General features: G+C 65.5%; 58 protein-coding genes and 1 riboswitch (1 of these 59 cut by a window edge). Of the genes, 36 read left to right on the top strand and 22 right to left on the bottom strand.

Annotated elements, in window-relative coordinates:
* Positions 1–1,394, top strand: partial view of a diguanylate cyclase gene (locus GKC28_RS17555; protein ID WP_174148295.1) — the 3' portion only. 1 nt of this gene lie to the left of the window's left edge; the window shows 1,394 of its 1,395 coding nt (coding positions 2–1,395); the start codon is cut by the window's left edge — 2 of its three bases fall inside, at positions 1–2; its stop codon occupies positions 1,392–1,394.
* Here GKC28_RS17555 and GKC28_RS17550 read toward each other — a convergent pair.
* The 5 genes from GKC28_RS17550 to GKC28_RS17530 all read right to left on the bottom strand — a co-directional run bounded on the left by GKC28_RS17550 (position 1,355) and on the right by GKC28_RS17530 (position 4,144).
* Positions 1,355–1,873, bottom strand: coding sequence for a GAF domain-containing protein (locus GKC28_RS17550; protein WP_174148294.1), 519 nt, complete (start codon positions 1,871–1,873; stop codon positions 1,355–1,357). The two genes, GKC28_RS17555 and GKC28_RS17550, sit on opposite strands and share 40 nt — an antisense overlap.
* A gap of 296 nt (positions 1,874–2,169) precedes the next feature.
* Complete coding sequence (locus GKC28_RS17545; RefSeq protein ID WP_254604291.1) at positions 2,170–2,637, bottom strand: periplasmic heavy metal sensor; 468 nt, start codon at positions 2,635–2,637, stop codon at positions 2,170–2,172.
* A gap of 20 nt (positions 2,638–2,657) precedes the next feature.
* Positions 2,658–3,032, bottom strand: coding sequence for a hypothetical protein (locus GKC28_RS17540; protein WP_174148292.1), 375 nt, complete (start codon positions 3,030–3,032; stop codon positions 2,658–2,660).
* A complete protein-coding gene (locus tag GKC28_RS17535; RefSeq protein ID WP_174148291.1) occupies positions 3,025–3,606 on the bottom strand; it encodes an RNA polymerase sigma factor in 582 nt (193 codons plus the stop codon). Before GKC28_RS17535 ends, GKC28_RS17540 begins: the two co-directional genes overlap by 8 nt.
* A gap of 67 nt (positions 3,607–3,673) precedes the next feature.
* Positions 3,674–4,144 carry an EF-hand domain-containing protein gene (locus GKC28_RS17530; RefSeq protein ID WP_174148290.1) on the bottom strand — a complete coding sequence of 157 codons (471 nt, stop codon included), beginning with the start codon at positions 4,142–4,144 and terminating at the stop codon, positions 3,674–3,676.
* 197 nt (positions 4,145–4,341) lie between these two features.
* Between GKC28_RS17530 and GKC28_RS17525 the strand changes: the two genes are divergently transcribed.
* The gene (locus tag GKC28_RS17525) at positions 4,342–4,764 is read left to right on the top strand and encodes a DUF983 domain-containing protein (RefSeq protein WP_174148289.1); all 423 of its coding nucleotides are present in this window, start codon (positions 4,342–4,344) and stop codon (positions 4,762–4,764) included.
* Positions 4,765–4,768: 4 nt separating this feature from the next.
* Entirely contained in the window at positions 4,769–5,500 is a 732-nt protein-coding gene (locus GKC28_RS17520; RefSeq protein ID WP_174148288.1) for an NUDIX hydrolase, read from the top strand.
* A 48-nt stretch (positions 5,501–5,548) separates the two neighbouring features.
* Here the strand turns inward: GKC28_RS17520 and GKC28_RS17515 are convergent, their stop codons facing one another.
* Genes GKC28_RS17515 through GKC28_RS17505 form a run of 3 tightly spaced genes read right to left on the bottom strand, consistent with a single transcriptional unit; the run spans position 5,549 to position 7,583 of the window.
* The gene (locus GKC28_RS17515; RefSeq protein WP_174148287.1) at positions 5,549–6,451 is read right to left on the bottom strand and encodes an EamA family transporter; all 903 of its coding nucleotides are present in this window, start codon (positions 6,449–6,451) and stop codon (positions 5,549–5,551) included.
* Positions 6,452–6,469: 18 nt separating this feature from the next.
* On the bottom strand, positions 6,470–7,384 hold the full coding sequence (locus GKC28_RS17510; protein WP_174148286.1) for a fatty acid desaturase: 915 nt from the start codon (positions 7,382–7,384) through the stop codon (positions 6,470–6,472).
* The gene (locus GKC28_RS17505) at positions 7,377–7,583 is read right to left on the bottom strand and encodes a DUF2061 domain-containing protein (RefSeq protein ID WP_174148285.1); all 207 of its coding nucleotides are present in this window, start codon (positions 7,581–7,583) and stop codon (positions 7,377–7,379) included. The genes GKC28_RS17510 and GKC28_RS17505 overlap by 8 nt, the downstream gene beginning before the upstream one ends.
* 114 nt (positions 7,584–7,697) lie before the next feature.
* Between GKC28_RS17505 and GKC28_RS17500 the strand changes: the two genes are divergently transcribed.
* Complete coding sequence (locus GKC28_RS17500) at positions 7,698–8,558, top strand: helix-turn-helix domain-containing protein (RefSeq protein ID WP_174148284.1); 861 nt, start codon at positions 7,698–7,700, stop codon at positions 8,556–8,558.
* A gap of 129 nt (positions 8,559–8,687) precedes the next feature.
* Here GKC28_RS17500 and GKC28_RS17495 read toward each other — a convergent pair whose 3' ends face one another.
* From GKC28_RS17495 to GKC28_RS17485, 3 genes are all read right to left on the bottom strand, one after another.
* The gene (locus GKC28_RS17495; protein ID WP_174148283.1) at positions 8,688–9,446 is read right to left on the bottom strand and encodes an SDR family oxidoreductase; all 759 of its coding nucleotides are present in this window, start codon (positions 9,444–9,446) and stop codon (positions 8,688–8,690) included.
* Positions 9,443–10,918: a carnitine 3-dehydrogenase gene (locus GKC28_RS17490; protein WP_174148309.1), complete on the bottom strand. Its 1,476-nt coding sequence runs from the start codon at positions 10,916–10,918 to the stop codon at positions 9,443–9,445. Before GKC28_RS17490 ends, GKC28_RS17495 begins: the two co-directional genes overlap by 4 nt.
* A gap of 107 nt (positions 10,919–11,025) precedes the next feature.
* Positions 11,026–11,943, bottom strand: a complete 918-nt coding sequence (locus GKC28_RS17485) for a 3-keto-5-aminohexanoate cleavage protein (protein ID WP_174148282.1) — start codon at positions 11,941–11,943, stop codon at positions 11,026–11,028.
* 133 nt (positions 11,944–12,076) lie between these two features.
* Here GKC28_RS17485 and GKC28_RS17480 point away from each other — a divergent pair, with 133 nt between their 5' ends.
* Complete coding sequence (locus GKC28_RS17480; RefSeq protein WP_174148281.1) at positions 12,077–13,060, top strand: GlxA family transcriptional regulator; 984 nt, start codon at positions 12,077–12,079, stop codon at positions 13,058–13,060.
* A gap of 213 nt (positions 13,061–13,273) precedes the next feature.
* On the opposite strand, the gene GKC28_RS17475 is transcribed toward GKC28_RS17480, so the two are convergent.
* Positions 13,274–14,317 carry an aldo/keto reductase gene (locus GKC28_RS17475; RefSeq protein WP_174148280.1) on the bottom strand — a complete coding sequence of 348 codons (1,044 nt, stop codon included), beginning with the start codon at positions 14,315–14,317 and terminating at the stop codon, positions 13,274–13,276.
* A 174-nt stretch (positions 14,318–14,491) separates the two neighbouring features.
* On the opposite strand from GKC28_RS17475, the gene GKC28_RS17470 reads away from it, so the two are divergent.
* From GKC28_RS17470 to GKC28_RS17450, 5 genes are all read left to right on the top strand, one after another.
* Positions 14,492–14,905: a rhodanese-like domain-containing protein gene (locus tag GKC28_RS17470; protein ID WP_174148279.1), complete on the top strand. Its 414-nt coding sequence runs from the start codon at positions 14,492–14,494 to the stop codon at positions 14,903–14,905.
* A 74-nt stretch (positions 14,906–14,979) separates the two neighbouring features.
* Positions 14,980–15,381, top strand: coding sequence for a rhodanese-like domain-containing protein (locus GKC28_RS17465; RefSeq protein WP_174148278.1), 402 nt, complete (start codon positions 14,980–14,982; stop codon positions 15,379–15,381).
* Between the two features lie 84 nt (positions 15,382–15,465).
* Complete coding sequence (locus tag GKC28_RS17460) at positions 15,466–16,203, top strand: ImuA family protein (RefSeq protein WP_254604290.1); 738 nt, start codon at positions 15,466–15,468, stop codon at positions 16,201–16,203.
* A 191-nt stretch (positions 16,204–16,394) separates the two neighbouring features.
* Complete coding sequence (locus GKC28_RS17455; RefSeq protein WP_368041141.1) at positions 16,395–17,000, top strand: YceI family protein; 606 nt, start codon at positions 16,395–16,397, stop codon at positions 16,998–17,000.
* A 108-nt stretch (positions 17,001–17,108) separates the two neighbouring features.
* A complete protein-coding gene (locus GKC28_RS17450; protein WP_174148277.1) occupies positions 17,109–18,329 on the top strand; it encodes an MFS transporter in 1,221 nt (406 codons plus the stop codon).
* Between the two features lie 163 nt (positions 18,330–18,492).
* Here GKC28_RS17450 and GKC28_RS17445 read toward each other — a convergent pair whose 3' ends face one another.
* The gene (locus GKC28_RS17445) at positions 18,493–20,253 is read right to left on the bottom strand and encodes a flotillin family protein (protein ID WP_174148276.1); all 1,761 of its coding nucleotides are present in this window, start codon (positions 20,251–20,253) and stop codon (positions 18,493–18,495) included.
* Positions 20,254–20,337: 84 nt separating this feature from the next.
* Entirely contained in the window at positions 20,338–21,090 is a 753-nt protein-coding gene (locus GKC28_RS17440; RefSeq protein ID WP_174148275.1) for an OB-fold-containig protein, read from the bottom strand.
* A 234-nt stretch (positions 21,091–21,324) separates the two neighbouring features.
* On the opposite strand from GKC28_RS17440, the gene metG reads away from it, so the two are divergent.
* From metG to glpD, 12 genes are all read left to right on the top strand, one after another.
* Complete coding sequence (metG, locus tag GKC28_RS17435; RefSeq protein ID WP_174148274.1) at positions 21,325–23,043, top strand: methionine--tRNA ligase; 1,719 nt, start codon at positions 21,325–21,327, stop codon at positions 23,041–23,043.
* 204 nt (positions 23,044–23,247) lie between these two features.
* Entirely contained in the window at positions 23,248–23,415 is a 168-nt protein-coding gene (locus GKC28_RS17430; RefSeq protein WP_174148273.1) for a hypothetical protein, read from the top strand.
* Positions 23,412–23,582: a hemin uptake protein HemP gene (hemP, locus tag GKC28_RS17425; RefSeq protein WP_019297511.1), complete on the top strand. Its 171-nt coding sequence runs from the start codon at positions 23,412–23,414 to the stop codon at positions 23,580–23,582. Before GKC28_RS17430 ends, hemP begins: the two co-directional genes overlap by 4 nt.
* Positions 23,579–24,058 (top strand): hypothetical protein, encoded by a 480-nt coding sequence (locus GKC28_RS17420; RefSeq protein ID WP_174148272.1) that lies wholly within the window; start codon positions 23,579–23,581, stop codon positions 24,056–24,058. The genes hemP and GKC28_RS17420 overlap by 4 nt, the downstream gene beginning before the upstream one ends.
* 28 nt (positions 24,059–24,086) lie before the next feature.
* Positions 24,087–25,355: an imelysin family protein gene (locus GKC28_RS17415; RefSeq protein WP_174148271.1), complete on the top strand. Its 1,269-nt coding sequence runs from the start codon at positions 24,087–24,089 to the stop codon at positions 25,353–25,355.
* Positions 25,356–25,547: 192 nt separating this feature from the next.
* Positions 25,548–25,841 (top strand): bacterioferritin-associated ferredoxin, encoded by a 294-nt coding sequence (locus GKC28_RS17410; RefSeq protein WP_174148270.1) that lies wholly within the window; start codon positions 25,548–25,550, stop codon positions 25,839–25,841.
* Positions 25,789–26,277, top strand: a complete 489-nt coding sequence (gene bfr / locus GKC28_RS17405) for a bacterioferritin (RefSeq protein WP_174148269.1) — start codon at positions 25,789–25,791, stop codon at positions 26,275–26,277. The genes GKC28_RS17410 and bfr overlap by 53 nt, the downstream gene beginning before the upstream one ends.
* A complete protein-coding gene (locus GKC28_RS17400) occupies positions 26,234–27,796 on the top strand; it encodes a di-heme oxidoredictase family protein (RefSeq protein ID WP_174148268.1) in 1,563 nt (520 codons plus the stop codon). The genes bfr and GKC28_RS17400 overlap by 44 nt, the downstream gene beginning before the upstream one ends.
* Positions 27,796–28,791, top strand: a complete 996-nt coding sequence (locus GKC28_RS17395; RefSeq protein ID WP_174148267.1) for an imelysin family protein — start codon at positions 27,796–27,798, stop codon at positions 28,789–28,791. Before GKC28_RS17400 ends, GKC28_RS17395 begins: the two co-directional genes overlap by 1 nt.
* Before the next feature lie 15 nt (positions 28,792–28,806).
* Complete coding sequence (locus GKC28_RS17390) at positions 28,807–29,886, top strand: DUF1513 domain-containing protein (RefSeq protein WP_174148266.1); 1,080 nt, start codon at positions 28,807–28,809, stop codon at positions 29,884–29,886.
* 138 nt (positions 29,887–30,024) lie between these two features.
* Complete coding sequence (locus GKC28_RS17385; RefSeq protein ID WP_174148265.1) at positions 30,025–30,810, top strand: DeoR/GlpR family DNA-binding transcription regulator; 786 nt, start codon at positions 30,025–30,027, stop codon at positions 30,808–30,810.
* Positions 30,803–32,380, top strand: coding sequence for a glycerol-3-phosphate dehydrogenase (gene glpD, locus GKC28_RS17380; protein WP_174148264.1), 1,578 nt, complete (start codon positions 30,803–30,805; stop codon positions 32,378–32,380). The genes GKC28_RS17385 and glpD overlap by 8 nt, the downstream gene beginning before the upstream one ends.
* Positions 32,381–32,473: 93 nt before the next feature.
* Here glpD and cobO read toward each other — a convergent pair whose 3' ends face one another.
* Complete coding sequence (cobO, locus tag GKC28_RS17375; RefSeq protein WP_174148263.1) at positions 32,474–33,109, bottom strand: cob(I)yrinic acid a,c-diamide adenosyltransferase; 636 nt, start codon at positions 33,107–33,109, stop codon at positions 32,474–32,476.
* 51 nt (positions 33,110–33,160) lie between these two features.
* A riboswitch (cobalamin riboswitch) is annotated at positions 33,161–33,369 on the top strand.
* Positions 33,370–33,465: 96 nt separating this feature from the next.
* Between cobO and GKC28_RS17370 the strand changes: the two genes are divergently transcribed.
* The 7 genes from GKC28_RS17370 (at position 33,466) to cobJ (ending at position 41,597) form a co-directional block, all read left to right on the top strand.
* Positions 33,466–33,876, top strand: coding sequence for a DUF1636 domain-containing protein (locus tag GKC28_RS17370; protein WP_174148262.1), 411 nt, complete (start codon positions 33,466–33,468; stop codon positions 33,874–33,876).
* Positions 33,877–33,878: 2 nt separating this feature from the next.
* The gene (gene cobW / locus GKC28_RS17365) at positions 33,879–34,913 is read left to right on the top strand and encodes a cobalamin biosynthesis protein CobW (RefSeq protein WP_174148261.1); all 1,035 of its coding nucleotides are present in this window, start codon (positions 33,879–33,881) and stop codon (positions 34,911–34,913) included.
* A gap of 163 nt (positions 34,914–35,076) precedes the next feature.
* The gene (gene cobN / locus GKC28_RS17360; protein WP_174148260.1) at positions 35,077–38,322 is read left to right on the top strand and encodes a cobaltochelatase subunit CobN; all 3,246 of its coding nucleotides are present in this window, start codon (positions 35,077–35,079) and stop codon (positions 38,320–38,322) included.
* Positions 38,319–39,485, top strand: a complete 1,167-nt coding sequence (cobG, locus tag GKC28_RS17355; protein WP_174148259.1) for a precorrin-3B synthase — start codon at positions 38,319–38,321, stop codon at positions 39,483–39,485. The genes cobN and cobG overlap by 4 nt, the downstream gene beginning before the upstream one ends.
* A gap of 1 nt (position 39,486) precedes the next feature.
* Positions 39,487–40,116 carry a precorrin-8X methylmutase gene (locus tag GKC28_RS17350; RefSeq protein ID WP_174148258.1) on the top strand — a complete coding sequence of 210 codons (630 nt, stop codon included), beginning with the start codon at positions 39,487–39,489 and terminating at the stop codon, positions 40,114–40,116.
* 3 nt (positions 40,117–40,119) lie between these two features.
* A complete protein-coding gene (cobI, locus tag GKC28_RS17345) occupies positions 40,120–40,836 on the top strand; it encodes a precorrin-2 C(20)-methyltransferase (RefSeq protein ID WP_174148257.1) in 717 nt (238 codons plus the stop codon).
* The gene (cobJ, locus tag GKC28_RS17340; RefSeq protein WP_174148256.1) at positions 40,833–41,597 is read left to right on the top strand and encodes a precorrin-3B C(17)-methyltransferase; all 765 of its coding nucleotides are present in this window, start codon (positions 40,833–40,835) and stop codon (positions 41,595–41,597) included. Before cobI ends, cobJ begins: the two co-directional genes overlap by 4 nt.
* On the opposite strand, the gene GKC28_RS17335 is transcribed toward cobJ, so the two are convergent.
* Positions 41,594–42,334, bottom strand: coding sequence for a cobalt-precorrin-6A reductase (locus GKC28_RS17335; RefSeq protein WP_174148255.1), 741 nt, complete (start codon positions 42,332–42,334; stop codon positions 41,594–41,596). The genes cobJ and GKC28_RS17335 overlap by 4 nt on opposite strands.
* On the opposite strand from GKC28_RS17335, the gene cbiE reads away from it, so the two are divergent.
* From cbiE to GKC28_RS17300, 7 genes are all read left to right on the top strand, one after another.
* Positions 42,333–43,520: a precorrin-6y C5,15-methyltransferase (decarboxylating) subunit CbiE gene (gene cbiE, locus GKC28_RS17330; RefSeq protein WP_174148254.1), complete on the top strand. Its 1,188-nt coding sequence runs from the start codon at positions 42,333–42,335 to the stop codon at positions 43,518–43,520. The two genes, GKC28_RS17335 and cbiE, sit on opposite strands and share 2 nt — an antisense overlap.
* Complete coding sequence (locus GKC28_RS17325; RefSeq protein ID WP_174148253.1) at positions 43,517–43,894, top strand: cobalamin biosynthesis protein; 378 nt, start codon at positions 43,517–43,519, stop codon at positions 43,892–43,894. The genes cbiE and GKC28_RS17325 overlap by 4 nt, the downstream gene beginning before the upstream one ends.
* Positions 43,891–44,685 (top strand): precorrin-4 C(11)-methyltransferase, encoded by a 795-nt coding sequence (cobM, locus tag GKC28_RS17320; RefSeq protein ID WP_174148252.1) that lies wholly within the window; start codon positions 43,891–43,893, stop codon positions 44,683–44,685. The genes GKC28_RS17325 and cobM overlap by 4 nt, the downstream gene beginning before the upstream one ends.
* A gap of 4 nt (positions 44,686–44,689) precedes the next feature.
* Positions 44,690–46,009: a cobyrinate a,c-diamide synthase gene (locus GKC28_RS17315; protein WP_174148251.1), complete on the top strand. Its 1,320-nt coding sequence runs from the start codon at positions 44,690–44,692 to the stop codon at positions 46,007–46,009.
* Positions 46,006–46,740 carry a uroporphyrinogen-III C-methyltransferase gene (gene cobA, locus GKC28_RS17310; protein WP_174148250.1) on the top strand — a complete coding sequence of 245 codons (735 nt, stop codon included), beginning with the start codon at positions 46,006–46,008 and terminating at the stop codon, positions 46,738–46,740. Before GKC28_RS17315 ends, cobA begins: the two co-directional genes overlap by 4 nt.
* A 25-nt stretch (positions 46,741–46,765) precedes the next feature.
* Entirely contained in the window at positions 46,766–47,518 is a 753-nt protein-coding gene (gene cobF, locus GKC28_RS17305) for a precorrin-6A synthase (deacetylating) (protein ID WP_174148249.1), read from the top strand.
* Positions 47,519–47,688: 170 nt separating this feature from the next.
* Complete coding sequence (locus tag GKC28_RS17300; protein ID WP_174148248.1) at positions 47,689–47,910, top strand: hypothetical protein; 222 nt, start codon at positions 47,689–47,691, stop codon at positions 47,908–47,910.
* A gap of 110 nt (positions 47,911–48,020) precedes the next feature.
* Here the strand turns inward: GKC28_RS17300 and GKC28_RS17295 are convergent, their stop codons facing one another.
* The 6 genes from GKC28_RS17295 to GKC28_RS17270 form a co-directional block, all read right to left on the bottom strand.
* A complete protein-coding gene (locus GKC28_RS17295; protein ID WP_174148247.1) occupies positions 48,021–48,314 on the bottom strand; it encodes a DUF1330 domain-containing protein in 294 nt (97 codons plus the stop codon).
* Between the two features lie 67 nt (positions 48,315–48,381).
* Positions 48,382–49,872, bottom strand: coding sequence for an NCS1 family nucleobase:cation symporter-1 (locus tag GKC28_RS17290; RefSeq protein ID WP_174148246.1), 1,491 nt, complete (start codon positions 49,870–49,872; stop codon positions 48,382–48,384).
* Between the two features lie 99 nt (positions 49,873–49,971).
* Positions 49,972–51,432 carry a dihydropyrimidinase gene (hydA, locus tag GKC28_RS17285; RefSeq protein ID WP_174148245.1) on the bottom strand — a complete coding sequence of 487 codons (1,461 nt, stop codon included), beginning with the start codon at positions 51,430–51,432 and terminating at the stop codon, positions 49,972–49,974.
* Between the two features lie 5 nt (positions 51,433–51,437).
* Positions 51,438–52,688 (bottom strand): Zn-dependent hydrolase, encoded by a 1,251-nt coding sequence (locus GKC28_RS17280; RefSeq protein WP_174148244.1) that lies wholly within the window; start codon positions 52,686–52,688, stop codon positions 51,438–51,440.
* A 61-nt stretch (positions 52,689–52,749) separates the two neighbouring features.
* On the bottom strand, positions 52,750–54,069 hold the full coding sequence (locus GKC28_RS17275) for an aspartate aminotransferase family protein (RefSeq protein ID WP_174148243.1): 1,320 nt from the start codon (positions 54,067–54,069) through the stop codon (positions 52,750–52,752).
* A 27-nt stretch (positions 54,070–54,096) separates the two neighbouring features.
* Positions 54,097–54,391: NAD(P)(+) transhydrogenase (Re/Si-specific) subunit beta (locus tag GKC28_RS17270; RefSeq protein WP_174148242.1), on the bottom strand; the 295-nt coding region annotated here is incomplete at its 5' end.

The raw sequence follows: 54,391 nt of genomic DNA, 5'->3' as shown, positions 1-54,391 counted from the left end.
TGCAAGGCACCATCCTGGTCATCGACGGCGTCTCCACCAACCGCATCATGCTGAAGGTGCAGCTGGCGGCTGCCTATTACGATGCCGTGCAGGCCGGCAGCCTGGCAGAGGTGCTGCAGACCGCGCGCCAATGCCGCCCCGATCTGGTGCTGACCGCGATGTCGCTGCCCGACGGCACCGCCGCCGATGTCAAACGTGTGCTGGCGGCGGATGAGGCGCTGGCCGACCTGCCGGTGATCGCAGTCTCCGACTGGGAGGGCCATCAGGCGCGGCTGCAGGCGCTGGCTGCAGGCATCGACGACGTGCTGCAACAGCCGGTGGACGATGTGATCCTGCAGGCCCGCATCCGCAGCCTGCTGCGCGCCCGCAGCGCCAGCGAAGAGCTGAACCTGCAGCGCGACGCCTCGCAGGGCTTTATTCTGCCGCTGTGCGACCACGCCGGCACCGAGGAGCTGCGCAATGCCACCGTCGCCCTGGTGGCCGAGGATCCGCGCACAGCCATGGCCCGGCGTGACCATCTTTCGCCCCGCCTGCCCTATGCGCTTCGCACCCATGCCATTAGCGACATTCAGGGCCTGATGCAGGCGCCGGTGGCCGACGCCATCATCATTGAGCTGAACGAGGCTTCGGCCGGCCCCGGCCTGCGCCTGCTGGCCGACCTGCGCGCCCGCGCCGCCACCCGCAAGTCAGTGGTGATTGCAGTGCCCAACCCCGCCGATCCGCAGATCGCGGCAGAGGCGCTGGACCGCGGCGCCCATGACGTGATGCAAACCGGGTTCGATGTCGAGGAGCTTGCCCTGCGCCTGAACGCGCAGCTGCTGCAGAAGGCCCGCAACGACCTGATGCGCGACAGTGTCCGCAACGGTCTGCGCGCCGCCAACCTGGATCCGATGACCGGCCTCTATAACCGCCGCTACGCCAAACCCTTCCTGGACCGGGTGGCGCATTCGGCCTCTGAGACCGGCGGCAAATTCGCCGTCATGCTGGCCGATCTCGACCACTTCAAGCGGATCAACGATGTTTATGGCCACCCGGCCGGCGATGCCGTGCTGATCGAGGCTGCCCGCCGCATGCAGGCAGTACTGGGACCGGCGGACCTGCTGGCCCGCGTCGGCGGCGAGGAATTCATGGCGGTGCTGCCCGGCGCCACCGAGGCGGAGGCCAGCCTGGCGGCCACTGCGCTGTGCAATGCGATCAACAGCACCCCGTTCCAGGTGCCGGGGGCCGCCGGACCGGTCAAGGTCACGATCAGCGTCGGCGCGGTCATGGGCGGCGCAGGCCACAGCGGCAGCACTGCGGCATTGGTCGAAAAGGCGGACCAGGCGCTCTATGATGCCAAGAACGCGGGCCGCAATCAGGTGACGCTGTCTCCGGAGCGCATCGAGGCCGCCTGACCGGCAGCAATCAGCTCCCTGCCGACCGCCTCGCTCAGCGCCGCCATCAACTCCAGTTCCGGCGGCGCAAACGGTTCACGCGCTTCAATGGCGGTGAAGTTGACCGTTCCCCAAGGCGTGCCGCCGATTTTGATCGGCGCGCCGATGTAGGTCTCCAGCCGGAACATTTCGTAACAGGGGTGCCCGGCGATCTCAGAACTGCCCGCCTTGTGAAACGCCAGAGGCGCCTCTGCGTTCAGGGTGTGGACACAATAGGTGTCCCCCAAACCGAATTCGGTGCCGGGATCGACTTCAACTTCGTCCGACACGCAGTACACGACAACATACCTGCTGCCCTGAACATTACTCACCAGGGCCGACGCTGTTTTGAACAGTGCGTTCCCGCAGGCAAGCAGACGTGCTATCTTGTCCTTCGGCCTAAGATCCTGACGCTCCGAAATCGCCAGAACATCCGCTGCTGCCTCTTCAATTCCTTCCATTCTGGACCGTTCCCCTCTTCTTTGGGACTTAAACGGGGCCTGGAGCCACTGGTCCTACCCGGTTCGCCAGCCCCGGGGCGCACGTATGCCGCGCCTCCCCTAGGCCGATCCTTTTGCAGAAGATCCATCAAAGCAACGAGGGATGGGCTGCACAGCACTCAAACCGGCAATTTGCAATCTGAGGGTGCTGCCCGCTTCAACCCTAAGACGCTACAGTCACCTGAAAGGTGAAAAGCTGCCGAAATCCTCGTGCAGCCTGCCGCGGCCAGCGCAGGCGCTCATGTGATTCTGCCAGCCTATTCCGCTGGCCGCCAGCCGTGCCCTTTGCCCATGCCGCGGCGCTGCATCCGTTCTTCCATGCGGCCGGCGAACTCCATCCGCTCCTGCGGCGTCATCGCTTCCAGCTTGCGCACCCAGGCCTCCTGCACCTTGGTGTGGAACTCATGGCGCGCCTCAGCCTGCGCCCGCATCAGCGCCAGCAGGGCCGCGCCATCAAACGCCTCGCTGCGCAGCGCCGCAATCACCGCTTCGCTTTCTGCATGGCGCCGTTTCATGAAGCTGCCGTGATCCCCGCCCGCCTGCTGCCGCAGCGCCTTGCGGGTATCGCGGTCCAGCTCGCGGAAGATCATCGCCCCCACCGACGGCGGCCGCTGCCAGTGCCTGTCCTTGCCGCCGAACCGCCAGGCCGCCCCGGCGGCGATGCCGATCACCGCCAGGTTCAGCGCCAGCGATCCCGCCAGCAGCAGCTTCAACCACAGCTTCATTCCGGGTTTTCCCTCCGCACTCATTGCAGGTCCTCGCTCAGCATCAGCGCCATGTCATAGCTGCCGTCCGCAAACACGGTGCTGCTGTCCTCATAGCCTGCCAGCGCCACCGGGTCGGGCACAAAGGAAGGCGGTGCCAGGCCGATCCACAGGCCCGCCGCGCTGGCCGCCGCCAGCCCGCCCAGCGCCGGCCAGCCGCCCAGCGCCTCCGTCAATTGCCGCCACAGCGGCTGCCGCGCCGCCTGTGCAGGTGCCGCGGGCTGGTATCCCGGCTGCACGCGCGCCGCATCCGCCAGGATGGCCGCGTTCAGATGCTCCGGCACCGCGGGCCGCCCGCTGCGTGCCGCGGCAAACAGATCCTCCAGCTCCTGCAGTGCTTTATCCGTGTCAGCCATCGCTATACCCCAATTCTTCGCGCCGCCCGGCCAGGGCCGCGGCCAGCGCCCGTTTGCCCCGGGCGGTCAGACTTTCCACCGCCTCGGTGCTGATGTCCATGATCCCGGCAATCTCCGGGTTCGAAAGCTCTTCCAGGTGCCGCAGCACCACCGCCTGCCGCTGCCGCTCCGGCAATTGCATCAGCGCCGCCTGCAGCGCATCCTGCCGCGCGCCCTCCTGCAGCTGCTCCGCGGCTGAGCGGCCCGGGTCCGGCGGCTCCGGCACCGCATCCAGATCCACATACCCGCCGCGGGCGCGCCGCTTGCGGTCGATGCACAGGTTCATCGCCACCCGGTACAGCCAGGTTGAGACCTGCGCCTCCCCCGGCCGCCACTCCGGCGCCATCTTCCACAGGCGCAGCATCGCCTCCTGAGTCACATCCTCGGCCTCGGCACGGATCCCCATCACCCGCATCGCCACGCCAAAGACCCGCGGCCCCAGCCGCGCGGTCAGCACCGCCGCGGCCCGGCTGTCGCCATTGGCGTAGAGCACCAGGAGCGCATCGTCGGAGGTCTCCTCCGCCGTTGCGCTCATGGCTGCCGGACCCGCATCAGGGGTCCGGCGCCGCGGTATCTCCAACTGTTGCAGCACCCGTCAGCGATCAGTTCTGCTCCGTGTCGTCCCCATGGCCATGCCACTGCTTGCCGCCGTGCCGCGCCCGGGCCTCTTCAAACTCTCCCTTGGAGATGCCGCCGCTGCCGTCGGCATCCATCCGGTCGAACATTTTGCCTGCCCGGCGCGGCTGCGGCATCTCGTCCTTACTCAACGCGCCATCGCCGTCCTTGTCAAAGCGTTCCAGCATCCGGGCGGCGCGTTCACCAGCCCGCTCCCGCGCCTGCGCCTGCATCTCCTCCAGCGACAGCTTGCCGTCGCCATTGGCATCCGCTTTGGCGAAATGGGCGTCCTTCATCGCCTGGATCTCAGCCTTGGTGACCTCGCCGTTGCCGTCGGTGTCGATCTCCTCAAAGGACATCTTCGGCCCGTGATGCCCGAACCCTTTGGCCAATGCCGCGCTGCCTGCCGTCATGCCTGCTGCAGCCACGATCGCGGCGATGAACTTGACGTGTTTCATATCGTCTTTCCTTTGTCCTGCGGCAGCCTCTTGCTGCCCGATGCACAGGAAAAACGCGCCGCCCCCGCGCTTCCGTCGCAGAAATCCAAATAAATTTTCCCCTGGCACGTTGCGGCAAACCGGCACAGAAACCGGGCTTTCCCCTTTCACCCCCTTCTGAAGCGCGCAAAGATGTGCCCAGCACACAGGAAATTGCCATGACCGAGTCCCCTGCCGCGACCGCCCCCGGAACCGAGCCCGACCGCCCCACCATGCCCGCCCTGGCCAAGGGCTGGCGCTGCAGATGCCCGGAATGCGGGGAAGGAAAGCTGTTGCATTCCTATCTCAAGGTGAACGACCGCTGCAGCCACTGCGGCCTCGACCTGACCCATGCCCGCGCCGATGACGGGCCCGCTTACCTGACGATTCTGATCGTCGGCCACATCATGGCGCCCATGATGCATGTGGTCTATTTCTCCTGGCGGCCGGAACCTTTGGTGATGTTTACGGTTTTCACGATTGGCTGCCTCGCCTCTTCCCTCTATCTTCTGCCGCGGATGAAGGGGATCGTCATCGCCTACCAATGGGCGCGGCGGATGCACGGCTTCGGCAAGAGCACCCCGGCAGGACAAGGGCAGTAACACCATGAGCGAGACATATCTCAGCGGCGAGACCACCAACGACAAGACCGCAATCCGTAACGCGGCAACGGTGATCGCAATGCGCGGCCGGATGTCGGCGGACCCGCAGGTGCTGATGGGCCAGCGCGGCGCCAAGGCGGCATTTATGCCCAACAAGTTCGTCTTCCCGGGCGGCGCAGTGGATTTGGCGGATGCGGACATTCCGCTGGCTTCGCCGATTTCCCCTGTCTGCCAGGACCGCCTCGCCGACAAAGCTCCGGATGGCCTTCACCACGCCCTCGCCGTCGCCGCGGTGCGCGAGCTGTGGGAGGAAACCGGCCTGATCCTTGGCGAGCCCGGCAACTGGAACGGAGACATCCCCGAAGACTGGCAGAGCTTTGCGGCCACCGGCCATTTGCCGTCGGCCAAGGATATGCAGTTCGTGTTCCGCGCCCTGACCCCGCCGGGCCGCCCGCGCCGGTTCGATGCGCGCTTCTTCCTGGTGGATGCAGATCAGATAACCGGCAATCTGGATGATTTCTCCCGCGCTGCGGATGAGCTGTCGCACCTGCAATGGATCCCGCTCAGCCAGGTGCGCAGCTTTGATCTGCCCTTCATCACTGAGGTGGTTCTGGCCGAAGTCACCGCCCGTGTCCGTGACGCCGAGCCGCCGCAAAGCGTGCCCTATTTCCACAACAACGACGAAGCCAGCCTGTTCCTGCGCCTCAAGGGCTATCCGATGCCCGCCGACGGGTAACGTTTCCCGGCGCGGCAATTCCGGCCGCTCTGCCGCGGACGCCGTGCCTCAAAGGGTCAGAACCAGCACCAGGATCGACACCACCAGCAGGCCCATGCCTGCCAGCTCGCGCGCCGTGACTTTCTCCTTGAAGAACAGCACCGAGGCCAGCAGCGACAACAGCAGCTCCACCTGCCCCACCGCCTTCACATAGGCCGCGTTCTGCAGCGTGAAGGCCCAGAACCAGCAGAACGAGCCGCCCATGCTGGTCAGCCCCACCCAGACCGCCACTTTGCGCGCCTCCCAGACCCGGGCGATCTCGCCCGTGTCGCGCAGGCCGAGCCAGACCAGCATGAACAGGGTTTGCAGACTGACAACCGCCGCCAGCGTCACCGCCGCGCGGAATGCGGGCTCCAGCTCGCTGAGCTGCAGGGAGGCACCCCGGTAGCTGACCGCCGAGAAGGCAAACAGCACCCCCGACCCCAGCCCCAGCTGTGACGCCCGGTTTGTCAGATGCCGCCACCAGGGGCCTGCCGTGTCCGGCGTCTTGGACAGGACCAGCACCGCCGTCAGCCCGATCAGGATCGCCGCCCAGCCGCCAAGGCTGACCGGATCGCCCAGCACCGCCAGCCCGACGATGGCGGTCTGGATCACTTCGGTCTTCTTGAAGGTGATCCCAACCGCAAAGTTGCGCTGCTTGAACAGGGCGACCACGCAGACGGTGGCCAGGATCTGCGCGGTGCCGCCGATGGCTGCAAACATCCAGAACTTCGGCCCCAGTTCCGGCAGGCTCCGCCCCGACACCATCAGGTAGGCGGCCAGCCCGGCCAGGATGAACGGTGCGGAATAGACAAACCGGGCGAAGGTGGCTCCGCCCGGCGACAGCGTCACGCTGCTGAGGACCTTCTGCAGCATGAAGCGCACGGTCTGAAAGCTGGCAGCGGCAATGGAAACGGGGATCCAGGCAAACATGCCCCCGCTTATGCGGGTTTATTCCCCCTGCTGCCAGAGCGGATGCGGCACCGGGTCCTTGGCGCGCAGCAGGTAGTTGCGGAAAATCTGCAGGTAGTTGCGATAGATATAGCCGTCATTGGCCGCCAGGAACTCTGCCTTGCGGGTGTTGTACAGCCGCGGCAGCGCATACCAGGGCACTCCCGGATGCATGTGATGCACGACATGCAGATTGTTGTTCAGAAACAGGAAGGCCAGCGGCCCCTTGTCCTCGATCACCACGGTGCGGCCGCGGGCGGTCTCATGCGCGCGGTGCTCCAGGAAGGTGCGGATCTTCAGCAGCCCAAGCCCCAGGTAGGCCCCGGCAACCGCCGCCCACAGCGGCGCCGGCGACTGCAGCACCACCCAGACCACCGCCGCCAGGCCAACCCCGTGCAGCGCCCAGTCGCGGACAATGCCCCGCTGCCCCTTGCGTGCCAGCCGCCAATCGCCCGCCATAAAGCAGATCTGCCCCATCAGCGGCCCCAGCACCACCCGGCCCAAGAGCGTGTTGTTCACCCGCAAGAGCATCCTGCGCCAGCCTGGCAGCCGCGCCCAGACCGCCGGATCCTGGAAATTGCTCTCCGGGTCGTCATACGGGTCGGTCAGCGCCTCATCCTCGTGATGCGCCAGATGGGTGTCGCGGAACCGGCCGTAAGGAATTGCCAGGCTCAGCGGAAAGAACATCAGCGCTTCATTCAGCCAGCGGCTTCGGAACGGGTGCCCGTGCAGCGCCTCATGGGTCAGCGAGGAATGCAGCGCTGCCATCAGACCCACCGCCAGCACCGTCAGCCCCAGGCTGATACCGGGCAGCAGCCACAGCGCCGCCAGCCAGCCGCCATGGCAGGCAAGGATCAGCGCCAATGTGCCCCATTCCACGCCCCGCGGCATATATTCGCTGCACCGCTCAGACATGGCTGCGCCCCCAGCTGATTTTTGCCCAGACGCGCTCGTAGAACAGATACACGGTGAACCCGATGCCGGTGTTGACCAGCGCCATCATGCCGCCTGCCTTGACCGAACCGGTGGCGATCAGCCCCACCAGCGTCATCGAGACCAGCCCGAGAACGTTCCAAATCACCGCCTTTACAATGGAGCGCCTGCGCGTTTCCATCTTTCCTCCTGAAATTCTTCGATAAGTGCTTGTTTCCAAACTACCGCGTCAGGCACCTGTGCAGAATTCCGAATGCAGTTAACAAAATCCATCAATCATGATAATTCTAAACGCATGATAGAAAATATCGACAAACGGGTGCGGGCAGAGCAGTTCCGGCAAAGATTGAACCGGGCGCTGCGCGACAGCGGCCTCAGCCAAAGCGCCCTGGCCCGCGCTGTCGGCGTCGACCGCTCCACCATCTCGCAGCTCCTGACGGATGAGGGCGCCCGGCTGCCGAACGCCCATGTGGTCGGCGCTTGCGCCGGCGCGCTGGGGGTGTCCGCCGACTGGCTCCTCAGCCTCTCCGACCGGCCCGAAAGCGCCGCCGAACTGCTGGCCTCCAGCCTCACCCTCACGGAGGCCCCCCGCGCGCTGGTCGATGAACGGATCTTCGACTGGCACCAGGAGGCCGAGGGCTACAAGATCCGCCACGTGCCAGCCGCCCTGCCCGACATGCTGAAAACCCGGGCGCTGCTGGAATGGGAGTACTCCCCCCATCTGGGCCGCACTGCCGGCCAGGCCATCGGCGCGTCGGAGGACCGCCTGACCTGGATGCGCCAGTCGCCGTCCGATTACGAAATCGCCCTGCCGCTTTATGAGCTCGACAGCTTTGCCCATGCGGTTGGCTATTACGAAGGCCTGCCGCTGGCGATCCGGCTGGAACAGCTTCAGCAGTTCGAACGGCTCTGCGAGCAGCTCTACCCCCGCCTGCGCATCTATCTGTTCGATGCCAAGCGGCTCTACTCCTCACCGATCACCATTTTCGGCCCGCTTCTGTGCGTGTTCTACGCCGGCACCCATTACCTCGCCTTCCGCGACAAGGAGCGGATCGCCACCTTCACCAATCATTTCGACAATCTGGTGCGCGAGGCCGACATCACCGCGCGGCAATTGCCGGGACGGCTGCGGGCTCTGCGGGCGGCGATTTCCTGATACGCCCGGCCAGTGGGCAGATTGTCCACCCTACGCAGCACTTTCACTAGGGGCAGCGCCCGGCCCGAGGGGGCGGGACGGGCGGAACACTTAACCGTTGGGTGGGCGATTCCGCCCACCACCCAGACCTCACACCTTCGGATCCGGGTTCACCGTATGGCCGTCGACGGCAATCACCTGCCCCGACACCAGCCTTGCCGCGTCCGAGCCCAGGAACACTGCCATATTGGCAATGTCGCGGGCCTCGACAAAGCTGCCCATAGAGGTGCCGGAGGCATAGCCCGCATAGACCTCGTCCCGGGTCATCCCCTTGGCCGCCGCTTCACGCTCCAGCACGCCCTCCATCCGCGGGCCTTCGACAGCACCGGGACAGATCGCATTGGCACGGATGCCAAAGGGGCCAAGCTCCATCGCCAGCGTCTTCATCAACCCGATGACGGCCCATTTCGCCGACGCATAGGGCGCCCGGTTCGGATAGCCGTACTGCCCCGCGGTCGAGGACGTCACGATGATCGACCCGGCCTTCGCTGCCTTCATCACCGGCGCCGCGTATTTGGCGGCCAGAAAGCAGCCCTCCAGGTTGACGCTCACACATTTGCGCCAGTCCTCCAGCGCAATATCCTCTATCAGCGCGGTGGGCCCGGCAATGCCTGCATTGGCGCACAGCACGTCCAGCCCGCCCCAGACCTCGGCGATCTCAGCAAACAGCGCCTTCATGCCCGCCTCGTCGGTGGCGTCCACCGCCGTGGCCCGCCAGCCCTCCGGCACGTCTGCCAGCGCCACCGCGCTGACATCCGTGACCCAGACCTGATGGCCGGCGGCGGCAAAGCCCTCGGCCATCGCCCGTCCGATGCCGGACCCGCCGGCGGTGATCAGAACCCGGCTCAACGCGGCGCTCCAATCGCACGGCCCAGCCCCTCCGGCGCCGGCAGCGCCGCATGGGCCTCTGCCAGCTTTACCAGATTGGCCTCGATGTGCGCCGCGGGCGGCGCCGAGCGGCGGGTCGCAAGGTCCACGTGCAGCAGCATATGCTCGCCCGTCGCCAGCAGCCGCTCGCCCGAGTACATCTCATGCCACAGGTGCATCTTCTTGCCCGCGCCCATGATCACCCGGGTTTTCACCTGGATCGGGTCGCCCGCATGCACTTCGTCGATGTGGCGGATGTGGGTCTCAGCGGTGAAGTAGCTGCCGCCATTGGCGATATAGTCCGCATCGCAGCCGATGATCATCATCAGCCGGTCGGTGGACTGGGCAAAGGCATCCAGGTACCGGCTCTCGGTCATGTGGCCGTTGTAGTCGGTCCAATCCAGCGGCACCACGCGGCTCTGGGTCAGCACCGGCCGGCTCAGGTCCTCGAGGCCGTCCATCGAGCGTACCAGACCGGCTTCGCCCTCGCGGTTCAGGTCATGGGCGTTCTGCAGTGCACCGGCGCCCCAGTTGTTGTTGCCCAATGCCCGCATCATGCCGACCAGGTTGTCGTCCCGGTGCCGTTCCAGCTCGCGGATCGAATACTGGCCGGACTGTTCATCCGACTGGCCCGCGATCAAGTCGACCAGCTCATCGGTGAACTCCGGCACATCCATCAGCTTGGTCCAGGGCCAGCTGAGGCAGGGGCCGAACTGCGCCATGAAATGCTTCATGCCCGCCTCGCCGCCGGCCACCCGGTAGGTCTCGAACAGGCCCATCTGCGCCCAGCGGATGCCAAAGCCGTAACGGATCGCGTTGTCGATCTCCTCGGTGGTGGCGATGCCGTCCTTGACCAGCCACAGCGCCTCGCGCCAGACCGCCTCCAGGAAACGATCGGCCACATGGGCGTCGATTTCCTTCTTCAGGTGCAGGGGATACATGCCGATGGCACTGATGATCTCCCTGGCCCGGTCGATGACACCGGCCGGGTTGGCCTCCGTGGTGACCAGCTCCACCAGCGGCAGCAGGTAGACCGGGTTGAACGGATGCGTCACCACGATCTGCCCCGGGTTCTCCCGCCCGTCCTGCAGCTGCGACGGCTTGAAGCCGGAGGTGGAGGAGCCGATCACCGCATCCGGCGCACAATAGGCCTGCAGCTCGGCATAGACCTTCTGCTTCAGGTCCAGCCGCTCCGGCACGCTCTCCTGCACCCATTCGGCGCCGTCCACGGCCTCCGCAATGGTCTCATGGAACGACAGCTGCCCTTCTGCAGGCAGCGCCACATTGCCAAGGCCCGGCAAGGAGCGGCGCGCATTGCCCAGCACCTCGCCGATCTTGCGTTCCGCGTCTGGGTCCGGGTCGAACACCCGCACGTTCCAGCCATTCAGGAGGAACCGCGCGGCCCAGCCGCCGCCGATAACCCCGCCGCCGATGATTGCTGCTGTTTTCATGATCTATCCTTTGAGAACGCTAAACGGTCCTGAATGGGCCGTCCCCGTGCGCCGCCCGCTGCACAGGGGGTGTACAGGGGGGGCACGCATGTCACCCCCCGCATTTCCGCTTACTTCGCCACCGGCGCGCGCTTGGTCAGGCCCAGCTTCTCACGCACTTCCTGCGGCCCGATCACCCGCGCGCCCATGTTCGACACGATGGTATTGGCCCGCTCGACCAGCTGCCAGTTTTCCGCCAGCACCCCCTTGTCGAGCCACAGGTTGTCTTCCAGCCCGACCCGCACATTGCCGCCCGCCAGCACCGAGGCCGAGGCATAGGCCATCTGGTTGCGGCCCAGGGAGAACGCCGAGAAGGTCCAGTCGTCCGGCACGTTGTTGACCATCGCCATGAAGGTGTTGAGATCATCCGGCGCGCCCCACGGCACCCCCATGCACAGCTGCACCAGCGCGTTCGGCTCCAGGATTCCCTCTTTTACCAGTTGCTTGGCAAACCACAGATGGCCGGTGTCGAAGGCCTCGATCTCCGGCTTCACGCCCAGGTCGGTCATCATCTGCCCCATCGCCCGCAGCATGCCGGGCGTGTTGGTCATCACGTAATCGGCCTCGGCAAAGTTCATGGTGCCGCAATCGAGGGTGCAGATCTCGGGCAGGCATTCCGCCACATGCGCCACCCGCTCGGTAGCCCCCACCATATCGGTGCCCGCTTCTTTCAGCGGCAGCGGGTTTTCGGTGTCGCCGAACACCATGTCGCCGCCCATGCCCGCGGTCAGGTTCAGCACCACATCCACCTCCGCGTCGCGGATCCGGTCGGTCACCTCGCGGTACAGGTCCAGCCGGCGGCTCGGCACGCCGGTCTCCGGGTCGCGCACATGGCAATGCACGACAGCCGCGCCGGCCTTGGCCGCCGCGATGGCGCTGTCGGCGATTTGCTTGGGCGAGCGCGGCACATGCGGGCTGCGGTCCTGGGTGCCGCCGGAGCCGGTTACGGCACAGGTGATGAAGACTTCCCGGTTCATTTCCAGAGGCATTTTTCTTTTCCCTTCGATGTACAGGGTTTTGCCTCGGGTTATCCCCAGGCTCCTCCCCAGATTCTGATTTGCGCTGACAGCGACTCTGCCGCAGCCTTTTACGGCACAGTTTACACTAGGCGAATCGAAGTTGATGAAATCCGCAAAAAACATCCTGCAGCCCGAAAACCGGCCGCTGAAAACGGCGGTGCTGGTTCTGGACGAATGCAACACGCTGTCCTTTGCGGCCGCGGTCGACCCCATGCGCGCCGCCAACCGGCTGGCCGGGCGGGCGGCGTTCGACTGGGACTACGTCAGTGCGACGGCAGAGCCGCCGATGCTGACCAGCGGCCTCACCGTGCCCAGTTTCCCGCTGGCCCGGCTGCAGGGCTGCGAGCTGCTGATCGTCGTCGCAGGCTTCCAGCTTGCGCGCCATGCCACCCCCAGCCTGCTGGCAGGCCTGCGCCGCATCGCGGCCACCGGCGCCACGATTGCCGGCATCGACGGCGGCCCCTGGCTGATGGCCGAGGCCGGGCTTCTGGACGGCCATCCCGCCACCACCCATTGGGAAGACCTGGAGAACTTCTCCGCCCGTTTCCCGGATGTGGATGCCCGCAATGACCGCTTCACCGTGTCCGACGCCCGCCTCACCTCCGGCGGCGCCACCCCGGCGATCGAAATGATGCTGCACATCATCGGCGCCCGCCACGGCGCTGGCTTCGCCTCCCGCGTGGCCGGGCTGTTCCTGTTCGACGGGCCCGCCGCCCTGCCGCGCCCGCAAAGCCGTCTTGGCGGCCGCGCCCACAGTGCGCTGACCGCCAAGGCCAACGCGCTGATGGAGGCCTCGCTGGATGAGCCGCTGCCGCTGGCGCAGATCGCCGAGACCCTCGGCACCAGCCCGCGCAGCCTGCAGCAGCAGTTCCGGCTCAAGCTCAACACCACGCCGCAGGACCACTACTTGCAGCTGCGCCTGGCCGAGGCCCGCCGCCTGGTCACCGATACCGCGATGCCGCTGATGGAGGTGGCACTGGCCACCGGCTTCACCTCGCAGTCGAGCTTTGCCCGCGCCTTCCGCACCGCGCACGGTACCTCTGCCCGCGACCTGCGCCAGGTGCAGGCCCGCCCAACGGCGCACTAAATCCCTGCGGGTCAAGGGCCGCAGAGCGGCGGTGCGCAGCGCCGTTCACCCTTGACGCGCAATCCATGAATACACTGGCAAAGGCGCTCAGGGGCAGACCTGCCCCTGAGCGCTTCTCAGCTATATTTCCGCGCTGCGCAGCAGCGCCCGGCCCAACCGGACAAGGGCAGGCCCATGCCCGCAGGACGGGCGGGAGCCCCTGCCCCATTCATCTCAATACGGCATCGGATGCGCCCGGTGCGCAGCATTGATCTCGTCCAGCACCTGCTGGCTCAGCTCCAGCTCCACCGCCTTGAGCAGATGCTCCAGCTGCGGCGGATGGGTGGCGCCGAAAATCGCCGTAGCCAGGAACGGCCGGGTCCGGCACCAGGCCAGTGCCATATGCACCGGGTCCAGTCCGTGCCGCTTGGCAATCTCCAGATAGGCCGCCACCGCATCATAGACCCGCGGGCTGTGGCGCCCGCCCAGCTCCGGATTGATGGCCTTGCGTGAGCCTTCCGGCACCGCCCCGTCCTGGTATTTCCCGGTCAGCAAGCCGGTGCCCAGTGGCGAAAACGCCATCAGACCGACATCCTCATTCACACTCAGCTCCGCCAGGTCGGTGTCAAACATCCGGCAGACCAGCGAATATTCGTTCTGGATCGAGGCCACCCGCGGCCAGCCCTTTTCCTCAGCAATCCGCAGCCACTGCGCGGTGCCCCAGGCGCTTTCGTTCGAAAGGCCAAAGGCGCGAATGGTGCCGCGCTCCACCTCGCGCTGCAGCGCCTCCAGGCAGTCTTCCATATTGGCCAGCGTCTCCCCGCGGTTCTGGCCGGAGGGGTCATAGGTCCAGTTCTGCCGGAACATGTAGCTGCCCCGGTTCGGCCAGTGGAACTGGTAGAGGTCGATGTAATCCGTCTTCAGCCGCTTCAGCGACGCCTCGATGGTGGGCACGATGGTCTTGGACGAGATCGGCGCCCCGTCGCGCGCATGTTTCATCCCCTCGCCCGAGTGCTTGGTTGCCAGGATGTATTCGCCGCGCCGTCCGGTCCTTGCGTTCCAGCTGCCGATGATGCGCTCGCTGTTGCCCAGCGTCTCAGCACTGACCGGATTCACCGGGTACATCTCGGCGGTATCAACAAAGTTCACGCCAGCCGCCAGCGCCATATCAATCTGCGCATGGGCCTCGTCCTCCGGCGTCTGGGTGCCGAAGGTCATCGTGCCCAGGCACAGTTCGGACACCCTCATGCCGGTGCGGCCCAACGGGTTCATTTTCATCTCGCGCTCCCCTGTTCCGGATTTTGCCGCGACCCTAACCGGCAGGGCGGCAAGTGCAAGCCGCTGCGGCCTGACGGCAGACCGGCGTTAACCATTCAGCGACAACCTGAAAGCGATTCTCTTAAAATGTGATACACTCAAATTTGCCGCAAATTGAAAAACAAGAGGTGGCTTATGACGATTACAGTGTTTGAAAACGGCGGTGGTCCCGCCATTGAAGCTGAAGCGCCTCTGCCGCGGTTGTCGCCTGCAGAAGCACGCAAGGTCCATGTCCGCGGTGGCGCTGTCTTTGTTGACTTGCGCATGACGTGGGAAATGAAAAGAACGGGTCTCATTCCCGGGGCGTTTCCCTGCCCTAATGGCCTTATGGATCTGTGGATTGATCCCGATAGCCCCATCGGCGGCACCGCCGCTGCCAATAGGAAGGTCTTCGTTTTCTGCTGCCGTGATGGCTTGAACGCCTCTCAGGCCGCCCAAAGCGCACAGCACATGGGATTGCGGCAGGTTTTCTTTCTGGATGGCGGGATGGATGCCTGGCTCGCCGGCGGCGGCAGTGTCGCAGCGTTTGATCAGCACCAGGTGCATTGAGCCGCACCCGGCCGCTTGCCCCCGGGCGCAAAACTCTGCAGCCTGTCTCCCGTATCACTCCGGGAGAGCTCAGAATGCCGCAACAGATCACCAAAGGCGTCAAGGCGCTGCTGGCGGAGGCAAACAGCCTTGTCGAAACCATGTCCGTCGAGGACGCCAAGCAGAAAGTGCTGGACGACAGCTACGTCTTCATCGACCTGCGCGACATCCGCGAGCTGCAGCGCAGCGGCATGATTCCCGGCGCGTTTTCCTGCCCGCGCGGGATGCTGGAATTCTGGATCGACCCGGACAGCCCCTACCACAAGCCCGTGTTCAATCAGGACAAGACCTATGTGTTCTACTGCGCCAGCGCCTGGCGCTCTGCCCTCAGCGCCAGGGCGGCGATGGAAATGGGGCTGAAACCGGTTGTGCATCTGGAGGGCGGCTTCACCGAATGGGCCAAGCAGGGCGGCCCGGTGGTCCCGCGCGAGGGCTGAGGCCCGCCGCGCAACGCGGGAAAAGCGCAGCACCGGCCGCCCCGCCCGATTGAGAACATAAAGTGAACATGCTAGTCTGGCAGCATGCCGACTCACCTGCTTGCCCGCCGCCGCCACAAACCCCGCCCGGCGCTGCCCCTGACAGAAGGGATCGCGCTGGAGCAGGCCCGCGTGCATGAGGCCTGCGGCCCCGCCCGCCACAGTTTTGCGCTGTGGCTGGCAGCCGCCGCCCAGGGCCCCGTGCTGTGGCTGTCCCTGCCTCAGGCCGGCAAGCCACTGAACCCGGACGGGATGGCGGACTATGCCAGCCCGGCCCGGTTCCTGTTCGCGCAAGCCGCCCGGGCGGAGGACCTGCTCTGGGCGATGGAGCAGGCCCTGCGCAGCGGCGCGGCGCCGCTGGTGGTGGCGGAACTGGCAGAGCCGCCCGCCATGACCCCGGTGCGGCGGCTGCATCTGGCCGCAGAGGGGGGCGGCCGCTTCGGCCCGGCACCGCTGGGCCTGCTGCTGACCCCCGGCACCGGCGGCGCCCAGGGCATCGAAAGCCGCTGGCACCTGGCCCATGCGCCCGGCCCCGCCAGCAGCCTGCCCGGCAGCAGTCCGGCCGGCCGCGCCCCCGCGGGCAGAGGCTGCTGGATATTGCAGCGCCTGCGCGCCCGCACCCTGCCGCCCCGCAGCTGGCAAATCACCCGGGCCTGCGCAAGCAGGCTGCTGCGGGCTGCCCCGCTGCCGGCCGGCGCGGCCAGCCAGCAGACCGCACGCCCTGCGGCCTCCCGGGCTCTCCCGCAACCGCAGGCCCCGCTGGCTGCGCCAGCACAGCCCTAGCGGCATTGGGCCCGGCACCGGGCAGCGCCCGGTGCCGGGCCCAACAGGCAGGGGCTTTGCCAAAAGCCGCAGCCTGGCGGGAGCGCCTCTCCTTCCCGCGCTTCACGGCGGCACGCGCGAAAGTGAGCGGCCCGCACCGGCAGATCCGGCTACACTTCGCCTGCAGCACACACCGGCAAGGGAAACCGCACGTGGGCACAAACGGAATGCAGCGGCGGAAACTGCTCGCCTGTCTCAGCGCTGTGCTGCTGGCACCGCAGGCGCTGCGTGCGGCGCCCCTGGCATACCAGCTGGTGCCAGAGGCCACCGATGTGCGGTTCATCTTCCTGCTCGGCGGGCAGCCGCAGCAGGGGCGCATTCCAGTCTCCCAGGCCCGCATCCGCATCGACCCGCAGAACCTGCCCCGCAGCCAGGCCGATATCACCCTGGACGCACGCCGCGCCCGCACCGGGCTGATCTTGGCCACCGAAGCGCTGAAAAGCCCCGGTGTCCTCGACACCGCACGCCATCCCCAGATCCGCTTCCGCTCCACCCGTGTCCGGCTCGGGCCGGACGGGCGGATCTCGGGCGGGGCCGCGATCGAGGGAGAGCTCACCCTGCGCGGGACCACCCGCCCGCTCACCCTGCAGGCCGCGCTCTACCGCCGCCCCGGCAGCGCCCCGGATGAGCTCAGCGAACTGGACGTGCACCTGTCAGGCCAGATCAGCCGCGCGGCCTTCGGCGCCACAGGCTATGCGGACCTGGTTGCCGACCGCGTCCGCCTCGCCATCAAGGCCCGCATCCGCCGCGGCAGCTGACCCTTCCGCCAGCCCCGGTGCGGAAAAGCACCGCTCCGCAAAAATACGACACGCCGGTGGCGGAAACCGGCTGGCAATGCCGTGACATCCTGTCATGGTCGCAGCGTTATGCGCCTGATCGTCTCATTTGCCGCCCTGTTCCTTTCCGTCATCCTGCTGCAGCTGTCCACCGGAGGCGTTGGCCCGCTCGATGCCATCTCCGGCCTGACGCTGAACTTTTCCAAGGAGCAGATCGGCCTCTTGGGCTCCGGCCATTTCTTCGGTTTCTTCATCGGCTGCTGGTGGGCGCCGCGGCTGATGGGCAATGTCGGCCATTCCCGCGCCTATGCCGCCTTCACTGCCCTCGGCGCCATCGGGCTTCTTGGGCATACGCTGACCGAAAACCCCTATGCCTGGGCCGCGATGCGGATCGCCTCCGGCCTCTGTGTGGCAGGTTGTTACACGGTGATCGAGGCCTGGCTTAACGCCAAGGTCACCAACGAGACCCGCGGCCGCGCCATGGGCACCTACCGGCTGGCCGACATGGGCGCCTCGCTGACTGCACAGCTGATCATCGCGGTGCTGCCGCCGGCCGCCTATGTATCCTATAACCTGCTGGCGATCCTCTGCTGCGCCGCGCTTCTGCCGCTGACGCTCACCCGGGCCACCCAGCCGGAGACTCCCGACGCGCCGCGGCTGCGCCCCAAGCTGGCCTGGCGCTGCTCGCCTCTGGCGGTGGCGGGTGTCATCGTCTCCGCGCTCAGCTCCGCCTCGTTCCGGATGGTCGGCCCGGTTTACGGCCAGGGGGTCGGGCTGGAGGTCGGCCAGATCGCCTTTTTCCTTGCCTCCTTCGTGCTGGGCGGCGCACTGGCACAATACCCGCTCGGCTGGCTCGCCGACAAATACGACCGCCGCTGGGTGCTGATCTGGCTGTCGGTTGCCGCCATTGTCAGCAGCACCGTCACCATTGCCGCCAGCGGCACCGGCACCTTGGGCGTGATGCTGGCCGCCGGGTTCTTCGGCTTCACCACCTTCCCGATCTTCTCGGTTTCCGCCGCCCATGCCAACGACTTCGCGACCTCCACCGAACGGGTCGAACTGTCGGCGGCGCTGATGTTCTGGTACGCGCTTGGCGCCATCGCCTCGCCCTATGTCTCCTCGGCGCTGATCGACAGCTTTGGCCCGCCTGCCCTGTTTGCCTATGTTGCCTGCGGCCATCTGCTGCTGATCGTCTTCGGCCTGAACCGGATGCGCGCCCGCCCGGTGCCGGAGGAACGCACCAGCTATGTCTATTCGCCGCGCACCTCCTTCACCATCGGGCGGCTGCTGAAACGCTCGCGCGACAGGTAGAACACAGGTCAGCACATCTGACCAAATGTTTCGCGCGCGAAACATTGCGGCAGCATCCATGACCATTTAACAAATTGTTAACAAATAAAATTCAGGCACCATCTCCCTTCTGGGCAATAAGGGCCGGAGAATCCCGGCCCTTTGACATGTCTGTTTCTGCAAGTCAGCTGCCTACAGTGTCACTTTGGACGTCCGCGCGGTCTGCACCGTTCAGCAGCGGCGCATCTGTTCTTTCTGCCTCTTCCGCGGTTTCTGCCGCTTCCGGCTGAACGCCCAGCGCCAGGCTGGCAACGCCGCTGACACCGTTTTCCATCGACAGTCCCAGTTCCTCGCCCAGCTTCTTCAGCGCGGGCATCTGCACCGCCATGCCCATGATCGAATCCAGCGCCTGGTTCACCACCGGCTTCTCCGCGCCTGCACCGGCACCTGCGGCGCTGCAGGGTGCACCGGCACCGATGCCGCTGACCTGGTGGATCTTAATCGAGTCGATCTTCTCTGCCGGCTTCACCATCTCGCTGATGATCGCAGGCATCGCCTCGATCCGGGCCAGGTCGATCTTCATCCGGACCAGCTCACCCGAAAGGGCGTTCTCGGCGTCGACAATCGCCCGCTTGCCTTCCGCCTCGGCCAGCATGTCGTTCTTCTTGGCCTCGGCCCGGATGTTCAAGGCGTCAGCCTCGGCCTGGGCTTCCTCGCGGCGGGCTTCCGCGCGGTCGGCCGCGGCTTCCTTCTCGGCCTGCGCCGACAGGCGGATGCCGGTTGCCTGGCGTTCTGCCTCGCGGGTGGCCTCGATCAGGGTGATCTGCTTCAGACGCTCAGCCTCGGCCACCTGACGGGCGGTTGCCACCGCTTCGGTTGCCTTGGTTGCCTCGGCCCGGGCCATGTCGGCAGACGCCCGTGCGCGGCTTTCCTCCTCGGACTTCTGCGCAATGATGATCTGGCGTTCCTGTTCGGCAACTTCCAGCTCGCGTTCCTTGGCGATCTCCGCCTCGCGGACCGCACGTTCCTTGGCGATCTCAGCGTCGCGGATCTTGGCTTCGCGGGCGATCTCTGCAGCGCGAATGGCTTCCTCACGGGCAATCCGTGCCCGTTCGGTTTCGCGCATCGAGTCCTCGCGCCGCTGGGCGATCTCGGCCTCCTGCGCCGCTTTCATGGTCTCGACCTGCTTGGCCTGCTCAATCTTGGCCTGCTCCTCGTCCTGTTCGATGGCAAGGCGCTGACGCTCTGCCTCCATCGCCGCGCGGCGCACCGCAACTTCGGCCTCGGCATCAATCTGCGCCCGCTCCTTCTTGGAGGTGGCAATCACTTCGGCCAGCTTACGCATACCCACCGCGTTAAAGGCGTTGTTTTCATCCAGCGCCTCAAACGGGGTCTGGTCCAGCGCGGTCAGCGAGACGGATTCCAGCGACAGGCCGTTCTTCAGAAGGTCCTCGGACACGGCATTCTGCACCTCCTGAACGAAGTCGGCACGGTTTTCGTGCAGCCCGTCCATGGTCATCTGCGCCGCCACCGCGCGCAGACCGTCGATCAGCTTGCCCTCAATCATCTCGCGCAGCTGTTCGACATCAAAAGTCCGGTCGCCCAGCGTTTGCGCGGCACGGGCGATGCCCTCGACCGTCGCCATCACCGAGACGTAGAATTCGACACCGACGTCAACCCGCATCCGGTCCTGGGTGATCAGCGCCGCATCGCCGTCGCGCTTCACCTCCAGGCGCAGGGTTTTCATGTTTACGGGGCTCACCTCATGGAGCAGCGGCACTACAATGGTGCCCCCGTCCATGATCACCTTTTTGCCGCCTGCGCCGGTCTTCACCAGGCTGATCTCGCGGGTGGCCCGGCGGTAAAGCCGGCCCAGAACCAGTCCAAAGACCAGAAGAAAGACAAGAGCGCTCACCACGACAATGAGCATGAATTGAAATTCCATGCGGAATACCTCCTTGGAGAAAAAGCCAGAGTTTATCGGTTTCAGTTACCCGGGCAGGCCCGCCCGGCAGGTCATTCGGACAGATCAGTCCGAGAGGGGGATCAGCACGTACCGGTCCTTGCGGCGGTCGCGCATCACCAGCACTTCGGTGCCCTGGGACAGCTCCTCGCCGGACGCAAACGGCTCAGCACGCAGATAGTGAGCGTTGCCGTAGGCATCCATGACGCGCACCTCCGCAGGACGGCCCTGGGCGGCGGTGCCTTGGGTGATCACCCCGCGGCGGCGGCCCAGGCTGCGCTCCGACAGCGCCTCTGTCTCCGTCTGCGGCAGGGCTCTGGCAAAGATCCCGCCAAAGGCGCGCGCGAACCACAGCCCAAAGGCACCCGCCGGCAGCACCGCCATCCAGGCAGGCGCCGACCACCCCAGGTAGGATTTCAGCACCATCTGCAGGCCGATGCCGCTGAGGCCGAAACCCATCAGCAATGCCGCCAGCCAGATCAGCGCCGGCATCCCGCCCAGGCCCAGCCAGGACGCCAGACTGCCCGAAGCGTCTGCGGCCCCGGCATTGCCCGGCGCTTCAGCCCCGTCGATATCCGCGAGATCGATGTCTCCGAGATCACCCAATGCGTCCGCGGCGGCGTCCGCACCCAGATTGCCGACATCGGGAAACTCGCCGATGCCGGCACCATCTGCCGCATCGCCCCCCGCGTCGCCGTCACCGCCGACCAGGCTGCCGCCAAGCAGCAAGGCCGCAAGTTCCAGTACCGCCAGACCGCCCAGCAGGGCGAGTGCAAGGGAGAACGGCGCAAATGCGCCATCAAGCAGAAAGTTGAACACCGATGGAATGCCCCATTAATGTATGCCGTGGTATACAAGCAATATGGTAACGCCCTTGTGAGCTTTCAAGGGTTTAAGATAGAGATACACAACTCCTGAGTGCGTCACCCCGTTTCGCAGATCAAGCCCGAACTATGCGCAGCCCTCTAATTTCTGCTGAATGCTGCAGCCGGGGTTTCCGCCGCCCGCGCCATGCGCTAGACGGGCCTTTGACGTATTACCTGGATGGATGGCATGGCACGCATTCTGATTACTTCGGCGCTTCCCTACATCAACGGGATCAAGCATCTGGGCAACCTGGTGGGCAGCCAGTTGCCGGCAGATCTTTACGCCCGCTACAACCGGGGCCGCGGGAATGAGGTGATGTTCCTGTGCGCCACCGATGAACACGGAACGCCGGCCGAACTGGCTGCCGCCAAAGCGGGCAAGCCAGTGGCGGAGTATTGCGCCGAAATGCACGAGGTGCAGACCGATATCGCGCAGCGCTTCGGCCTTTCGTTCGACCATTACGGCCGTTCCTCCAGCCCGCAGAACCATGCGCTGACCCAGCATTTCGCCGGCAAGCTGGCCGAGGCCGGGCTGATTTCGGAAGTCAGCGAAAAGCAGGTTTACTCCAACGCGGACGGCCGGTTCCTGCCGGACCGCTATATCGAGGGCACATGCCCCAACTGCGGCTATGAGAAGGCGCGCGGCGACCAGTGCGAGGAATGCACCAAGCAGCTGGACCCCACCGACCTGATCAACCCGCGCTCCGCCATCTCCGGCTCCACTGACCTGGAAGTGCGCGAGACCAAGCACCTGTTCCTGCGCCAATCCGCGATGCGCGATCAGCTGGATGCGTGGATCGACACCAAGAAAGACTGGCCGGTGCTGACCACCTCCATCGCCAAGAAATGGCTTCATGACGGCGACGGGCTGCAGGACCGCGGCATCACCCGTGACCTGGACTGGGGCGTGCCGGTCAAGAAGGGCGGCGAGGACTGGCCGGGCATGGAGGGCAAGGTCTTCTATGTCTGGTTCGACGCGCCGATCGAATATATTGCCGCCGCCGGCGAATGGACCGAAAAACACGGCAAGACAGACGCCGACTGGCAGCGCTGGTGGCGCACCGACAAGGGCGCCGAAGACGTGAAATACGTCCAGTTCATGGGCAAGGACAACGTGCCTTTCCACACCCTGTCGTTCCCGGCCACCATCCTTGGCTCGGGCGAGCCGTGGAAGATGGTCGACCACCTGAAGTCCTTCAACTACCTGAACTATGACGGCGGCCAGTTCTCTACCAGCCAGGGCCGCGGCGTCTTCATGGACCAGGCACTGGAGATCCTGCCGGCTGATTACTGGCGCTGGTGGCTGCTGAGCCACGCGCCGGAAAGCTCCGACTCCGAATTCACCTGGGAGAACTTCCAGCAGTCGGTGAACAAGGATCTGGCCGACGTTCTGGGCAACTTCGTCAGCCGCATTACCAAGTTCTGCCGCTCCAAGTTCGGCGAGGAGGTTCCGGCAGGCGGCGAATACGGGCCGCAGGAGTTGGCGCTGATCGACGAGCTCACCACCCGCATCCGCGCCTATGAGGGCCACATGGAGGCAATGGAGGTGCGCAAATCGGCGCAGGAGCTGCGGGCGATCTGGGTGGCCGGCAACGAATACCTGCAGTCCGCGGCGCCCTGGTCGGTGTTCAAGGAAGACCCCGAGCGCGCCGCCGCACAGGTGCGCCTGGGCCTGAACCTGATCCGCCTTTACGCAGTGCTGTCGGCACCGTTCATCCCGCATGCATCGGGAACTCTGATGGCAGCGCTGAACTCAGACGACCGCAGCTGGCCGGAAGACGTGGCCGCCGCTCTGTCTGGCCTGCCCGCGGGCCACGGGTTCACCGTGCCGGAAGTGATGTTCGCCAAGATCACCGACGAACAGCGCGAAGAGTGGCAGGCGCGGTTTTCCGGCACCCGCGCCTGAAACTCCAACTGCCGCCCCAAGCCAAGGCCGTCCCTCGGGGCGGCCTTTTCTTATGCCATCCCCTTGCCGCTGCGCAAAAAATAATTCCGACTAAAAAACTCGGATTGACATAGGTGAGTAAATAAATCAGGTATTGGGCATTCCAGCCAGCCTGACTCGGATCGGGCGAGCCCGAGTGACATTCAATCAACCGAGATCGCCCCCATGCCGACCAGTGCGCGCCGCCCCAGCGGCCCCGAGATCAAGGAACCGGAATCCGAGGACATGCGCCAGCTGTGGCCGCAGGTCTTCGCGCCATCCGGCGCACTGTCCGGTTTTTGTCTGGAATGGCTTCTGGACAGGGCGGAATTCAGCGATGGGCGCACGTCATGAACCAGATTACTTCCAAACCCGTCCCCACTGAGGCAACCGCCGAGGTATTCCCGACCTATCACGCCGAGGACCTGACCCGTGGCGGCACACAGGCCCGCATCCTGTTGAACGGGCAGATTTATTCGCTGCGCATCACCCGCGCGGGCAAGCTGATCCTGACCAAATGAGCGGCACTGCCCCCCATCCCCGCGGCGGCGTGACCGTCGGCACCCTGTCGGAACTGCCGCCGCTGGAGGCCGGCGCGGTGATCTACCTGCGCCACTGGTTCTCCGGCGAGGAGACCCGCGAGCAGATGCGCCGTGACTTCGAGGTGAACTTCGGCCCGGACCTGGCCGAAGCCGCCTTTGAGGCCTTTGGCTACCTGTGCAATTTCTGCGCCGCCCACGGCCGCCGCCCGCTGGTGCGCCACGGCATGACCTGCAAATGCCTGGGTGCGGATGAAAACTGCTTTGCCAACCTGCTGGCCTCTGCCGCGGAAGGCCAGCAGGACGACGCCAATGTGCTTGCTTCGCTGATCGTCACGCCGAGAAAAGCGCCGGAACTGGCACAGCTTGCCTCTGACTGCGGCCTGCTGATGCAGCAGATCATGGGACTGCAGCCGCCTGTGCAGCCGGCCCGTCCGAGCTCCGCCACACTCCATTGACCATATATCGAACCCAAGGATTTAGATGATGAAACCTGTCTTTCTCGCGAGCACTGCCCTCGCCGGTCTCGCCGTTGGCTCCACTGCTGCCCTGGCCGCTGACAAGGCCGCGGTGCTGACCAACTACGCAAATATCGCCGAAGCCAAATACCAGGACAGCCTGGCCACCGCACAGGTGCTGAAGTCCGCTGTCGATGCGCTGGTTGCACACCCGTCGGCGGAAAACCTGGAAGCCGCCCGCGCCGCCTGGATCTCGGCTCGCGTCCCATACCAGCAGTCCGAAGTGTTCCGCTTTGGCAATGCCATCGTCGACGACTGGGAGGGCAAGGTGAACGCCTGGCCGCTGGACGAGGGCTTGATTGACTATGTCGATGCCTCCTATGGCGGCCCGAGCGACGAAAACACCCTGGCGGCGCTGAACGTAATCGCAAATCCCAGTTTTGAGCTGTCAGGCAAGGTCATCGACGCCGCCAAGATCACACCGGAACTGCTGGAAGGCGCCCTGCATGAAGCCGACGGGGCCGAAGCGAACGTGGCCACCGGTTACCACGCCATCGAATTTCTGCTGTGGGGCCAGGACCTGAAGGGCACCGAGCGCGGCGCGGGCGACCGTCCCTGGACCGATTATGCCCAGGGCGACGCCTGCACCGGCGGCAACTGCGACCGCCGCAGCGAGTACCTGCAGGCGGCGACCGATCTGCTGATCTCCGACCTGGAGTGGATCACCGCCCAGTGGGGCGCCGAAGGCGAAGCCCGCACCGCGCTGCTGGCGGATGAGGACGCAGGCATCACCGCCATGCTGACCGGCATGGGCTCGCTGTCTTATGGCGAGCAGGCAGGTGAGCGGATGCGCCTGGGCCTGATGCTGAACGATCCGGAAGAAGAGCACGACTGCTTCTCCGACAACACCCACAACAGCCACTATTACGACGGTCTGGGCGTGCAGAACGTCTATCTGGGCGAATACGTCCGGGTGAACGGCGCGCTGGTGTCCGGCCCGTCGCTGTCCGATCTGGTGGCCGCCAAGGACGCGGATCTGGACGCCGAGATGCGCGGCAAGCTGTCCACCACCATGCTGGCGCTCGGCCGCATTAAGACTGCGGCTGAGGCAGGCCTCTCCTACGACCAGATGCTGGCGCAGGGCAACACAGCCGGCGAGGCGCTGGTGATGGGCGGCGTCAACGGGCTGATTGACCAGACCCGCTCGATCGAGCGTGTGGTCTCTGCCCTGAAGCTGGACGGCGTGGCCATCGAAGGCTCCGACAGCCTCGACAACCCCTCGGCAGTCTTCAATTAAGCCATTCCGGCGAATGGCAACACATCTGAAAAGGGCCGCTATTCCCGCGGCCCTTTTCTGCGTGCAGCGAACACCCGTCAATACCCTAGTGTTTCACTCTGGATCCCCCTTGAATCCTCAGTAATTTTGTCGGATATATTTCCCAACGGAATCACTTGGCCATTTGCGCCACCGGGCTAGGACGCGAGCAGCATGATCGTTTGCCACTGCACACAGATCTCGGACCACGACATCCTCGCAGCCATCGACTGGATGCGAAGCGCCGATCCTGAAACGATAATCACTCCCGGCAAGATCTATCACGCGCTGGGAAAATCCGCCGATTGCGGCGGCTGCATGCCCCTTTTCCTCGACACGATGCGTTCCAGCAGTAAGCTGGAAGTACCTGCGCAGCTTGCGAATTTACGCGCAGGATCAATTCGGGAGGAAAATAATGAAGGGCGACGCCAAGGTTATCGACTATCTCAACAAAGCGCTGCGCCATGAGCTGACGGCCGTCAGCCAGTATTGGCTGCACTACCGGATGCAGGAAGATTGGGGCCTGGGCAGCATGGCCAAGAAAAGCCGCGAGGAAAGCATCGAGGAGATGCAGCACGCGGATAAATTGATTGAAAGGATTTTGTTCCTGGGCGGCCACCCGAACCTGCAAAAGCTTGACCCGCTGCGGATCGGCCAGACGCCCAAAGAAACCCTCGAATGCGACCTTGCCGCCGAAGTGGATGCCCGCGCGCTTTACAAGGAAGCCCGGGACGCCTGCAACAAGGCAGGCGACTACGTCACCCAGAAGCTGTTTGAAGACCTGATGGCGGACGAAGAAGGCCATATCGATTTCCTCGAAACGCAGCTTGAACTGCACGACCGGATCGGTGCCGAAAACTATGCCCAGCACAACGCCACCAAGATGGAAGAGGTTGACGATTAAACTGACTCTGGCTGCCGCGCTTGCGGCGGCCACGCCCCTTGCGGCGCTGGATCTGGCCAGCCGGTACCAGGCAGAGCCGCACCTCTCCCCCCTTCCCCGCACCGATGCAGAACGCGCCCGGATCGGGTTGGTGACAGCCCCCGCCACGGATTTCTCCGCGCCTGAGCCCTATGAAGACCTGCCGGCAGGCGCCGCCACCGTGCGCGCCCGCCTGGATGAAGAGGCGTTTTCCCAGCATTCCGCCAATCTCTCTTTCGAACAGGAGCTGGAATTCAAGCTCGGCAACGGGCTGTTCAAGAAGATCTGGGTGTTTTCGCCCGCCTCTACCAAGGCCTCCGACGGGCTCGGCCCGCTGTATAACGCCCGCTCCTGCCAGCGCTGCCACCTGAAGGATGGCCGCGGCCATGTGCCGGAGCAGCCGGACTATAGTTCGGCAAGCATGTTCCTGCGGATTTCCGTGCCCGGCCCGGTGCCGCCTGAGCTGCAGAACATCAAGGACTACATCGGCACCGCGCCTGACCCGAACTACGGCCACCAGCTGCAGAATTTCTCCGCCCCCGGCCTTGCACCGGAGTACAGGCTGCAGGTGGACTACGAGGAATTCGAGGTCGCCCTGAACGGCGGTGAGACCGCCACCCTGCGGCGCCCCGGCTATACCGCCGCCAGCCTCGGCTACGGCCCGCTGGCAGACGGCGCCATGCTCTCCCCCCGCGTTGCGCCGCCAATGATCGGCCTCGGCCTGCTGGAGGCGATCCCGGCCGCCGATATCCTGGCCCATGCGGATGAGCACGACGCTGACGGCGACGGCATTTCCGGCCGCGCCAATCTGGTGTGGTCGCGGGAGTTCGGCCAAATCATGCCGGGCCGCTTCGGACTGAAGGCCGGCACGCCAACCGTGCATGAGCAATCCGCAGGGGCGTTTTCCGGCGACATCGGCATCTCCACCCCGCTCTTCCCCGCCCATGCAGGTGAGTGCACGGATTTGCAGACTGCCTGCCAGGCCGCCCCGCATGGCGGCGGAGATTCCCGTGAAACCGAGATAGACCAGCCCAATATGGATCTGGTCACCTTTTACAGCCGCAACCTCGGCGTGCCCGCGCGGCGCGACACCGGTGATGTGCAGGTACTGCGCGGCAAGCAGGTGTTCTATGACAGCGGCTGCGCAGCCTGCCACGTGCCGAAATTCGTGACCCACCGGCTGCAAGACCGGCCCGAGCAGAGCTTCCAGCTGACCTGGCCCTACAGCGACCTGCTGCTGCACGACATGGGCGAGGGCCTGGCAGACTACCGCCCTGAAGGCCGCGCGACGGGCCGCGAATGGCGCACGGCACCGCTCTGGGGCATCGGCCTGACGCAGCAGGTTTCGCCCCGCGCCACTTTCCTGCACGACGGCCGCGCCCGCACTCTGCTGGAGGCCATCCTTTGGCACGGCGGCGAGGCGGAGGCCGCAAAGAACAAAGTGACCGGACTGAGGCCGGCGGACCGCGCCGCCCTCATCACCTTCCTGGAGAGCCTTTGATGCGCGCCTTTGCCCTGACCCTCGCCCTCCTTGCCAGCCCCGCCGCGGCTTCCGAGATGTCCAGAAATATTACCGATCAGCTAATCGTCCCTGCGTTTGAGGAACTGGCACTGGACGCCGCAGCCCTGGAGCACGCTGCCAATGAAGATTGCAACCCGCGATCCGAAACCCTCCGCACAGCCTACGGCGAAGCCTTCGACGCCTGGATCGCCGCCAGCCACTACCGCTTCGGACCGACGGAAAAGGACAGCCGCGCCTTTGCGCTGGCTTTCTGGCCCGACACCCGCGGCAAGACTCCCAAGGTGCTTGGCCATCTGATTCAAAGCGAGGACACAGGCATCAGCGACCCGGCGGGTTTCGCCAGCTACTCCATCGCCGCCCGCGGATTTTATGCGCTGGAGTACCTGCTTTACGACCCCAGCCTCTCCAAAGACGGCAACGCGGACTACCGCTGCGCCCTGACCCGCGCCATCAGCAAAGATATCGCAGCCACCGCACAGGCCATTGCCACGGACTGGAAGGAAAACTACGCCGCCGAAATGCGCAAACCCGCCGCCCGCTACCGCAGCGAGCCGGAAATCAACCAGGAACTGCTAAAGGCGCTGGCCACCGGACTGCAGGTGCTGGATGACATGCGCCTGGGCCGCCCACTGGGCACCTTTGACACTCCCCGCCCCAACCGTGCCGAGGCCCGGCGGTCGGGGCGCAGCCTGCGCCATGTGCTGGTGTCGCTGAACGCAATGGAGCCGCTGGCGCTCGCCTTGGCGCACGGCAATGCAGCACTTAAGGCAGACCTCGCCCGCGGGTTTGAAAACGTCCGCCAACGCGCTGAAACACTGGAGGACCCGGTTTTTGCCGGCGTTGCAGTGCCCGCCGCCCGCATCCGGATCGAGGCCCTGCGCCAGCAGGTGAAGGATTTGCGCGCGCTTGCCACTCAACGCCTTGGCCCGGCCCTAGGCGTGGCGGCAGGTTTCAATTCGCTCGACGGCGACTGACGGAAAGGACCCCGCATGACCTCCCGCCGCGGATTTCTGGCAGGCCTGATGGCCTCTGCCCTCGCGCCGCAGGCCAGCTGGGCCGCGGCGGGCAGCCCGGCCTTCCTATCGGCCGGCAAAGACACCAGCGGCGCCTTCCTGCTGGCAGGCCTAACTGAAACGGGCGGGATCCTGTTCCGCCATCCCTTGCCCGGACGCGGCCACGCGGCAGCGGCGCATCCCACCCGCCCGGAGGCCGTCGCCTTCGCCCGCCGCCCGGGCCGCTTTGCCGATGTGATCGACTGCCGTTCCGGCGCCGCCCTCGCCCGGCTGGAACCGCCCCCGGGCCACCATTTCTATGGTCACGGCACTTTTTCGCCGGACGGCAGCCGCCTGTTCACCACCGAAAACGACTATGAAAACGCCCGCGGCATTGTTGGCGTCTGGCACGCCGCAGACGGCTACCGGCGCATTGATGCCTTCTCCTCCGGCGGCATCGGCCCGCATGACATGCTTCTGCGCCGCGACAAACCGGGGCTGGTAATCGCCAATGGCGGCATCGAGACCCACCCCGACAGCGGCCGCGCCAAGCTGAACCTGCCCGACATGCGCCCCAACCTCAGCTACCTGAACCCGGACGGTACGCTGGAAGAGCAGATGGAACTGCCGCAGGACCTGCATCTGAACTCAATCCGCCACCTGTCAATGCGTGCCGACGGCACCGTTGGTTTCGCCATGCAATGGCAGGGCGATACGGGCGAACAGGTTCCCACCGCCGGCCTGCACACTCCCGGCGGCGTGCCGCGTTTGCTGGCCGAGGATGACGCGCGGGTGCTGAACATGCAGGGCTATGGCGGCTCGGTTGCCTTTTCCGACGACGGCGGCCAGATCGGCGTCACCTCGCCGCGCGGCGGGGTGCTGCAGGTGATGGACACGGTCAGCGGTGCTCTGTTGCAGGAACACAGGATTGGAGACGTCTGCGGCTTGGCGCCTTCCGCCGACGGCTTTATGGCCAGCACCGGCGCCGGCCATTTCATAGCCATCTCGGAATCCACCCAACATCTTCTGCACCGCGCGGATCTGGCCTGGGACAATCACCTGATCCCGCTCGCCTGAAACAAGACAACCGGGACAATCACAGGGCGCGCCAGAAATGGTGCGCCCTTTCGTTTCCATTGAAAACGAAATAGAAACGAAAACAATAGTGACTTCTCTTGCGCAGTAGGCTACAGAATCGCGGCGAAAGGAAAGCAAATGGATGCCCTGAGCCGTCAGAACGAAATCATCTCCCTCCTGAGCCGGCAGGACCGGGTCGAGGTCGAGGATCTCTCCCGCCGCTTTGGCGTATCCCTGCAGACCGTTCGCGCGGACCTGCGCGATCTGTCGGCGCGGGGCGCGTTGTCCCGCGTGCATGGCGGCGCCGTCCGGGTCAGCTCCGCCGCCAGCCAGGGCTACGAGGACAGGCGCAAGCTGAACGCCGGCAACAAGCTGGCGATGGCTGCGCTTGCGGCAGAGCTGATCCCCGACAATTGCTCGATCAGCCTCAACATCGGCACCTCCACGGAGCAGGTCGCCCGCGCGCTCTCGGGCCACAGCGGCCTCACGGTGATCTCCAACAACATCAATATTATCAATATGATGATGGGCGGTCAGGCAAAGGAACTGATCCTTGCAGGCGGCACCGTGCGGCAAAGTGACGGCGCCATAGTGGGAGAGGACGCGGTCGACTTCTTCTTTCGCTACAAGGTGGATTTTGCCGTCATCGGCGCCTCAGCTTTGGATGCGGACGGCGCGGTGATGGATCATGACACCCGCGAGGTTTCCGTTGCCCGCGCCATCCTGAAGAACGCCCGCCAAAAGGTGCTGGTCTGCGATGGCAGCAAGTTCGACCGCGCAGCCCCGGTGCGTATCTGTGATGTCTCCGACCTTGACGTGGTGATCACTGACCGCCCGGTCCCCGCAGAATTTGCCGAGGCCGCGCAGGCCGCCGGCACCCGCATCCTGACCGCAGGACAAAACGAAAGCAGCGAAAATGACTGACACGCCTGTAACGGACCTTTTCATCATCGGCGGCGGCATCAACGGCTGCGGCATCGCCCGCGACGCCGCCGGCCGCGGCTTGTCGGTGACGCTGGCAGAGATGAATGACCTCGCCTCCGCCACCTCCTCCGCCTCCACCAAACTGTTTCACGGCGGGTTACGCTATCTGGAATATTGCGAGTTCCGCCTGGTGCGCGAGGCGCTGATCGAACGCGAGGTGCTCTTGAAGGCGATGCCGCATATCTCCTGGCCGATGCGGTTCGTGCTGCCGTTCCACAAGGACATGCGGTTCGACAGCGACACACCGACCTCGAAACTGCTCACGACTTTCATGCCCTGGATGAAGGGCCGCCGCCCTGCCTGGCTGATCCGGCTGGGCCTGTTCCTGTACGATAGCCTGGGCAAGCGCGGCATCCTGCCCGGCACAGCGAAACTTGACCTGGCCGCCGACCCGGCAGGCCGCCCCCTGAAGGACAAGTTCAAGACCGCCTTTGAATACTCCGACTGCTGGATCGAGGACGCCCGCCTGGTTGTCCTGAACGCCCGCGACGCGCAGGCCCGCGGCGCCGAGATCCTGACCCGGACCAAGGTGCTGTCAGCCGAGCGCCATGCGGACCACTGGGTGATCACCCTGCAGAACCAGGCCAGCGGCGACACCCATCAGCGCCGCGCAAAGATGCTGGTCAACGCGGGCGGGCCGTGGGTCGCCGACGTGCTGCACCAGAAGCTGGGCCAGAACAGCCGTGAAAACGTCCGCCTGGTGCGCGGCAGCCATATCGTGGTGCCGAAACTGTTTGATCACGGCCGCTGCTATTTCTTCCAAGGAACGGACGGGCGGATCATCTTCGCCATTCCCTACGAGGAAGATTTCACCCTGATCGGCACCACCGATGCCGACCACCCGGACCCCGACACCGCGCCGGAATGCACCGTGGAAGAACAGGACTATCTGATTGATTTCGCGTCCGGATATTTCAATCAGCCGCTCAAGCTCGAGGACATTGTCTGGACCTATTCCGGGGTGCGCCCGCTTTATGACGACGGCGCCAGCTCCGCCACCGCGGCGACCCGGGAATATGTGCTGACGCTGGAAAAGGCCCAAGCGCCGCTGCTCAATGTCTTCGGCGGCAAGATAACCACCTACCGCAAGCTGGCCGAGGCGGCGCTGGCGAAGATCGGCGAGGTGTTCCCGCAGCTGCCCGCAGACTGGACCGCAGGGGTTGCCCTGCCGGGCGGCGATTTTGCGGTGGCGGATGTGGAAATGCTGCGCGCCAAACTCGCAGCGGACTACCCGTTCCTGACGCCCTACGGGACCCGCCGCCTGATCCGCGCTTACGGCACCGAGGCGTGGGATGTACTCGGGGCGGCCAAATCCGCCGCAGACCTGGGGCAGGACTTCGGCGCAACGATCACCGCACAGGAACTCGATTGGGCCATTGCCCGCGAATGGGTGCGCAACGGTGAGGATTACCTGTGGCGGCGCACCAAGCTGGGCCTGCGTTTGGATGAAGCCCAGCGCGCGGCAGTGGATGCCTACATTCAGGGAAAAGCGGCTCAACGCGCGGCTTGACCGCCTTGCCCGGCTGATATGCCGGGCAGCGCCCGACCCTCCCCACGGGAGGGCGCATTTACGCCCACCCAGGCTCGGGCGCTGCCCTGAGCGTTAAAACTCCACACCCTTCTGCGCCTTCACGCCGGCGCGGAACGGATGCTTGATCTGCCCCATCTCGGTCACCAGGTCGGCGATCTCGATCAGCTCTTCCTTGGCGTTCCTGCCCGTCAGCACCACATGGGTCATCGGCGGTTTCTGCTCCACCAGGAACTCCAGCACCTCCTCCAGGTCCAGATACTCATAGCGCAGGGCGATGTTGATCTCGTCCAAGAGCACCATGGTGTTGCGCTCGTCCAGGATCATCTCCTTGGCCTTCTCCCAGCCCTTCTGCGCCGCGGCAATGTCGCGGGCCTTGTCCTGAGTCTCCCAGGTAAAGCCTTCTCCCATTGCATAGAACTGGCAGAGATCACTGAAGTTCTCCTCGATCAGCGTCCGCTCGCCGGTCTGCCAGGCGCCCTTGATGAACTGCACCACGGCGCAGGGCATCTTGTGGGCGATGCAGCGCATGATCATGCCGAAGCCCGAGGAGGATTTGCCCTTGCCTGGACCGGTGTGAACGATGATCAGGCCCTTCTCGCCCTCCTTGGTTTTCATCATCCGGTCGCGCGCCGCTTTCTTCTTGGCCATCTTGGACGCGTGACGGGCGGCTTCTTCTTCTGAAATGCCGGTTTCGGACTTTTCGCTCATGGGGGCTCTCCAGCTGTTTGACCCCATGTCTTGACAAAGAAGCCCGCCATAGCGCAAGGGGGTTCCGCTGGTTCCTGTGAAAACAGGCGAAGAGGGAATGTGAAGGCCATCCGAGGCCGAAGTACAGCCGCCCCCGCGACCGTGACCGGATGAGGCCGCCATGCCACTGGGAGAGAGCCCGGGAAGGCAGGATGGCCGGCAAGGCCTGAGCGCCTTGGCATCCGCAAGCCGGGAGACCTGCCAGCGACGACGAGATCAACGGGCAGACGGGGTGTTCTGCAACCGGGTGAGGGACTGGCACGACACAGTTCCTTTCTGGCCATCCCGCAAGCCCTGCCGCGACAGGAGACGCGCTGATGGCTGACGATATGGCAGGCAAGACTGCCAGCACCCAGGGACCGGTCACGCTGACCGTTTGCCTCACCTGCCGCCGCGAGGGCGCCGACCCCGAGGCTGCACGCCCCGGCGCTATCCTGCACGCCGCACTGGAAGAGGCCGGAATGCCCGAAGGCGTTCGCCTGCGCGGCGTCGAATGCCTGTCCTCCTGCAAGCGCGGCTGCGCCGTGGCGCTGGTCGGCGGCGCGGAGCGCTGGACCTATGTCTACGGCGATCTCGACCCGGACCAGCATGTCCCCGAAATCCTTGAAGGCGCCGCGGCTTACGCCGCTACCGCCGACGGCGTTGTGCCCTGGCGCGAACGCCCGCAGACCTTCCGCAAGCAATCCGTTGCCCGCATCCCGCCGGCCAAGTTCTTCTCCGAGGAGTAAACATGAGCGACCTCAACAAGATCCCCGTCACCGTCATCACCGGCTTCCTCGGAGCGGGCAAGACCACCCTGATCCGCCACCTGATGCAGAACCCGCAGGGCAAGCGCCTGGCGGTGGTGGTGAATGAGTTCGGCACCGCCGGTGTGGACGGCGACATCCTGAAGTCCTGCGCCGATGAAAACTGCCCGGCGGAGAACATCATGGAGCTGGCCAACGGCTGCATCTGCTGCACTGTGGCCGATGATTTCATCCCTACCATCGAACAGCTGATGGACCTGCCTGAAAAACCCGATCACATCGTGATCGAAACCTCCGGCCTGGCGCTGCCCAAGCCGCTCCTGAAGGCTTTCGACTGGCCCGCGATCCGCTCCCGTATCACCGTCGACGGCGTGATTGCCCTGGCCGATGCCGAGGCGGTTGCCAAGGGCCAGTTCGCGCCCGACCTGGACGCGGTTCAGGCCCAGCGCGAGGCGGATGACAGCATCGACCACGAAACCCCGCTGTCCGAGGTGTTCGAGGACCAGATCTCCTGCGCCGACATTGTGCTTCTGTCCAAGGCCGACCTGGCCGGCGACGCAGGCGTCGAGAAGGCCCGCGCGGTGATCGAGGCCGAGGCGCCGCGCAAGCTGCCGATCCTGCCGATGAGCGAGGGCGTCATCGACCCGCGCATCATCCTGGGCCTGGGCGCCGCCGCCGAGGACGACCTGGAGGCCCGCCCCAGCCACCACGACGGCCATCACGACCACGAGCATGACGATTTTGAAAGCATCGTTGTCGAAATGGGCGAAGTCTCCGACCCGGAAGCGCTGCAGAATGCCATCGTGAAACTCGCCCGCGAGCGCAACATCCTGCGCGTCAAAGGCTATGTCGCGGTGGAGGGAAAACCGATGCGGATGCTGGTTCAGGCCGTGGGCGAGCGCCTGCGCGCCCAGTACGATCAACCCTGGGGCGCACAGCCGCGCAAGACTGCCCTAGTCGTCATTGCCGAGCATGACGACATCGACGAACAGGCCATCCGCGCCGAGCTAGGGGCGTAATTCCATGTTAGCGAAGTGTCAGATTTTTGACGGCACCGCCTGGCCGAAGGCCGGGCAGCGCCCGTCCCGCCCCCCACGTGGCGGGCGCTTCGCTTCCTGCCCCGCCGGGCCGGGCGCTGCCCTCCCCGTTTCCAATCAGAAATGCAGGCAGGGAGCCTGATCCATGCACGTCGTCTTCCGCGAAAGCCACGGCCTTGACGAGACCGACACCCCGCAGGACCTCGGGCAAACGCCTGCGGACCTTGTGGTGCTGTCCTTCTCCGACAGCGATCTCGGCGCCTTCGCGGCGGGCTGGCACCGCGCCGACGGTAAACTGCCTTCGTTGCGTCTCGCCAATCTGGTTGCTCTGAAGCACCCGCTCTCGGTCGACGTCTACGCGGAACAGACGCTTGAGGGCGCCAAGGGCGTCCTGGTCCGCCTGATCGGCGGTGAAAGCTACTGGTCGTACGGACTTGCCACCCTGCAGGACCTCGCCCGCCGCAAGGGGATTGCGCTGGCGGTCCTGCCCGCCGACGGGCGCGAGGATGCGCGGCTGGATGAGCTCTCGACCCTGCCCGTCTCCACCCTGCGCCGCCTGCAATCCCTGTGCGACGCCGGCGGAGCGGTGGCAGCCCAGGCCGCGCTGGCCCAACTCTCCCTCGCCGCCGGCCTCTACGCAGGACCCGTGATCGGCCTCAAAACCACTCCCGAACACGGCTTCTACGACCCGGCCAAGGGCGTTCTGGCCGACCTGCCGCCGCAGGACAAACCGCTGGTTCTGGTGAGCTTCTACCGCTCCTACCTCACCGCTGCCGACACCGCCCCGGTCGATACTCTGATCGAAGAGCTGCGCGCCCGCGGCTATGCCGCCTACGGCGTCTTTGCCGCCAGCCTCAAAGCCCCTTCTGCAGCCAACTGGCTGCGTGAAATACTCCCTGGGCTGAACCCTGGCGCCATCATCAACGCCACCGCCTTTTCTGCCCAAGGCACCGACGGCAACGCCTCGCCGCTCTCCGCCACCGGCTGCCCGGTGTTCCAGGTCGCCCTCTCCACCGCGCGCAAGAAAGACTGGGCCGAGGCCGACCGCGGCCTCTCGCCTGCCGACCTCGCCATGCACGTCGTCCTGCCCGAGGTTGACGGCCGCATCTTCGCAGGCGTCGTCAGCTTCAAATCGCCGGGAAAGAAAGACCCGGACCTTCAGTATTCCCGCTTCGCCCACCGCGCCGACGCGGACCGCATCAAGGCCGCCATCGACCGCGTCGAGGGCTGGCTGCGCCTCGCCAAGCTGCCGAATGCCGAGAAACGCCTCGCCCTGATCCTCTCCACCTATCCCGGCCGCGACCACAATCTCGCCCATGCCGTCGGCCTCGACGCGCTTGCTTCCTGCGACGAAATCCTGCGCGAACTGGCGGCCCAGGGCTACGCTGTCGAGGCGCTGAAAAACACCGGCCTGCGGCTGATGGAAGAAACACTCAGCGTCCCGCTGAAGGACTACCGCCAGGCCCTCGCCACCCTGCCGCAAGACCTTCAGGACACCCTGACCCAGGCCTGGGGCGCCCCGGAACAAGACCCGGATTGCCGTGATGAAGCCTTTCACTTCAAGGCCTTGCGCGCATGCAACGCCCTGATCGCGCTGCAGCCCGAACGCGGCGAAGTGAAAACCCGCGTCGATGACTACCACGACCTCGACCGCACGCCGCGCCATGCCTATGTGGCATTTTATCTGTGGCTGCGCAGCCAAACCGACGCCCTTGTCCACATCGGCGCCCACGGCACGCTGGAGTGGCTGCCGGGCAAAGCGGTCGCGCTTTCCGCCGCCTGCTGGCCAGAGGTGCTGACCGGCCCGCTGCCCGTCGCCTATCCGTTCATCGTCAACGATCCCGGCGAGGCCGCCCAGGCCAAGCGCCGCATCGGTGCCGTCACCATCGGCCACCTACCCCCTCCGCTGGCGCAGACAAACCTGCCCGAGGGCATGGCGCGGCTTGAAAGCCTGCTGGATGAATATTCCACTGCCGACGGCCTTGATCCCGCCCGCCGCGACCGGCTGATCGGCGACATCCGCGCCGAAGCGCAGGGAACCGGTGTGGAGGCCGACCTCGGCCTCACCCCCGACACCTCCCCGGCGGAGGCGATCACCCGCATCGACGCCTTTGTCTGCGACATCAAGGAAAGCCAGTACGGCGAGGGCCTGCATATCTTCGGCACCGGCCAATGCGGGGCAGAGGAACGCGCCGGGCTGATCGCCGCGCTGGACGGCAAGATCGTCACCCCGGGCCCCTCTGGCTCGCCCTTCCGCGGCCGCGCCGATGTGATCCCCACCGGGCGCAACCTCTTTACCACCGATCCGCGGGCGGTGCCGTCTCGGGCGGCGCATGCGCAAGGGGTCAAACTGGCGGAAGAGCTGCTGCGCCGCCATCTTCAGGACCACGGCGACTGGCCCAAGGGGCTGGTGATCGATCTCTGGGGCTCCGCCACCATGCGCACCGCGGGCGAGGAGTTCGCGATGGCGCTGCACCTCGCAGGCCTGGCACCGAAATGGGACGAAGGCTCCGAGCGCGTCTCCGGTTTCGAGGTGCTGCCGCTCTCAATGCTGAACCGCCCGCGCATCGACGTGACCCTGCGGGTGTCCGGCCTGTTCCGCGATGTCTTTCCCGGCCTTGCCCAGATGTTCGAAACTGCCGCTGCCGCCCTCGCGGGCCGCGAGGAGGCGCAGGCCGACAACCCGTATCTCACCGAGACCCCGCGCGTCTTCGGTCCCAAGCCGGGCCAGTACGGCTTGTCGATGAACCCGCATCTGGACGACTACACAGACGACGCACGGCAAGCGGCTGGCGAGGCTTGGCTCAATGCCTCCTCCCACGCCATCGACGCCAAAGGAGAGATCAGCGACGCCCGCGGGGCGCTGGAAACCCGCCTGCAGGGTGCTGACAGTTTTGTGCACTTGCAGGACTTGCCGGAAACCGACCTGCTGGTCGCGTCCGACTATGCCGCGCATGAGGCCGGCTTTGCCGCCGCAATGGCGCGGATCGGCCAAACCACACCCGCGCTCTACCACCTCGACGCAACCCGCCCCGACAAGCCGCAGGCGCGCAGTTTGGGCGAGGAAATCGCTCGCGTCACCCGCGCCCGCGCCGCCAATCCGGACTGGGCCACCTCGATGATGAACCACGGCTTCCGCGGTGCGGCGGAGATCGCCGCCACCCTCGACCACATGGCCGCCTTCGCGCATCTGGCGCAGGTGGTGCAGCCGCATCTGTTCGACCTCTATTTTGAGGCCACCCTGGGCCGCGACGACCTGGTCGAATTCATGGAGCGCGAAAACCCCGAAGCGCTCGCCGCCATGCGCGACCGCTTCCGCGCACTGTTTGACGCAGGCCTTTGGAGCACCCGCCGCAACTCGATCATGGCAGAGCTGGAGGGCGCCGCATGAGTGCTGCCGCCGAGCCCAAGGTCTACGGCTGGTGCCCCGGCGCACTGCGCCCGATGATGTCCGGCGACGGGCTGGTGGTGCGCGTGCGCGCGCCGCTGGGCAAACTGTCCGCAGCCCAAGCGCGCGGTGTTGCAAGACTTTCTGATGAATTTGGAAATGGCCTGCTGGATATCTCCGCCCGCGCCAACCTGCAGATGCGCGGTATCCTTGAAGACGCGCATGAGGACCTGATTGCAGGCCTGCGCGGCCTTGGTCTGATCGACAAGGACGCAAACGCCGAAGCCCGCCGCAATGTCCTGCTTTCTCCATTCTGGAGCGAAGGCGACGACACTCATGCCATCACCGCGAACCTCAGTGCCGCGCTAACTGCTGCCGCGGATCTGGCCCTGCCCGGAAAGTTTGGCTTTGCAGTGGATTGCGGTGAAACGCCGGTGCTGCAAGACACCGCCGCCGACATCCGCATCGAACGGTCCGGCGACAGCCTGATCCTGCGGGCAGACGGTTCTGAGACCGGCAAAACCGTCACACGTGAATCCGCTGTGCCCGAAGCCCTCGCGCTGGCCCGCTGGTTCGTTGAAACCGGCGGTGTCACCGATGGCCGCGGCCGGATGAAACCGCATGTTGCAAAAGGCACCACGCTACCCGCGGGACACACAACCCCAAGAATAAAAACTGGCTTCACCGCAAAACCTGGACCTGCCTCCGCGGGGACACTTGCCGCCTTGGAGTTCGGCCAGATGCCCGCCGCTACGCTTGCGCAGCTGGCAGTCTACGGAGACATCCGCCTCACCCCCTGGCGCGCGCTGCTGGTGGAAGGTGCCGCGAGCCTGCCGCCCCTGCCCGGCCTGATCCTGGAAGCAACGGATCCGCGCCTGCAAGTCATCGCCTGCACCGGGGCGCCCGGCTGCATGCAGGCGCTTTCCGCCACCCGTGATCTGGCAAGGCAATTGGCGCCGCATGTCCCCGCGGGAACCCGCTTGCATATATCCGGCTGCACCAAGGGCTGCGCCTGCCCGGGCGCCGCACCGCTGACCCTGACCGCGACGGCCAAAGACGAATTCTCCCTGATCCGCAATGGCACTGCCGCGGATCAGCCGCTAAAGACCCACCTGAGCGCCGACGCGTTGCGCGCCGCTCCCGAACTTCTGACAGAGGGCAGCTGACATGCTCCACACCTATGAAACCGACGGCGCCGCGATCTACGCCGAGAGTTTTGCCACCATCCGCCGCGAAGCCGACCTGGCGCGCTTCAACAAGGACGAGGAAAGCGTCGTCGTCCGCATGATCCACGCCGCCGGCATGGTGGGCCTGGAGGAGCACGTGCGCTTTTCCGAGGGCATGGCCGAAACCGCCCGCGCGGCGCTGGCCAAGGGCGCCCCGATCCTCTGTGATGCCTACATGGTTTCCGAGGGCATAACACGCCCGCGCCTGCCTGCGGACAACGAGGTGATCTGCACCCTGCGCGACCCGAAGGTGCCGGAGCTTGCCAAGGAAATGTCCAACACCCGTTCCGCCGCCGCGCTGGAGCTGTGGCGCCCGAAACTGGAAGGCGCTGTGGTTGCCATTGGCAACGCGCCCACCGCGCTGTTCCACCTGCTGAACATGCTGAAGGACCCGTCCTGCCCCCGCGCCGCCGCCATTATCGGCTGCCCGGTAGGCTTTGTCGGCGCGATGGAATCCAAGGAAGCGCTGATGGAAGACCTCCCCGTGCCGTCGATGATCGTGAAGGGCCGCCTTGGCGGCTCCGCCATCACCGTGGCTGCGGTCAACGCGCTGGCGAGCTGGAAAGAGTAACCCATGGGTAAAGTCATCTGCGCTGGGCTTGGCCCAGGAGATCCCGACCTGATGAGCGTTCGCTCGCACCGGCTGATCACAAACGCACGCCATGTCGCTTATTTCCGCAAGGCCGGCCGCAAAGGCCAGGCCCGCTCGATCGTTGAAGGCATGCTGGCCGAGGGCGTGACCGAGCACGCAATGGAGTATCCGGTCACAACCGAAATTCCTTTGTCGGATCCCGAATACAACCGGATCCTTGCAGAGTTTTATGAACGCTGGGCCAACACGCTGGCGGAAATCGCCCAAAGCGAAGATGTGGTGGTGCTCTGCGAGGGCGACCCTTTCTTCTACGGCTCCTACATGCATCTCTACACCCGCCTGCAGGGCCGCGCCCAACAGGAGATCGTGCCCGGCATCACCGGCATGTCCGGCTGCTGGCATGCCTCCGGCCAGCCGATCACATGGGGCGATGATGTGCTGACGGTCGCCATGGCCACCCTCAGCGAGGATGAATTGGCCGCCCGCGCCGCCAATACGGACGCGCTGGTGGTGATGAAGATCGGCCGCAACCTGCCGAAACTTCTGCGCGCGCTGGAACGCGCCGGACGGCTGGAAGACGCCTGGCTGGTCGAGCGCGGCACCATGCCCCGGCAAACGGTTCAGAAACTGACTGAGATCGACGGCGAGGTGCCGTATTTTTCCATCGTGCTGATCCACGGGCAGGGACGCCGGCCATGAATGTATCGCAAAACGGCTGGGTGGTGATTGCGGGGCTTGGCCCCGGCAATGAGGCGCTGGTGACCCAGGAAGTGCGCGATGCCATCGGGCAAGCCACGGATATCGTTGGCTATATTCCTTATGTCAAACGCATCGAACCGCGCGAGGGCCTGACCCTGCACGCCACCGACAACCGGGTTGAAGTGGACCGTGCCACTCATGCGCTGGAGATGGCTGCCGGGGGCAAGCGCGTGGTCGTGGTCTCCTCCGGCGATCCGGGTGTCTTTGCCATGGCCTCCGCCGTGTTCGAGGCGCTGGAGAACAACGCGGAAAGCCACCCCGATTGGCTGGCTCTGGACATCAAGGTGCTGCCCGGCATCACCGCGATGCTCGCAGCCGCTGCTGCCATCGGTGCGCCGCTGGGACATGACTTTGCTGCCATCAACCTCAGCGACAACCTGAAGCCCTGGAGCCTGATCGAGAAGCGCCTTCAGCTGGTCGGCGAGGCCGGGCTGGCGATGGCGTTTTACAACCCCCGCTCCAAGTCACGGCCGCATCAGTTTGCCCGCGCGCTGGACATCCTGCGCGATGCCTGCGGCGCGGACACCCTGATCACCTTTGCCCGCGACGTGACCAAGCCCGGGCAGGAGCTGCTGACGGTGCCGCTGAAGGAGGCCACGCCCGAGATGGCCGATATGCGCACCGTGGTGATTGTCGGCAACCGCGACACCCGGCGCGTTGGCAATTACGTCTACACGCCCCGCTACGCGGCTGAGGGTTAATCTGCGGGATGCGACAACCAGGCCATCACTTCTGCCACGCGGCCCAGGACTGGCCGCTCGGGCACCTCAGGTCTGCCGATCATGACGACCGGCAAGCCAAGCGTGCACGCGGCAGTGAGCTTGGCCGCAGCACCAGCGCCACCTGCGTTCTTGGCCACCACATGGGTGATACCATGGCGCTGCATCAGCGCGGTGTCGCCCGCAACGTCAAACGGCCCGCGGGCGATTTCGACCGTTGTGTTCGGCAGCGGCAAGTCCGCCTCCGGCGCGTCTACCAGCCGCAGCAGGTAGTGGTGCTGGGGCTTGGCGGCGAACTGTGCAAGGTTCTGCTTTCCGATCGCCAGGAACACCCGTGCGGGGGCGTCCGGCAAAGCGTTTACCGCGCCTTCGATGCTGCCTGCGTGAACCCACCGGTCGCCCTCCCCCGCCTGCCAGGCCGGGCGTTCAAAGGCGCAGAGCGGTACACCCGCCGCTTCGCAGGCGTGCACCGAGTTGGTGCTCATCTGCGCCGCGAACGGGTGGGTTGCGTCAACCACATGGGTGATGTTCTCGGCCTGCAGGTATGCCGCCAGTCCTTCCACGCCGCCAAAGCCGCCAACGCGGGTGGGCAGCGGCTGGCTGACGGGGGTGGCGGTGCGGCCCGCGTAGGAAAACACCGCATCCATGCCCGCGTCAGCCAGGGTCCTGGCCAGCGTCGAGGCTTCAGTGGTGCCGCCCAGGAGAAGGATGCGAGTCATGTCTGATCCGTGGCTTACGATAATCGGTCTGGGCGAAAATGGACTGGAAGGCCTGAGCGATGCAAGCCGGAAGGCGCTGGCGGAGGCCGAGGCAATATTCGGCGGCCCGCGGCATCTGGAACTGACAGGCGCAGGCAGCAAGGGCCATCCCTGGCCGGTGCCGTTTTCCATCGCGCCGGTGCTGGCGGCGCGCGGGCGCAAAGTCGCCGTTCTGGCCTCCGGTGATCCCTTCTGGCACGGCGCCGGAGGCTCGCTGGCGCGGCACCTGGAAGATGGCGAGTGGGTCTCTTACCCGGTTCCGTCCACATTTGCGCTGGCGGCCAACAATCTGGCCTGGAAGCTGGAAGAGGTTCTGTGCCTCGGCCTGCACGCGGCGCCTTATGCGCGGTTGCGGCCCTTGCTCGGGGCCGGGACGCGCGTGATTTGCACCATGCGGGACGGAGCCGCGCCTGCGGAGCTGGCGGAATGGCTGGCCGCGGATGGCTTTGGCGCTTCCGCTTTGACCGTGATGGAATGCCTGGGCGGGCCGCACCAGAAAGTGCGTTCTGCCACTGCCGAAGGGTTTGATATGCAGGACATTCAGGCCCCTGTGGCGGTGGCCGTTGAGGCCGCAGGCCACAAGGGCCTGCCGCAAGCCTCCGGCCTCGCGGATGATCTCTTTGCCAGTGACGGGCAGATCACCAAGCGGCCGATCCGGGCGCTGACACTGTCGGCCCTTGCGCCTCGTGCGGGCGAGCTGCTGTGGGATATCGGCGGCGGCTCCGGCTCGGTTTCGGTGGAATGGTGCCTCGCGGCCTCCGGCGCACGGGCCATCACCTTCGAACCGCGCGAGAGCCGGCTGGAGAACATCCGCGCCAATGCGACCGCCTTCGGGCTGGATCACCGGATGAATGCAGTGCTGGGCAAGGCACCGCAAGTGCTGGAGGGCCAGCCCCTGCCCGACTGCGTGTTCATCGGCGGCGGCGGGTCGCAGGAACTGCTGGACCACCTGTGGGAGGTGCTGCCCGAAGGCACCCGGCTGGTTGCCAATGGCGTCACCCTGGAGACCGAAACCCTGCTGATGCAGGCCCATGCCGCGCGCGGCGGGCATCTGCTGAAAGCGGAGATTGCCGAAGCCGGGCCCTTGGGCTCCATGCGCGACTGGCGCCGGGCGCGGCCCGTAATTCAGTGGAGCGTCACGCGATGAAGGTGGCGGGCCTCGGATTTCGCAGCGCTGCAACGGCAGCCGACCTGCAAGCCGCGCTGGCGCTGGCAGGCGAGCATGTGGACGCGCTGGCGTCCGTCGCCGAAAAGGCCGCAGCCCCTGCTATGCAGGAGTTTGCGCGCAGCATCGGCCTGCCGGTGATTGCGCTTGAAAATCAGGATATTGCCGGGGAGCAGACCCTCACCTGCTCACCCCGGATCAAGGCGCGGTTCGGCACCGGTTCGCTGGCGGAAGCCGCGGCGCTGGCCGGAGCGCGCCATGGGGCAGCGGGTGCCAAGGCGCGCCTTCTGGCCCCCAGAGTTGTCACCGCGGATGGGCTTGCCACCGCGGCCATAGCAGAAAGACTTGAGCCATGACCGTTCACTTCATTGGCGCCGGACCGGGCGCTGCCGACCTTCTGACCCTGCGCGGGCGCGACATCATCGCCGCCTCCCCGGTGTGCCTCTACGCGGGCTCCTTGGTGCCGGAAGAAATCCTGAGCCACTGCCCAACGGACGCGAAGATCGTGAACACCGCGGCGATGGATCTGGACGCGATCGTGGCAGAGATCAAGGCGGCGCATGAGGCGGGCCAGGACGTGGCGCGGCTGCATTCCGGCGACCTGTCGGTGTGGTCGGCGATGGGCGAGCAGATCCGCCGCCTGAAGGCCGAGGGCATCCCGGTGAGCGTCACCCCCGGTGTGCCGTCCTTTGCTGCTGCGGCAGCGGCGCTGGGGACCGAGCTGACCCTGCCCGGGCTGGGCCAGTCGGTGGTGCTGACGCGGACCCCGGGCCGCGCGTCCTCGATGCCCGAAGGCGAGTCGCTGGAGAACTTTGCGCGTACCGGCACCACGCTGGCCATCCACCTGTCGATCGGCAACCTGGACCATGTAGTGGACAGCCTCACCCCGCATTACGGTGCGGACTGCCCGGTGGCCGTGGTCTACCGCGCCAGCTGGCCGGACCAGCAGATCATCCGCGCCACCCTGGAGACCCTGAAGGCCTCGCTGGACGAGAAAATCTCCCGCACCGCGCTGATCCTGGTAGGACCGGTGCTGAAGGGCGAGGGCTTCGACGAAAGCTGCCTTTATTCCACTGACTACGACCGCCGCTACCGGCCGCAAAGCGCCGACAGCCCCTGGTCGAGCTGGAATCACGGGGACGATTGAGGCCATGACAAACTTGAACCCTCCCGGACTGATGATCTCGGCGCCCTCCTCGGGCACCGGCAAGACCACCGTGATGCTGGGCCTTCTGCGGGCACTGGCCGAGGACGGCCTCACCGTGCAACCCTACAAGAGCGGGCCGGATTATATCGACCCGGCCTTTCACTTGGCCGCTGCCAAACGCCCCAGTTTCAATCTGGACACCTGGGCGATGGACGGCGCGCTGCTGGATGCGGTCACCAGCCAGTCGGAAGGCGCGGAAATCTGCATCGGCGAAGGGTCCATGGGGCTGTATGACGGCGTGGCAACGCGCGGGCAATCGGGCTTCGGGTCCTCCGCCGAAACCGCCAAGCGCATGGGCTGGCCGGTGGTGCTGGTTGTCGATGTGGGCGGCCAGGCGCAGTCGGCGGCGGCCACGGCACTGGGGTTCAAGAATTACGATCCGGAGCTGCCCTTTGCCGGGGTGATCCTGAACCGCGTGGCCAGCCCGCGGCATGAACGGCTGACCCGGCTGGGGATGGAGAAGGCAGGCATCAAGGTGCTGGGCTCCCTGCCCCGCCGCGGCGACCTGACCCTGCCGGAGCGGCATCTGGGTCTCATTCAGGCTGTGGAGCATCCCGATCTGGAAGCCGCCATCGCAGGCTATGCCGCATTCCTGCGCGAGCATGTGGACCTGGAAGCGATCAAGGCGGCAGCACTGGCCGGTAAGGCGCCGGCAGCAGCAAGCCTGCCCAAACCGCCCGCGCAACGGATTGCGCTGGCGCGCGATGCGGCGTTTTCCTTCACCTACCCGCATCTGCTGACCGGCTGGCGGGCGGCCGGCGCTGAAATCCTGCCGTTCTCGCCGCTGGCGGATGAGGCTCCGGCGGCGGATGCCGATCTGGTCTGGCTGCCCGGCGGCTATCCGGAACTGCATGGCGGCACGCTGGCCGCGGCGGAGACCTTCCGCACGGGCGTGCGCAAACATGCCGAAACCAAACCGGTGCACGGCGAATGCGGCGGCTACATGGCCCTGGGCGAGGCGCTGATCGACAAGGAAGGCACCCGGCATGCGATGCTGGGCCTGCTCGGTCTTGTGACCTCCTACGAGAAGCGCAAGTTCCACCTGGGCTACCGCCGCGCGGTGCTGCAGGCAGGCATGCCCGGCTTTTGCGCGGGCACGGCTTTGCGCGGGCATGAGTTCCACTATTCCACCATTCTGGAAGAACCCGACGCGCCCCTGGCCAATGTCATGGATGCAGACGGCGGCCCGGTGCCCGAGACTGGTTCCATCAAGGGCCATGTGACCGGCACCTTCTTCCACCTGATCACCGGAGAAAGCGCATGAGCGGTTTTGTGAGCTTTGTGTCCTCCGGCCCCGGCGACCCGGAATTGCTGACCGTCAAGGCGGTGAAGCGGCTGGAAGCGGCGGATGCGGTGCTGTTCGACGATCTATCCTCCGGTCCAATCCTGAGCCATGCGCGCGCAGATGCCGATCTGGTGGGCGTCGGCAAACGGGCCGGCCGCCCCTCGCCCAAGCAGGACCATGTGAGCCAGCTGCTGGTGGATTACGCCCAGAGCGGCCTGAAGGTTGTGCGGCTGAAATCCGGCGATTCCGGCGTCTTCGGACGGCTGGAGGAAGAAATGACCGCTCTGCGCGAGGCCGGTATCGGGTTTGAGATCGTGCCCGGCGTCACCGCGGCCTCCGCGGCGGCAGCGGCAGCAAATATCCCGCTGACCCGGCGGCTCACTGCGCGCCGGCTGCAATTCATCACCGGCCATGACGTGACCGGCGGTCTGCCCGACGACCTGAACATGGCAGCGCTGGCCGACCCGCACGCGACCACCGTGGTCTATATGGGCAAGAGCACTTTTGCCGCGCTGGCGGAGAAGCTGATGGAAGCGGGCCTGCCCGCAGATACGCACGCCTTGGTCGCCCTGGGAGTTTCCACGCCGCAGCAGAAACTGTTCTGCCACAATGTGGGGGAGCTGCCATCAGTGCTGCGCGCGATGGAAACCAAGGCGCCGGTGCTGATCCTGTACGGGCCGCTGGCGGACCGGGACCTGCCCGGCGCATGAGCGGGCCATCGAGGAAGACACTGTCATGATTGAGCTTTCCCTGATCGGTATCGGCACCGGCAACCCGCAGCACATGACGCTGCAGGCAATCGGCGCTTTGAACGCGCAGGACCTGATCCTGATCCCAAACAAGGGCTCGGGCAAGGACGACCTGGCAGGCCTGCGGCGCGAGATCTGCAACCGGGTGATTGAAGGCAATGGCCCAAGGATTGTTGAATTTTCGCTGCCCGTCCGTGACGAGGCCATTAAGAGCTACCGCAAGCGGGTGGACGACTGGCACGACGCGATCGCCGAAATATGGTGGCAAAATTTAAGCGCCGGCCTGCCGGAGGGCGGCAAGGCCGGGTTTCTGGTCTGGGGCGATCCGTCGCTTTACGACAGCACCATGCGGATTGCCGAGCGGTTGAAACAGATCGCCGAGATCAGTCTGACAGTGATCCCCGGCATCACCTCAATCCAGGCGCTGACCGCGGCGCATGCCATCCCGGTCAACGAAATCGGCGCCCCCTTCACCATCACCACCGGCCGCCGGCTGCGCGAGAACGGCTGGCCGGATAGCGCCGATACACTCGTGATCATGCTGGACGGGGAATGCTCGTTCCAGTCCATCGAGCCGGAAGGTGTAGAAATCTACTGGACCGCCTACGCAGGAATGGAAAACCAGATCTCCATTTCTGGTTCTCTGGCGGATGTAGCCGGCCAGATCATCAATACGCGCGCAGCGGCGCGGGCCGTGCACGGCTGGATCATGGATATCTACCTGTTGCGCCGGGGATGACCCTGGCCTCAGTAACGTGCTCCCCTTTGAGTCCGCGTTACTAAATTAGCCCTGTTCAGGGATTGATGTGATCCCGGGAAAGCCCCCGGTTTTGACTAGGCCTAGACCCATTGATTTGGGTGCAGTTGCCGCTCCGGGCTGTTTCAAGCTCCTGAACTCCAGGAGGCGTGATGAGCAACCTGCTTTTGCTGACCGGCGCGCAGATGGCTCGGTTGAGACACTGCTTTCCCAAGGCCGCTGCGCCGCAGCGGGCCTTGATTTCAGATGTGCGGGTGGTTCAGGACGCTGATGCGCTCGGCGGCCATCAGCTTGAACCTGTTGGGGAATTGGCCGGGATCATGTCATTGGGGATGCTGGAACTAACAAAGCCCTCAAGCGCCACTTTGCCCTGAACGCTGCCGAATAGCGCTCTCGTTGCGCCTGCGCGAACTTCCCTTCTGCAGTTTAACAAAAGGATTCGCAGTTGGCCCAATTAAACGACCTTTCTTGCAGGAGGGCACAGTCAGGCTTGGGCGCCTTCCACAATCACGATATTGGCAATTCCGGCGCCAAGGCGGTGGTTTTTCGCCGCCTGGTATTCCGGCGAATTGTAGCAGCTAAGCGCCGCCTCCATCGAGTCGAACTCGATGACAACATTGCGCAGATGGCCGTCGCCCTCCATCTGCTCGCAGGCGCCGCCGCGGGCCAGCACGCGGGCGCCGAACTTTTTGAACGCCTCCGTCGCGCCTTCGGCATAGAGCTTGTAGGGGGCCGGGTTGGTCACGGTGACATGGGCAATCCAATAGGCTTTGGGCATTGGGCATTCTTTCAGTTTGATGTCTGCAGCACGCCCCGGAGCGGGTATTCCGCTCCGGGGCCGAGTTTCACTTGTTGAGGATCTTCGACAGCACCAGGTAGGCGGCACCGGCCACGAAGAGGCCCACGAACCACGCATAGGTATAGATCGTGGCGAAGAAATCCGAGGTGCCCGCGGTGAGGCCGACACCGGCAAGGAAGCCCGGCAGGTTCGGCAGGATGCCGATCACCAGCGCCCAGACACCGGCCCAGTTGGTGCCGTTCGTGCCCGAGTAGATGCCGTCCATCTTGAACAGGTCAGCGACTTCCAGCTTGGTCTTGCGCAGGAGGTAGTAGTCCGCCAGCATCACGCCCGCGATCGGCCCCAGCAGCGCCGAATAGGCGATCAGCCAGCCGACGATGTGGTTGACCAGCACCCAGGGGAACATGGCGATGCCGATGCCCGCGGTGATGTAGCCGCCACGCTTGAGGTTGATCTTGCTGGGCGCGAGGTTGGCGAAACCATGTGCCGGCGCCACCACATTGGCCGCGAGGTTGGTGGTCAGCGTTGCCACGATCAGCGCGAACAGGGCGATGATCACCGACAGGCCGCCCATCTTCTCGGAGAGCTGGATCGGGTCCCAGATCGCCTCGCCGAAGATCACCACGGTGGCCGAGGTCACGGCGGAGGCGATGAAGGCAAACAGCGCCATCGGGATCGGCAGGCCGACCATCTGGCCGAGGAACTGGTCCTTCTGGCTGCGTGCGTGGCGGGTGAAGTCGGGGATGTTCAGCGCCAGCGTTGCCCAGAAGCCGATCATGCCGGTGAGGCTGGGCCAGAACACTTTCCAGAACTGGCCTTCCTGCGGCTGGCCGGGATCAAAGGCGCTGGGGGTCGACAGCATCTCGCCGAAGCCGCCCGCGTTGACATAGGCCCAGCCCAGCAGCGCCAGACCCATCGCCAGCAGGAACGGGGCCGCATAGGTTTCCAGCCAGCGGATCGACTCGGTGCCGTTCTTGATGAAGTAGAGGTGCAGACCCCAGAAGGCGAGGAAACAGATGAACTCACCCGCGCTGATGCCGAGGATGGCCAGCGGCTCTCCCGCCAGCGCGCCGCCGGTGAGGGTGTTGAGGATCACGAAGATCGCCGAGCCGCCAACCCAGGTCTGGATGCCGAACCAGCCACAGGCGACGATGCCGCGCGCGACGGCGGGGATCTTTGCACCGGTGGGGCCGAAGGAGGAGCGCAAGAGCACCGGGAAGGGGATGCCGTATTTGGTGCCCGCGTGGCCGACCAGCACCATCGGGATCAGCACGATGGCATTTGCGGCCAGGATGGTCAGCACCGCCTGATCCCAGCTCATGCCCGAGCCGATCAGGTAGGAGGCCAAGAGGTAGGTCGGGATGCAGACCACCATGCCGACCCAGAGAGCGGCAATCGCCAGCCAGTCCCAGGTCCGCTGCTCTGCGGTGGTGGGCAGCTGGTCCTCGTTGAACAGCTCCGGGTCGATCCCAGCCAGATCAACCTGCTGCGCCGATTGGGCGCCGGAGGCGGTGTATCCGCTTGTTATATCAGCCATTATCAGTTCTCCCTGTTATTTGGCTTGCGACGGCCCCTTCTTGTTGTCGCGGGGTCCGCCAGATGTGAAAATTCCCCGGCTTGCACCGGGGAACCTCGATCAGACGCAGGCGGGCATGTTTTCCGCCGAGCGCTGGACCTGCCGCGGGGCGGTCAGCTCTTTCCATTTCGACAGCGCCTTGTTCACCTCCGGGAAGGGGGCGCGTTCGACAAAGCGCCCGTGGCCCGGTGTGGCGCAGACCTTGCCGTCGTCCACCGCGACCTCACCCCGGCTGAGGGTGTAGCGCGGCAGGCCGGTGACCTCGCGGCCCGCAAAGACGTTGTATTCCACCACCGACTGCTGGGTCTCGGGCGAGATCACCTTGGATTTCTTGGGCTCCCAGACCACCAGGTCGGCGTCGGAGCCTTCCACGATCGCGCCCTTCTGCGGGTAGATGTTGAGGATCTTGGCGATGTTGGTGGAGGTGACGGCGACGAACTCGTTCGGGGTCAGTCGGCCAGTGTTGACGCCTTCGGTCCACAAGACCGGCATGCGGTCTTCGAGACCGCCGGTGCCGTTGGGGATCTTGGTGAAATCGTCGATGCCGGTGCGTTTCTGGTCCACGGTGAAGGCGCAGTGGTCGGTCGCGACCACCTGCAAGGAGCCCGCCTGAAGACCGGCCCAGAGACTGTCCTGATGGGATTTGTCACGGAACGGCGGCGACATCACCCGCTGCGCGGCATGGTCCCAATTGGGGTTGCGGTATTCGCTTTCATCCAGCACCAGGTGCTGGATCAGCGGCTCGCCAAAGACACGCATGCCCTTCTGGCGCGCCCGGCGGATCGCCTCATGCGCCTGTTCGCAGGAGGTATGCACCACGTAGAGCGGCACGCCCGCCATATCGGCGATCATGATGGCGCGGTTGGTGGCTTCGCCCTCGACCTCCGGCGGGCGCGAGAGGCCGTGGCCCTCGGGACCACGGATGCCGTCGGCCAGCAGCTTCTGCTGCATGGTGGCCACCACGTCGCCGTTTTCCGCATGCACCATCGGCAGCGCGCCGAGGGCGGCGCAGCGGCGGAAGCTGTCGAACAGCTCGTCATCCTCCACCATCAAGGCACCCTTGTAAGCCATGAAATGCTTGAAGGAGTTGATGCCGAGGTCGACCACCTGCTGCATCTCGTTGAAGACCTGCTCGCTCCACCAGGTCACCGCCATGTGGAAGGAATAATCGGCGCAGGCACGTTTCGACTTGGCGTGCCAGGTCTCCAGCGCCTCCAGCATCGACTGACCGGGGCTCGGCAGGCAGAAATCCACCACCATGGTGGTGCCGCCCGCCAGGCCCGCGCGGGTGCCGGATTCGAAATCATCCGCCGAATGGGTGCCCATGAAGGGCATTTCCAGATGCACATGCGGGTCGATGCCGCCGGGCATGACGTAGCAGCCGGTGGCGTCGAGCACCTTGTCGCCGCTCAGGCCTGCGCCGATCTGGACGATCTTGCCCGCCTCGATGGCGACATCGGCTTCATAGCTGCGGTCGGCGGCGACGATGGTGCCGCCCTTGATCACGGTTCGTTGTGTCATGGCTGTCACTCCACGATTTCTGCGGTTTCAAGAACGGCGTGCAGCAGCACGTCGGTGCCCGCCGCCGCCCATTCGCGGCTGATTTCCTCGTCTTCGTTGTGGCTGAGCCCGTCAACGCAGGGGCACATCACCATCGCGGTCGGGGCCACCTTGTTGATCCAGCAGGCATCGTGGCCCGCGCCGGAGATGATGTTGCGGTGCGAATAGCCGAGCTTTTCCGCGGCCCGGCGCACGGCAGCGACGCAGCCCTCGTCAAAAGTGACGGGGTCGAAATGGCCGACCTGCTCGATCTCGAGCCCCAGCTCCAGCTCCTCGGCGATTTTCGCGGCACCTTCGCGCAGGCGGCGCTCCATGTCCGCTTGCGTATCGAAACTGGGCGAGCGGAAGTCGATGGTGAAGACCACCTTGCCCGGCACGATGTTGCGGCTGTTGGGATAATAGTCGCAGTGACCCACGGCACCGACCGCATCGGGCTGGTGGCTCATCGCGATCTCATGCACGAGGTCGGTGATCCGCGCAGCGCCCAGACCTGCGTTGCGGCGCATTGGCATCGGGGTGGAGCCGGTGTGCGCCTCTTGCCCGGTCAGCGTCACCTGCAGCCAGTTCAGCCCCTGACCGTGGGTGACGACGCCGATGACCTTACCCTCGGCCTCCAGAATCGGGCCCTGCTCGATGTGCAGCTCGAACATCGCGTGCATCTTGCGCTGCCCCACGGGCTCATCGCCCACGTAACCGATGCGGGCCAGCTCCTCGCCGAATTTTTTGCCCTCGGCATCTTCGCGCGCGTAGGCCCAGTCCTGCGTGTGCACACCGGCAAAAACGCCGGAGGACAGCATCGCGGGCGCAAAGCGGGTGCCCTCCTCGTTGGTCCAGTTCACCACCACGATGGGGCGGCGCGGGGTGATGCCCAGATCGCGGATCGAGCGCACGACCTCGAGCCCCGCCAGCACGCCCAGCACGCCGTCGTATTTGCCCCCCGTCGGCTGGGTGTCCAGATGGCTGCCCATCATCACCGGATCCACATCGGGTTCCGCGCCTTCAAGGCGGGCAAACATGTTGCCCATGCTGTCGACGCCGACGGTCATCCCGGCCTCTTCGCACCAGCGCTTGAACAGATCGCGGCCCTGCTTGTCCTCGTCGGTCAGCGTCTGGCGATTGCAGCCGCCGCGCAGGCCGGGGCCAACCTGTGCCATTTCCATCAGCGAATCCCACAGGCGGCTGCCGTTGATGCGGGCGTTGCTTTGCACGTCTTTCATGTCTTTCTCCCTGTTCGCCCCTGCCCCGCGCGCCCATGGGCCGCACGGCAGGGGCAGGTTTTTAGGCGATGAGCGATTCGGCGAGGATGCCGACCAGCTCGTCGATTTCCTGCTTTTCGATGATCAGCGGCGGCGACATGGCGATGATGTCGCCGGTGGTGCGCAGATGCGCCCCCTTGTCCCAGGCCCTGAGGTAGACGTCCAAGGCGCGCTTGGTGGGCATGTCCGCCACCGGCTCCAGCTCCACCGCGCCGACCAGGCCCGCGCAGCGGATGTCCTTCACATGCGGCAGGCCCTTCAGGCTGAACATCGCCTCGGCCCAATAGCCCTCCAGCGAGGCGGCGCGCTCGAACAGCTCCTCCTCGCGGTAGGTGTCGAGCGCCGCCAGCGCCGCCGCGCAAGCCACCGGGTTGCCGGAGTAGGTGTAGCCATGGAACAGCTCGATCATGTGCTCCGGGCCGGTCATGAAGGCATCGTGGATTTCGCTGCTGATCATCACCGCGCCCATCGGGATCACCCCGTTGGTCAGACCCTTGGCGGTGGTGATCATGTCCGGCTCGACACCATAATAATCCGCACCAAAGGCCCGGCCGAGACGGCCATAGGCGGTGATCACCTCGTCAAAGATCAGCAGGATTCCGTGCTCGCGGGTAATCTCGCGCAGGCGTTTCAGATAGCCCTTGGGCGGCAGGATCACCCCGGCGGAGCCCGCCATCGGCTCGACGATCACCGCGGCGATGGTCTCGGCGCCGTGCAACTCGATCAAACGCACCAGATCCTCGGCCAGCTCGACGCCATGCTCGGCCTCGCCCTGGCTGTAGGCGTTGCGCTCAAGGTCATGGGTGTGGCGCAGGTGGTCAACGCCGGTCAACAGGCTGCCGAAGTGGCGGCGGTTGTTGACGATGCCGCCCACCGCGATGCCGCCAAAGTTCACCCCGTGGTAGCCCTTCTCGCGGCCGATCAGCCGGGTGCGGGAGGCATTGCCCCTGGCCTTGTGATAGGCCAGCGCGATCTTCAGCGCGGTTTCCACCGATTCCGAGCCGGAGTTGGTGAAGAACACGTGGTTCAGATCACCCGGTGCCAGTTCCGCCAGCCGGTTCGCCAGCTCGAACGCCTTGGGGTGGCCCATCTGGAAGGCCGGCGCATAGTCCAGCTCCGTCATCTGGTTCTTTACCGCCTCGGTGATGCGCGGCGCGGCGTGGCCCGCGTTCACGCACCACAGGCCCGCGGTGCCATCCAGCACCTTCTTGCCCTCGGTGGTGGTGTAATACATGCCTTCCGCACCCGCGATCATGCGCGGGTTCTGCTTGAAATGCCGGTTGGCGGTGAAGGGCATCCAATAGGCGCCCATGGCGTTGGCACGCTTGGGGTTGGTGTCCATGTCGGGTTCCTTTGTCTTGATGAGAGGTCAGCTGACTGCGGTCAGCAGCGTGTCGAGGCTCTGTTTTGCATCACCGTAGAACATGCGGGTGTTCTCCTTGAAGAACAGGGGGTTCTCGATGCCGGAGTAGCCGGTGCCCTGGCCGCGTTTGGAGACGAAGACCTGTTTTGCCTTCCAGCACTCCAGAACCGGCATGCCGGCGATCGGCGAGTTGGGGTCCTCCTGGGCGGCCGGGTTCACGATGTCGTTGGAGCCGATCACGATGGCCACGTCGGTGGACGGGAAATCGTCGTTGATCTCGTCCATCTCCAGCACGATGTCG

It is taken from the genome of Leisingera sp. ANG59 (genome assembly GCF_013317235.1).
Lineage (GTDB): Bacteria > Pseudomonadota > Alphaproteobacteria > Rhodobacterales > Rhodobacteraceae > Leisingera.
Note: the sequence above shows the minus strand (reverse complement) of the source record. Positions and strands in the feature narration are given on the sequence as shown.

What these genes read in the sequence shown, in the direction of transcription:
- GKC28_RS17530 (WP_174148290.1), bottom strand. Translation starts at nt 4,144, where the DNA reads ATGAAACACGTCAAGTTCATCGCCGCGATCGTGGCTGCAGCAGGCATG.
- GKC28_RS17475 (WP_174148280.1), bottom strand. Translation starts at nt 14,317, where the DNA reads ATGAAAATGAACCCGTTGGGCCGCACCGGCATGAGGGTGTCCGAACTG.
- glpD (WP_174148264.1), top strand. Translation starts at nt 30,803, where the DNA reads ATGACTGACACGCCTGTAACGGACCTTTTCATCATCGGCGGCGGCATC.
- GKC28_RS17520 (WP_174148288.1), top strand. Translation starts at nt 4,769, where the DNA reads ATGAGCGAGACATATCTCAGCGGCGAGACCACCAACGACAAGACCGCA.
- GKC28_RS17550 (WP_174148294.1), bottom strand. Translation starts at nt 1,873, where the DNA reads ATGGAAGGAATTGAAGAGGCAGCAGCGGATGTTCTGGCGATTTCGGAG.
- GKC28_RS17505 (WP_174148285.1), bottom strand. Translation starts at nt 7,583, where the DNA reads ATGGAAACGCGCAGGCGCTCCATTGTAAAGGCGGTGATTTGGAACGTT.
- GKC28_RS17290 (WP_174148246.1), bottom strand. Translation starts at nt 49,872, where the DNA reads ATGGCTGATATAACAAGCGGATACACCGCCTCCGGCGCCCAATCGGCG.
- hemP (WP_019297511.1), top strand. Translation starts at nt 23,412, where the DNA reads ATGAACCAGATTACTTCCAAACCCGTCCCCACTGAGGCAACCGCCGAG.
- cobI (WP_174148257.1), top strand. Translation starts at nt 40,120, where the DNA reads ATGGGTAAAGTCATCTGCGCTGGGCTTGGCCCAGGAGATCCCGACCTG.
- cobJ (WP_174148256.1), top strand. Translation starts at nt 40,833, where the DNA reads ATGAATGTATCGCAAAACGGCTGGGTGGTGATTGCGGGGCTTGGCCCC.
- GKC28_RS17370 (WP_174148262.1), top strand. Translation starts at nt 33,466, where the DNA reads ATGGCTGACGATATGGCAGGCAAGACTGCCAGCACCCAGGGACCGGTC.
- GKC28_RS17445 (WP_174148276.1), bottom strand. Translation starts at nt 20,253, where the DNA reads ATGGAATTTCAATTCATGCTCATTGTCGTGGTGAGCGCTCTTGTCTTT.
- GKC28_RS17470 (WP_174148279.1), top strand. Translation starts at nt 14,492, where the DNA reads ATGACGATTACAGTGTTTGAAAACGGCGGTGGTCCCGCCATTGAAGCT.
- GKC28_RS17460 (WP_254604290.1), top strand. Translation starts at nt 15,466, where the DNA reads ATGCCGACTCACCTGCTTGCCCGCCGCCGCCACAAACCCCGCCCGGCG.
- GKC28_RS17480 (WP_174148281.1), top strand. Translation starts at nt 12,077, where the DNA reads ATGAAATCCGCAAAAAACATCCTGCAGCCCGAAAACCGGCCGCTGAAA.
- cobF (WP_174148249.1), top strand. Translation starts at nt 46,766, where the DNA reads ATGATTGAGCTTTCCCTGATCGGTATCGGCACCGGCAACCCGCAGCAC.
- GKC28_RS17410 (WP_174148270.1), top strand. Translation starts at nt 25,548, where the DNA reads ATGATCGTTTGCCACTGCACACAGATCTCGGACCACGACATCCTCGCA.
- GKC28_RS17350 (WP_174148258.1), top strand. Translation starts at nt 39,487, where the DNA reads ATGCTCCACACCTATGAAACCGACGGCGCCGCGATCTACGCCGAGAGT.
- GKC28_RS17325 (WP_174148253.1), top strand. Translation starts at nt 43,517, where the DNA reads ATGAAGGTGGCGGGCCTCGGATTTCGCAGCGCTGCAACGGCAGCCGAC.
- cobG (WP_174148259.1), top strand. Translation starts at nt 38,319, where the DNA reads ATGAGTGCTGCCGCCGAGCCCAAGGTCTACGGCTGGTGCCCCGGCGCA.
- GKC28_RS17420 (WP_174148272.1), top strand. Translation starts at nt 23,579, where the DNA reads ATGAGCGGCACTGCCCCCCATCCCCGCGGCGGCGTGACCGTCGGCACC.
- GKC28_RS17485 (WP_174148282.1), bottom strand. Translation starts at nt 11,943, where the DNA reads ATGCCTCTGGAAATGAACCGGGAAGTCTTCATCACCTGTGCCGTAACC.
- GKC28_RS17315 (WP_174148251.1), top strand. Translation starts at nt 44,690, where the DNA reads ATGACAAACTTGAACCCTCCCGGACTGATGATCTCGGCGCCCTCCTCG.
- GKC28_RS17415 (WP_174148271.1), top strand. Translation starts at nt 24,087, where the DNA reads ATGAAACCTGTCTTTCTCGCGAGCACTGCCCTCGCCGGTCTCGCCGTT.
- GKC28_RS17385 (WP_174148265.1), top strand. Translation starts at nt 30,025, where the DNA reads ATGGATGCCCTGAGCCGTCAGAACGAAATCATCTCCCTCCTGAGCCGG.
- GKC28_RS17535 (WP_174148291.1), bottom strand. Translation starts at nt 3,606, where the DNA reads ATGAGCGCAACGGCGGAGGAGACCTCCGACGATGCGCTCCTGGTGCTC.
- cobN (WP_174148260.1), top strand. Translation starts at nt 35,077, where the DNA reads ATGCACGTCGTCTTCCGCGAAAGCCACGGCCTTGACGAGACCGACACC.
- GKC28_RS17400 (WP_174148268.1), top strand. Translation starts at nt 26,234, where the DNA reads ATGCCCAGCACAACGCCACCAAGATGGAAGAGGTTGACGATTAAACTG.
- GKC28_RS17545 (WP_254604291.1), bottom strand. Translation starts at nt 2,637, where the DNA reads ATGAAGCTGTGGTTGAAGCTGCTGCTGGCGGGATCGCTGGCGCTGAAC.
- GKC28_RS17395 (WP_174148267.1), top strand. Translation starts at nt 27,796, where the DNA reads ATGCGCGCCTTTGCCCTGACCCTCGCCCTCCTTGCCAGCCCCGCCGCG.
- GKC28_RS17300 (WP_174148248.1), top strand. Translation starts at nt 47,689, where the DNA reads ATGAGCAACCTGCTTTTGCTGACCGGCGCGCAGATGGCTCGGTTGAGA.
- GKC28_RS17450 (WP_174148277.1), top strand. Translation starts at nt 17,109, where the DNA reads ATGCGCCTGATCGTCTCATTTGCCGCCCTGTTCCTTTCCGTCATCCTG.
- GKC28_RS17335 (WP_174148255.1), bottom strand. Translation starts at nt 42,334, where the DNA reads ATGACTCGCATCCTTCTCCTGGGCGGCACCACTGAAGCCTCGACGCTG.
- GKC28_RS17525 (WP_174148289.1), top strand. Translation starts at nt 4,342, where the DNA reads ATGACCGAGTCCCCTGCCGCGACCGCCCCCGGAACCGAGCCCGACCGC.
- GKC28_RS17465 (WP_174148278.1), top strand. Translation starts at nt 14,980, where the DNA reads ATGCCGCAACAGATCACCAAAGGCGTCAAGGCGCTGCTGGCGGAGGCA.
- cobM (WP_174148252.1), top strand. Translation starts at nt 43,891, where the DNA reads ATGACCGTTCACTTCATTGGCGCCGGACCGGGCGCTGCCGACCTTCTG.
- GKC28_RS17280 (WP_174148244.1), bottom strand. Translation starts at nt 52,688, where the DNA reads ATGAAAGACGTGCAAAGCAACGCCCGCATCAACGGCAGCCGCCTGTGG.
- GKC28_RS17295 (WP_174148247.1), bottom strand. Translation starts at nt 48,314, where the DNA reads ATGCCCAAAGCCTATTGGATTGCCCATGTCACCGTGACCAACCCGGCC.
- GKC28_RS17510 (WP_174148286.1), bottom strand. Translation starts at nt 7,384, where the DNA reads ATGTCTGAGCGGTGCAGCGAATATATGCCGCGGGGCGTGGAATGGGGC.
- GKC28_RS17430 (WP_174148273.1), top strand. Translation starts at nt 23,248, where the DNA reads ATGCCGACCAGTGCGCGCCGCCCCAGCGGCCCCGAGATCAAGGAACCG.
- cobO (WP_174148263.1), bottom strand. Translation starts at nt 33,109, where the DNA reads ATGAGCGAAAAGTCCGAAACCGGCATTTCAGAAGAAGAAGCCGCCCGT.
- GKC28_RS17515 (WP_174148287.1), bottom strand. Translation starts at nt 6,451, where the DNA reads ATGTTTGCCTGGATCCCCGTTTCCATTGCCGCTGCCAGCTTTCAGACC.
- cbiE (WP_174148254.1), top strand. Translation starts at nt 42,333, where the DNA reads ATGTCTGATCCGTGGCTTACGATAATCGGTCTGGGCGAAAATGGACTG.
- GKC28_RS17500 (WP_174148284.1), top strand. Translation starts at nt 7,698, where the DNA reads ATGATAGAAAATATCGACAAACGGGTGCGGGCAGAGCAGTTCCGGCAA.
- GKC28_RS17390 (WP_174148266.1), top strand. Translation starts at nt 28,807, where the DNA reads ATGACCTCCCGCCGCGGATTTCTGGCAGGCCTGATGGCCTCTGCCCTC.
- GKC28_RS17540 (WP_174148292.1), bottom strand. Translation starts at nt 3,032, where the DNA reads ATGGCTGACACGGATAAAGCACTGCAGGAGCTGGAGGATCTGTTTGCC.
- GKC28_RS17275 (WP_174148243.1), bottom strand. Translation starts at nt 54,069, where the DNA reads ATGGACACCAACCCCAAGCGTGCCAACGCCATGGGCGCCTATTGGATG.
- bfr (WP_174148269.1), top strand. Translation starts at nt 25,789, where the DNA reads ATGAAGGGCGACGCCAAGGTTATCGACTATCTCAACAAAGCGCTGCGC.
- hydA (WP_174148245.1), bottom strand. Translation starts at nt 51,432, where the DNA reads ATGACACAACGAACCGTGATCAAGGGCGGCACCATCGTCGCCGCCGAC.
- cobW (WP_174148261.1), top strand. Translation starts at nt 33,879, where the DNA reads ATGAGCGACCTCAACAAGATCCCCGTCACCGTCATCACCGGCTTCCTC.
- cobA (WP_174148250.1), top strand. Translation starts at nt 46,006, where the DNA reads ATGAGCGGTTTTGTGAGCTTTGTGTCCTCCGGCCCCGGCGACCCGGAA.
- metG (WP_174148274.1), top strand. Translation starts at nt 21,325, where the DNA reads ATGGCACGCATTCTGATTACTTCGGCGCTTCCCTACATCAACGGGATC.